39 protein-coding genes and 2 tRNA genes (1 of these 41 cut by a window edge) are annotated in these 41,134 nt (G+C 73.5%); 21 read left to right on the top strand and 20 right to left on the bottom strand.

From position 1 onward, the window contains the following. A protein-coding gene (locus AB0B63_RS08545; protein ID WP_357015889.1) for an Ig-like domain-containing protein crosses the window boundary here: on the top strand, nucleotides 1-939 show its 3' portion. The gene continues 336 nt to the left of window position 1, outside the view; only the last 939 of its 1,275 coding nucleotides appear in the window; the start codon falls outside the window, past its left edge; it ends in the stop codon at nucleotides 937-939. A gap of 172 nt (nucleotides 940-1,111) precedes the next feature. Then, entirely contained in the window at nucleotides 1,112-2,407 is a 1,296-nt protein-coding gene (locus AB0B63_RS08550; protein ID WP_357015892.1) for an Ig-like domain-containing protein, read from the top strand. Between the two features lie 197 nt (nucleotides 2,408-2,604). Here the strand turns inward: AB0B63_RS08550 and AB0B63_RS08555 are convergent. Both AB0B63_RS08555 and orn read right to left on the bottom strand, forming a co-directional pair. Further along, nucleotides 2,605-2,677 (bottom strand) — tRNA-His (locus AB0B63_RS08555). A gap of 99 nt (nucleotides 2,678-2,776) precedes the next feature. Beyond that, nucleotides 2,777-3,367: an oligoribonuclease gene (gene orn, locus AB0B63_RS08560; RefSeq protein ID WP_091251653.1), complete on the bottom strand. Its 591-nt coding sequence runs from the start codon at nucleotides 3,365-3,367 to the stop codon at nucleotides 2,777-2,779. 73 nt (nucleotides 3,368-3,440) lie between these two features. On the opposite strand from orn, the gene AB0B63_RS08565 reads away from it, so the two are divergent. Next, complete coding sequence (locus AB0B63_RS08565; RefSeq protein WP_357015895.1) at nucleotides 3,441-4,700, top strand: glycosyltransferase family 87 protein; 1,260 nt, start codon at nucleotides 3,441-3,443, stop codon at nucleotides 4,698-4,700. Nucleotides 4,701-4,931: 231 nt separating this feature from the next. Here AB0B63_RS08565 and AB0B63_RS08570 read toward each other — a convergent pair whose 3' ends face one another. Beyond that, entirely contained in the window at nucleotides 4,932-5,666 is a 735-nt protein-coding gene (locus AB0B63_RS08570; RefSeq protein WP_208567411.1) for a YcnI family protein, read from the bottom strand. Between the two features lie 17 nt (nucleotides 5,667-5,683). Further along, nucleotides 5,684-7,339 (bottom strand): copper resistance protein CopC, encoded by a 1,656-nt coding sequence (locus AB0B63_RS08575; RefSeq protein WP_357015899.1) that lies wholly within the window; start codon nucleotides 7,337-7,339, stop codon nucleotides 5,684-5,686. 344 nt (nucleotides 7,340-7,683) lie between these two features. Between AB0B63_RS08575 and AB0B63_RS08580 the strand changes: the two genes are divergently transcribed. From AB0B63_RS08580 to AB0B63_RS08590, 3 genes are read left to right on the top strand one after another with little or no spacing between them, the layout of a single operon-like run. Continuing rightward, a complete protein-coding gene (locus AB0B63_RS08580) occupies nucleotides 7,684-8,211 on the top strand; it encodes a MauE/DoxX family redox-associated membrane protein (protein ID WP_357015990.1) in 528 nt (175 codons plus the stop codon). After that, nucleotides 8,204-8,920 (top strand): thioredoxin domain-containing protein, encoded by a 717-nt coding sequence (locus tag AB0B63_RS08585; protein WP_357015902.1) that lies wholly within the window; start codon nucleotides 8,204-8,206, stop codon nucleotides 8,918-8,920. Before AB0B63_RS08580 ends, AB0B63_RS08585 begins: the two co-directional genes overlap by 8 nt. Beyond that, entirely contained in the window at nucleotides 8,917-10,011 is a 1,095-nt protein-coding gene (locus AB0B63_RS08590) for a hypothetical protein (protein ID WP_357015906.1), read from the top strand. Before AB0B63_RS08585 ends, AB0B63_RS08590 begins: the two co-directional genes overlap by 4 nt. A gap of 133 nt (nucleotides 10,012-10,144) precedes the next feature. Here AB0B63_RS08590 and AB0B63_RS08595 read toward each other — a convergent pair whose 3' ends face one another. Genes AB0B63_RS08595 through AB0B63_RS08610 form a run of 4 tightly spaced genes read right to left on the bottom strand, consistent with a single transcriptional unit; the run spans nucleotide 10,145 to nucleotide 12,820 of the window. Then, nucleotides 10,145-10,909: an ABC transporter ATP-binding protein gene (locus tag AB0B63_RS08595; RefSeq protein WP_208567416.1), complete on the bottom strand. Its 765-nt coding sequence runs from the start codon at nucleotides 10,907-10,909 to the stop codon at nucleotides 10,145-10,147. Beyond that, complete coding sequence (cbiQ, locus tag AB0B63_RS08600) at nucleotides 10,906-11,676, bottom strand: cobalt ECF transporter T component CbiQ (RefSeq protein WP_219467737.1); 771 nt, start codon at nucleotides 11,674-11,676, stop codon at nucleotides 10,906-10,908. The genes AB0B63_RS08595 and cbiQ overlap by 4 nt, the downstream gene beginning before the upstream one ends. Nucleotides 11,677-11,690: 14 nt before the next feature. After that, complete coding sequence (locus AB0B63_RS08605) at nucleotides 11,691-12,104, bottom strand: PDGLE domain-containing protein (RefSeq protein WP_208567418.1); 414 nt, start codon at nucleotides 12,102-12,104, stop codon at nucleotides 11,691-11,693. Beyond that, complete coding sequence (locus AB0B63_RS08610) at nucleotides 12,101-12,820, bottom strand: energy-coupling factor ABC transporter permease (protein ID WP_357015911.1); 720 nt, start codon at nucleotides 12,818-12,820, stop codon at nucleotides 12,101-12,103. Before AB0B63_RS08610 ends, AB0B63_RS08605 begins: the two co-directional genes overlap by 4 nt. A gap of 350 nt (nucleotides 12,821-13,170) precedes the next feature. On the opposite strand from AB0B63_RS08610, the gene bcp reads away from it, so the two are divergent. From bcp to AB0B63_RS08630, 4 genes are all read left to right on the top strand, one after another. After that, nucleotides 13,171-13,647, top strand: coding sequence for a thioredoxin-dependent thiol peroxidase (gene bcp / locus AB0B63_RS08615; protein WP_219467731.1), 477 nt, complete (start codon nucleotides 13,171-13,173; stop codon nucleotides 13,645-13,647). A gap of 52 nt (nucleotides 13,648-13,699) precedes the next feature. After that, nucleotides 13,700-14,602, top strand: a complete 903-nt coding sequence (locus tag AB0B63_RS08620; RefSeq protein ID WP_357015915.1) for a hypothetical protein — start codon at nucleotides 13,700-13,702, stop codon at nucleotides 14,600-14,602. A 5-nt stretch (nucleotides 14,603-14,607) separates the two neighbouring features. Beyond that, nucleotides 14,608-14,693: transfer RNA gene (locus AB0B63_RS08625), tRNA-Leu, on the top strand. 65 nt (nucleotides 14,694-14,758) lie between these two features. Further along, complete coding sequence (locus tag AB0B63_RS08630) at nucleotides 14,759-15,286, top strand: GNAT family N-acetyltransferase (RefSeq protein ID WP_357015918.1); 528 nt, start codon at nucleotides 14,759-14,761, stop codon at nucleotides 15,284-15,286. Nucleotides 15,287-15,439: 153 nt separating this feature from the next. On the opposite strand, the gene AB0B63_RS08635 is transcribed toward AB0B63_RS08630, so the two are convergent. The 3 genes from AB0B63_RS08635 to AB0B63_RS08645 form a co-directional block, all read right to left on the bottom strand. Continuing rightward, complete coding sequence (locus AB0B63_RS08635; RefSeq protein WP_357015921.1) at nucleotides 15,440-16,519, bottom strand: expansin EXLX1 family cellulose-binding protein; 1,080 nt, start codon at nucleotides 16,517-16,519, stop codon at nucleotides 15,440-15,442. 63 nt (nucleotides 16,520-16,582) lie between these two features. Continuing rightward, entirely contained in the window at nucleotides 16,583-16,900 is a 318-nt protein-coding gene (locus tag AB0B63_RS08640; RefSeq protein WP_357015924.1) for a hypothetical protein, read from the bottom strand. Between the two features lie 168 nt (nucleotides 16,901-17,068). After that, entirely contained in the window at nucleotides 17,069-17,902 is an 834-nt protein-coding gene (locus AB0B63_RS08645) for a class I SAM-dependent methyltransferase (protein ID WP_208567424.1), read from the bottom strand. A gap of 126 nt (nucleotides 17,903-18,028) precedes the next feature. On the opposite strand from AB0B63_RS08645, the gene AB0B63_RS08650 reads away from it, so the two are divergent. The 7 genes from AB0B63_RS08650 to hutH all read left to right on the top strand — a co-directional run bounded on the left by AB0B63_RS08650 (nucleotide 18,029) and on the right by hutH (nucleotide 27,230). Further along, nucleotides 18,029-19,069 (top strand): LCP family protein, encoded by a 1,041-nt coding sequence (locus AB0B63_RS08650; protein ID WP_357015928.1) that lies wholly within the window; start codon nucleotides 18,029-18,031, stop codon nucleotides 19,067-19,069. 152 nt (nucleotides 19,070-19,221) lie between these two features. Further along, on the top strand, nucleotides 19,222-20,073 hold the full coding sequence (locus tag AB0B63_RS08655) for a MurR/RpiR family transcriptional regulator (protein WP_208567425.1): 852 nt from the start codon (nucleotides 19,222-19,224) through the stop codon (nucleotides 20,071-20,073). A 12-nt stretch (nucleotides 20,074-20,085) separates the two neighbouring features. Next, the gene (gene hutU / locus AB0B63_RS08660) at nucleotides 20,086-21,741 is read left to right on the top strand and encodes a urocanate hydratase (RefSeq protein WP_357015932.1); all 1,656 of its coding nucleotides are present in this window, start codon (nucleotides 20,086-20,088) and stop codon (nucleotides 21,739-21,741) included. Between the two features lie 112 nt (nucleotides 21,742-21,853). Continuing rightward, entirely contained in the window at nucleotides 21,854-23,083 is a 1,230-nt protein-coding gene (locus tag AB0B63_RS08665) for an allantoate amidohydrolase (protein WP_357015935.1), read from the top strand. Then, entirely contained in the window at nucleotides 23,080-24,435 is a 1,356-nt protein-coding gene (locus AB0B63_RS08670; protein ID WP_357015993.1) for a formimidoylglutamate deiminase, read from the top strand. Before AB0B63_RS08665 ends, AB0B63_RS08670 begins: the two co-directional genes overlap by 4 nt. Nucleotides 24,436-24,510: 75 nt before the next feature. Further along, complete coding sequence (gene hutI / locus AB0B63_RS08675; protein ID WP_357015938.1) at nucleotides 24,511-25,704, top strand: imidazolonepropionase; 1,194 nt, start codon at nucleotides 24,511-24,513, stop codon at nucleotides 25,702-25,704. Further along, nucleotides 25,692-27,230 carry a histidine ammonia-lyase gene (hutH, locus tag AB0B63_RS08680; RefSeq protein ID WP_357015941.1) on the top strand — a complete coding sequence of 513 codons (1,539 nt, stop codon included), beginning with the start codon at nucleotides 25,692-25,694 and terminating at the stop codon, nucleotides 27,228-27,230. The genes hutI and hutH overlap by 13 nt, the downstream gene beginning before the upstream one ends. Nucleotides 27,231-28,021: 791 nt before the next feature. Here hutH and rdgB read toward each other — a convergent pair. From rdgB to AB0B63_RS08725, 9 genes are all read right to left on the bottom strand, one after another. Further along, the gene (rdgB, locus tag AB0B63_RS08685) at nucleotides 28,022-28,636 is read right to left on the bottom strand and encodes an RdgB/HAM1 family non-canonical purine NTP pyrophosphatase (protein ID WP_357015944.1); all 615 of its coding nucleotides are present in this window, start codon (nucleotides 28,634-28,636) and stop codon (nucleotides 28,022-28,024) included. Next, a complete protein-coding gene (gene rph, locus AB0B63_RS08690; RefSeq protein ID WP_204927210.1) occupies nucleotides 28,633-29,361 on the bottom strand; it encodes a ribonuclease PH in 729 nt (242 codons plus the stop codon). The genes rdgB and rph overlap by 4 nt, the downstream gene beginning before the upstream one ends. A gap of 53 nt (nucleotides 29,362-29,414) precedes the next feature. Continuing rightward, the gene (locus AB0B63_RS08695) at nucleotides 29,415-30,161 is read right to left on the bottom strand and encodes an MBL fold metallo-hydrolase (RefSeq protein ID WP_208567431.1); all 747 of its coding nucleotides are present in this window, start codon (nucleotides 30,159-30,161) and stop codon (nucleotides 29,415-29,417) included. 194 nt (nucleotides 30,162-30,355) lie between these two features. After that, nucleotides 30,356-31,321 carry a cysteine synthase gene (locus tag AB0B63_RS08700; RefSeq protein WP_208567432.1) on the bottom strand — a complete coding sequence of 322 codons (966 nt, stop codon included), beginning with the start codon at nucleotides 31,319-31,321 and terminating at the stop codon, nucleotides 30,356-30,358. Between the two features lie 11 nt (nucleotides 31,322-31,332). Next, nucleotides 31,333-31,698 (bottom strand): MoaD/ThiS family protein, encoded by a 366-nt coding sequence (locus AB0B63_RS08705; protein ID WP_219467707.1) that lies wholly within the window; start codon nucleotides 31,696-31,698, stop codon nucleotides 31,333-31,335. 61 nt (nucleotides 31,699-31,759) lie between these two features. Beyond that, nucleotides 31,760-32,248: a M67 family metallopeptidase gene (locus AB0B63_RS08710; protein ID WP_067313938.1), complete on the bottom strand. Its 489-nt coding sequence runs from the start codon at nucleotides 32,246-32,248 to the stop codon at nucleotides 31,760-31,762. A gap of 55 nt (nucleotides 32,249-32,303) precedes the next feature. Next, the gene (locus AB0B63_RS08715) at nucleotides 32,304-32,798 is read right to left on the bottom strand and encodes a DUF2017 domain-containing protein (RefSeq protein WP_219470718.1); all 495 of its coding nucleotides are present in this window, start codon (nucleotides 32,796-32,798) and stop codon (nucleotides 32,304-32,306) included. Between the two features lie 121 nt (nucleotides 32,799-32,919). Further along, nucleotides 32,920-33,210: an ATP-dependent Clp protease adapter ClpS gene (gene clpS / locus AB0B63_RS08720; protein ID WP_091251593.1), complete on the bottom strand. Its 291-nt coding sequence runs from the start codon at nucleotides 33,208-33,210 to the stop codon at nucleotides 32,920-32,922. A gap of 133 nt (nucleotides 33,211-33,343) precedes the next feature. Then, nucleotides 33,344-34,885, bottom strand: a complete 1,542-nt coding sequence (locus tag AB0B63_RS08725; protein ID WP_357015952.1) for a hypothetical protein — start codon at nucleotides 34,883-34,885, stop codon at nucleotides 33,344-33,346. A 195-nt stretch (nucleotides 34,886-35,080) separates the two neighbouring features. Here AB0B63_RS08725 and AB0B63_RS08730 point away from each other — a divergent pair, with 195 nt between their 5' ends. The 4 genes from AB0B63_RS08730 to AB0B63_RS08745 all read left to right on the top strand — a co-directional run bounded on the left by AB0B63_RS08730 (nucleotide 35,081) and on the right by AB0B63_RS08745 (nucleotide 41,029). Continuing rightward, nucleotides 35,081-37,759 carry a LuxR C-terminal-related transcriptional regulator gene (locus AB0B63_RS08730; protein WP_357015955.1) on the top strand — a complete coding sequence of 893 codons (2,679 nt, stop codon included), beginning with the start codon at nucleotides 35,081-35,083 and terminating at the stop codon, nucleotides 37,757-37,759. A gap of 16 nt (nucleotides 37,760-37,775) precedes the next feature. Next, the gene (locus tag AB0B63_RS08735) at nucleotides 37,776-39,062 is read left to right on the top strand and encodes a nicotinate phosphoribosyltransferase (RefSeq protein ID WP_208567437.1); all 1,287 of its coding nucleotides are present in this window, start codon (nucleotides 37,776-37,778) and stop codon (nucleotides 39,060-39,062) included. Between the two features lie 67 nt (nucleotides 39,063-39,129). Beyond that, complete coding sequence (locus AB0B63_RS08740; protein WP_208567438.1) at nucleotides 39,130-39,711, top strand: isochorismatase family protein; 582 nt, start codon at nucleotides 39,130-39,132, stop codon at nucleotides 39,709-39,711. A gap of 64 nt (nucleotides 39,712-39,775) precedes the next feature. After that, nucleotides 39,776-41,029 (top strand): MFS transporter, encoded by a 1,254-nt coding sequence (locus AB0B63_RS08745; RefSeq protein WP_357015958.1) that lies wholly within the window; start codon nucleotides 39,776-39,778, stop codon nucleotides 41,027-41,029. Nucleotides 41,030-41,134: the final 105 nt, after the last annotated feature.

Genomic DNA, 41,134 nt, shown 5'->3' on the forward strand with positions numbered 1-41,134 from the left:
GACGGCAGTTCCTGGGTGCCGTCGTCGGCACTGAAGTACGGCACGAAGTACAAGGCCACGGTGATCGGCACCGGTGCCGACGGCCAGCCCCGGCAGGGGGTGAGCACGTTCACCACGATGGCCAAGCCGAGCTCGATGATCGGCTCCGGCCTCTACCTCTTCGACGACCGGACCTACGGCGTGGCCATGCCGGTGGTGGCCGAGTTCAGTCCGGGCATTCCGCAGAAGGACCGGGCAGCCGTCCAGAAGCGGATGTTCGTCAAGACCGATCCGCCGCAGCCGGGTGCCTGGCACTGGGTGTCCAGCGGCACCCAGGCGTACTACCGGGGGCCGGAGTACTGGCAGCCGGGGACGACGCTGAGCGTCCGGATCGCGCTGGCCGGGATTCCGCTGAGCAACGGCCGGTACGGCAACGTGGACCGGTCGGCGACCGCCAAGATCGGGCGGGCCTTCGAGATGAAGGTGGACAACGCCACCAAGCAGATGGAGGTGTTCCAGGGCGGCCAGTTGATCAAGACGTTGCCGGTCAGCCTGGGCAAGAAGAGCACTCCCTCCTCCAGCGGCACCATGGTGGTGATGGAGAAGAAGGAGAAGACCGTCTTCGACACGATGGACGAGCCGGACCCGGCCAACCAGTACCGCACCGAGATCGATTTCGCCCAGCGGCTGACCTGGGGCGGCGAGTACATCCACGCGGCACCGTGGTCCGAGGGGGTGCAGGGTCGGCGCAACGTCTCGCACGGCTGCGTCAACGTGTCGATGGCGATGGGCAAGTGGCTCTTCTCCCAGACGAAGGTGGGCGACCCGATCACGGTCAAGGGCACCCCACGCAAGCTCGAAGCGGGCAACGGGTGGACGGCGTGGAGCCTGACCTGGGCGGAGTTCGTCAAGGGCAGCGCGCTGCCGGTTCCACAGGGCGGCTCGGGTCCGCTGGTCTGACCTCCGCTCCGGGTCGACGCAGGTCGCCGACCCGGAGCGGCACGGGCCGGTGACCCGTCGTCATCGCACCCCGCTCGGCGGCGTGTTTCAGTTCACCCTTCGCAACCGACGGGCGTGCCGCCGCGTCTGTGAGGGACGATGGGACATCGGGGACCACGACTGTGAGGGAATCATGCGAGTTGTCCAGGACCACCTGACCGGGCGTACCGGTCGCCGCCGGGTGCTCGCGGCGGGGGTCCTCGCCGCGGCGCTGGCCCTCACCTCCGCCTGCACCGGCTCGGGCGGCGACAAGCCGTCGAGCTGGCAGGGCGGCGGCGAGGAGGCCGCGCCGAAGGCCAGCGCGACGATCACCGAACCGAAGGCCGACGCCACCGACGTCCCGGCCTCCACCGGCATCGTCTTCACCGCCAAGGATGCCAAGGACACCACCGTCGCGCTCACCGACGCCGCCGGCAAGGCCGTCGAGGGCAAGCTCGCCGCGGACGGCGCGAGCTGGCTCCCCGACGGCACCCTGGAGTACGGGGAGAAGTACACCGCCACGGTGACGGCGACCGGTGAGGACGGCAAGCCGGCGACGGCCACCAGTGCCTTCACGGTGATGGCCAAGCCGGACAAGCAGGTGCGGGTCACCAGCTTCCTCGGTGACAACCAGGTGGTCGGCGTGGCCATGCCGCTGATCGTGAAGTTCGGTCGGGCCGTGCCGGAGGACTACCGCGACGACGTGCAGCGCCGGATGTCGGTCACCAGCACCCCGGCCCAGGAGGGCGTCTGGCACTGGGTCAGCCCCACCGAGGTCCGTTACCGGCCCAAGGAGTTCTGGCAGTCGGGCACCACGGTGTCGTACCAGGTGCGGGCCGGCGGGCTGCCGATGGGCGGCGGCTGGTACGGCCGGTCCGACCTGACGGTGGACGTCAAGGTCGGCCCGTCGGTGGTGATGCAGGTCGACAACAAGACCAAGCGGATGACCGTCACCAAGGACGGCAAGGTCGTCAAGACGATCCCGGTCAGCCTGGGCAAGAAGAGCACCCCGTCGTCCAGCGGGACGATGGTGGTGATCGAGAAGCTCCGCAAGACGGTCTTCGACACGATGGAGGAGCTGGGCCCGGAGGAGGGCTACCGCACCAAGATCGACTATGCCCAGCGGCTCACCTGGGGTGGCGAGTTCATCCACGCCGCCCCCTGGTCGGAGGGTCAGCAGGGCACCACGAACGTGTCGCACGGCTGCGTCAACGTGTCGATGAAGGACGGTGCCTGGCTGTTCGCCAACACCAAGATCGGTGACCCGATCACGGTCAAGGGCACCGAACGCAAGCTCCAGAACGGCAACGGCTGGACCGACTGGAACATGAGCTGGGACCAGTACGTCAAGGGCAGCGCCCTGCCGTACGACCCGGACGCCGGGCAGCCGGACACCGACGCCTCCCCCGACGGGGCCACCGCCACGCCGAGCGCCGAGCCGACGCCCTGACCGACCGCAGCCGGCCAGCCGGGTCCTGACCGACCGGCACGCGCCGATCTTCCACGACCGGCCCCCGTCATCAGGCGGGGGCCGGTCCGCGTGCGGGGTGTACTGCCCGCCGGGCCAGCCCCTGGACGCCTCCTGGAACGACTCAGGCCCCCTCGATTGAGGGGGCCTGAGCTGCGGTGGAGCGGATCCACCAACCGGGTGACTGATGGGAATTGAACCCACGACAACCGGGACCACAACCCGGTGCTCTGCCAACTGAGCTACAGCCACCATGCCGTCCGCGCCGGTTTCCCGGGCGGGTGCGGACTAATAATAGCCACACCCGGGCGGGGGCCGTCCAGCGGGTTCCGCCGGCCGGCCGGCACCGGCCTAGAGCTGTGCCGCGATCGCCTTCGCCGTCTCGACGTCCGGGCCGGGTAGCGGCACGAACAGGGTGCGCCGGTAGTACTCCAACTCCCGGATGCTCTCCTGGATGTCGGCCAGGGCCCGGTGCGCCAGCCCCTTGCGCGGCTGGCCGAAGTACACCCGGGGGTACCAGCGCCGGCACAGTTCCTTGATCGACGACACGTCGATCATGCGGTAGTGCAGGTGGGCGTCGAGCCGGGTCATGTCCCGGGCGATGAAGCCCCGGTCGGTGGCGATCGAGTTGCCGCACAGCGGCGCGGTACGCGGGTCCTTCACGTGGCTGGTGACGTACTCCAGGACCAGGTCCTCAGCCTCGGCGAGGGTGACGGTGGAGCGGCGCACCTCCTCGGTGAGACCCGATTTGGCGTGCATGGTGCGGACGACCTCCGGCATCGCCTCCAGGGCCGCCTCGTCGGCGTGGATGACCACGTCCACACCCTCACCCAGCACGTTGAGGTCGGGGTCGGTGACCAGTGCGGCCACCTCGATCAGCTTGTCGCTACCGAGGTCGAGCCCGGTCATCTCACAGTCGATCCAGACGAGAAGGTCAGCCACCGGGACAGACTACGCGCAGCCCAGGTGCCCGCGCCTCGGCACTGTCGCGGGGTGGGACCGCTAGGGTTTCCCCGTGCCCGCCGAATCCGTCGCTTCCCCCGTCAACGCCCCGGAGGACCAGCGGAGCCGTACGGCCCGCCGGGTCGTCACGGTGGTGGCGTTGGCGGCCGTGCTGCCGGCGCTCTACCTGCCGGGCCTGGTGCACGACTTCTTCGACCTGAAGATCTACATGCGGGCGATGGACTGGTGGGCGTCCGGGCATCCGCTCTACGACTACGTGCAGCCCGACCGGGTGCAGGGTGAGCTGTACTTCACGTACCCGCCGTTCAGTGCCCTGCTGTTGCGGCCGTTCGGGGTGCTGCCGCTGGGCCTGACGATCGTCATCTTCACCGCGCTGACCTGCGTCGCCGTGGTGGTGACCACCCGGTGGCTGGTGCTGCCGGTGATCGAGCGGCACGGTCTGCACCGGACGTTCGCGCTCACCGTGGCGGTGCTGCTGGTCTTCGCGGTGGAGAGCACCCGGGAGACGATCACCTTCGGTCAGATCAACATGCTGCTGGTGGTGCTGATCCTGGCCGACCTGCTCTTCGCCGTACCGCAGGCGCGACGGTGGGCCGGGGTGGGCGTCGGGCTGGCCACGGCGCTCAAGCTCTTTCCGGGCATCTTCATCGTCTACCTGTTGGTGACCCGGCGCTGGCGGGCGGCCGTGGTGGCGAGTGTCACGGCGGCGGCGGCGACGCTGCTGGCCGCCGCGGTGGCCCCCCGCGACTCGTGGCGGTTCTGGACCCATGAGTTGTGGGCCACCGACCGGGTCGGGCGCACCGACTACACCGGCAACCAGTCGCTGTTCGGTCTACTCAGCCGGATCGACGCGCCGCAGGAGCCGAACCGGCTGCTCTGGCTGGTGCTGGTCGTGGCGATCCTCGGGTACGGGCTGTGGCGGGCGGCCCGGGCCGCCGCGGCCGGCGACTGGTTGACCGGGCTCACCCTCACCGGCCTGGTCGGCGGACTGGTCAGCCCGATCACCTGGACCCACCACATCTACTGGTTCATTCCGGCGGTGGTGGTGCTGGTGGACGCCGCGCTCGACGCCGACCGGGAGACCGAGGCGGGGGCGCGACGCCGTCGCCGGCTGCTCACCCTCGCCACCGGCACCGGCCTGGTGATCGTCTACGGGGTGGTCTCGTTCTACGACTGGGGGGTGGCGCCGGCCCGCACGGACACCCCCTGGGAGTTCCTGCTGCGCAACGCGTACGTGCTGCTGGCGCTGCTGCTGCTGGTGCTGCTGCCGGTCCGACGGGAGCGTCGGTCGAGCGGTCGACCGACCCCATAAAGGGACAGATATTCCACTATCCGACTTTTAGCGGTAATCTGGCGTCAGCCAGTCATGGCTCGCAGCGCACCGATCCCCCGGTGAAGACGGCCCTCCGCGTCGGCAGCGCGGAGGGCCGTCACCGTGTCCACGCCCATCCGACGCCACCGCACGACGCGACCGTCCGACGCCACCGCACGACGCGAACGGCCCGCCGGACAGGTCCGACGGGCCGGTGCGCGGTGGAACGGGTCAGGACTTCGGCGTCGGCTCCCGCCGGGTCCGGGCGAAGGCCAACCCGCCGAGGGCCAGCCCACCGAGCCCCGCCAGCAGACCGACGACACCCAGCACGACCGCCGTCGAGCCCGAGTCGTCGTCATCGTCGTCGTCCTTCGCGGCCGGCGTGCCCGCCGCCGCCGGGGCCGCCGAGGGCGACCCGGCCGCCGCGGTCAGGGTCAGCACCGGCGCCGGGTTCTCCGGCTCCTCCGCGCCCGGCGTGGGCTCCTCGATCCAGCGCGACACGTTGCCGTCGGAGTAGGTCTGGAGCGTCTTGAGGACCATCTTGTCCACCTGCGGCAGCGGACCCAACGAGATCGGGAACTCCTGGAACTCGCCAGGCTTGACGCCCCCACCGGCGGCGGCCGTCCAGGTCAGCTTGGACACCGCCTCGGTGAGCTGGCTGCCGTGCACCTCGATCGGCGGGTCCACCTTGCGCTTCTCCACCGCCACCGTCCACCCCGGCACCGGCATCGTGGAGACCGAGCCGACCGGGGCGTTCTCCGGCAGGTTCACCTCGATCTTGACGGTGGAGGCGGTGTCGCTCTCGTTGGGCACCCGGATGGCGAACCGGCCATAGCCGCCCTGGGTCGCCTCCTTCGGGTTGACCGTGACGTGCGCCGCGGCCGGCCCGGTGAAGCCGAGCACCGTGGCGGTGACGGCGGCGAGGGTGAGCGCGGCGGCGGATGCGGAGCGCCGGATACGGATCATCGGGGACGGGCCCTTCCTTACTTGATCGGCACGGTGGCGGTCACCGTGGCCTGGTCGATGTCGGACGTACGGACCGTGAAACGCAGTTGCCACTGGCCCGCCGACGGGAAGCTGAACTCCCCCGTCGCATGGTTGTCGGTGAGCTTGAGCAGCGGAATGTCGATCGGTTCCACCCCGGCCGAGGGCAACGCGGCGGTGGCCTTCCACTCCACCACCGGCTGCGGGCGGTTGTCCGGCGTGTAGGCGTACAGGTGCATCGAGTTGTTGCCCCGCTCGGCCGGGTCCAGCTCCACCTGGAGCGAGAAGAGCGGGCTGGTCAGCGTGGTCGAGTAGTAGCCGGCGTCGGCGCCGGAGCCGCCGTCGACGGCGGTCCGGGCCGGTGGGGTCTGCACCAGGGTCGCCGTGACGCCGAGGATCACCGCGGTGATCGCCAACTCCACCCACACCGCGCGCCGCACCGGCACCGGCCGGGCCGCCGCCGTCCGCCGTCGCACCAACTGTCGGGAGTACGCGGCCACCCCCACCACCAGCGCGAACAGCCCGATCTTGGCGAGCAGCAGCCGGCCGTACGTGGTGCCGGTGAGGGCCGCGACGGTGCCCACCTCGATCAGCCCCTGCACGACGCCGGCCAGCAGCAACGCCGCCACCGCCAACGCCGCCCAGCGGGACCAGATCGGCAGGATCGCCCCCAGCTCCCGCTCGTCGGCCCGGCGCAGCAGGAACCCGGCCAGCATCACCAGCCCGCCCAACCAGACCGCCATGCTGCCCAGGTGCACCGCGTCGACGAGCACCGACACCGCCGGTGCCGGGGAGGCAGCCGGGTGCCCGGCCAACGGCCAGGTGAACAACCCGGCCACCCCCAGCCCGGTCAGGATGATCCCGTCGGTACGCCCCACCGGCCCCCGGGTCAGCGGCCGGAGCAGGAACACCGCCGCCGCCAGCAGGCCCAGCCGGATCAGGTGTGCGGTGCCGTACCCGCTGCCCAGCACCTCGGACAGGCCCTCCCCGGTGACGTCGAACAACCCCCCACCGGCGGTGTACGGCACCTGCATCCACACCTCGGCCACCGTCGCGACGGCCAGCAGCCCCACCCCGGACCAGAGCAGCCGGGCCGGCCCCCGCCGGGACAGCCGCAGCGGCCAGAGCGCGGCCAGCACCAGCGCCGGACCCACCACCAGCAGCAGACCGGCGTACCCCAGGTATTTCGTCACCTTCACGCCGACCCCGACCACCGGGTCGGCCCGGCTGTCCGAGCCGGCGTCGGTCGGCGGCGTCGACGGCGCCCCCACCGAGTAGGTGAACGCACCGGACACCGGGTGGCTGTCGGCGGAGATCACCCGGTAGCTGACCAGGTAGGTGCCCTGCGGCCCGGCCGGGTCCACCCCGATCGTCACCACCGAGCCCTCGAAGCGGGGTTCGCCCCGATCCGCCCGGGAACCGTCCGGGGCGATGACCCGCACCTTGTCGGGCACCTTGCGGACCGACTCGCTGAACGTCAGCACCACCTCCGACGGGGCGCTCGGCACCACCGCCGAGGCCACCGGGCTGCTGCTGGACAACACGGCGTGGGCGCTCGCCGGCCCGGCCGGGGCGAGCAACAGGGCGACGAGGGTGATCAGCAGGCCGGCGGCGGCACCCGCGCGGGCCAACCAGCGACGATCGACGGCGTTCATCCCGCCATGCTCGCTGACCGGAGGCCGATACGCCCACCCGGCCACCCCACGACGGCACGGCGCGTCCACGGCGGCCGGGGCGCCTGCCGTAGGTGGTGGGACGTCATGAACGGGTAGTCGTTCGGCGGTGGGGAAAAGTTCCCGGCGTGAGCGGGACCATTCAAAGGGTCGAAGGACCCTGCCCCTCCCCGCCACGCCGCGTAGCGTGGCTAGTCGTGATCCCCGCCCACCGCGACCCCTCCGCCACCACCGGTGACGGCCCGCTGACCGGCCACCGGCCACCGGCCACCGGCGACCCGGCGACCACCCACCCCGGGGAACCCACCGACCGGGCGGTACGACCAATGGGTGTGACCGCAGCGCGTACCCCCGCCGGCCGTTGGCCCGTCGTCCGGCCCTGGCTCGGCCTCGCCGCCCGGCTCGGCCTCGCCGCCGTCTGGCTGTTCGCCGGTGGGGCCAAGGTCGGTGACCTGGCCGCCTCCGGACGGGCCGTCAACGCGTACCAGGTGATGCCCTACGAGGTGGCGACGGCGATCGGGGCCGCGCTGCCGTTCGTGGAGCTGGCGCTGGGCCTGCTCCTGCTCGCCGGGCTGGCGACCCGGCTGAGCGCCGGGATCTCCGCCGCGCTGCTGGTGGTCTTCATCGCCGGCATCGCCTCGGCCTGGGCGCGCGGCCTGGCCATCGACTGCGGGTGCTTCGGCAGCGGCGGGCAGCTCGCCGCCGGCCAGGCCCCGAGCTACCTCCCGGAGATACTCCGGGACCTGGGATTCCTGGCGCTGGCCGGATTCCTGCTGATCTGGCCCCGTAGCCCGTACTCGGTGGACGGCTGGCTCGCGGGCGACCCACCCGTGGAGGAGGACGACGATGAGTAGTCGCAAGGAACGCAACCAGGCCGCGCGGGTCGTCCGCGAGCAGCTCGCCCGCGAGAAGCGCCGCAAGCGGACCCTCTGGACCTCCGTCGGGGCGGTGGTGGTGCTGGTCATCGCCGGCCTGATCGGGTGGAGCGTCTACTCCAGCCAGAAGTCGGACACCTTCACCGCACCGCCCGGGGCGAACGACGCCGGCACCGGCGTCGTGCTCGGCACCGGGCCCGTCACCATCGACCTCTACGAGGACTACCTCTGCCCGGTCTGCAAGGAGTTCCAGCAGACCAGCGGGGAGACCATCAACCAGTTGGTCTCCTCCGGCAAGGCCAAGGTGGTCTTCCACCCGGTCGCCTACCTCAACCGGTTCTCCACCACCGAATACTCCACCCGCTCCTCGGCCGCGTCCGGCTGCGCCGCCAAGGGCGGCAAGTTCAAGGAGTTCACCGACGCGCTCTTCGCCCAGCAGCCGCCGGAGGGCAGCGCCGGGCTGAGCAACGAGCAGCTGATCGACATCGGCGCGGGCGTCGGGCTGAACAAGGACGACTTCGGTACCTGCGTCAAGGACGGCACGTACACGGCGTGGACCGAACACGTCACCGAAGACGCCAGCAAGGACGGGGTCACCGGCACCCCGACCCTCAAGGTGAACGGCACCGCCGTGTCCGACCGCAGCCCGGCCGGCATCACCGCAGCGGTGGAGGCGGCCGGCAAGTGACCCCGGCACCCCTGCGGCGGGCCGTCCTGCTGCTCGCCGCCGTACTGCTCGGCCTGCTCGGCTGCGCCGCACCGGCGTACGCGCACGGGGCGGACGCCCCCGACGGCACCGACTACCGCACCATGGTGACCGGGATCACCCCGGCCCGGCCGGGGCTGACCGCGCGGGCCGTCGAGGCGGGTGCCCGGCTGGAACTGGTCAACCACTCCGACCGGGACGTCGAGGTGATCGGCTACTCCGGGGAGCCGTACCTGCGGGTCGGGCCGGGCGGGGTGTACGAGAACGTCCGCTCCCCCGCCACGTACCTCAACCGCACCCTGGCCGGGGACACCGCGTTGCCCGCCACCGCCGACCCGGCCGCCGCCCCGCAGTGGCGTCGGATCGGCGACGACAGGCGGGTCCGCTGGCACGATCAGCGGGCCCTGTGGCGGGAGTCCGGGGTGCCCACCCCGGTGGCCGCCGACCCGGGCCGGGAGCACCGGGTCCGGGAGTGGACGGTGCCGTTGCGCGACGGCGACGAACCGGTCGAGCTGCGCGGCACCCTCGACTGGGTGCCGCCGCCGGACCCGTACCCGTGGTGGGTGGCCGCCACCCTCGGCGTCCTGCTGGTCGGCGCGGCGGGGCTGCTGCCGGCCGGCACCGGCGCGGGGACCCGGGCGCTGCGCGGCGTCGGCGCGGTGCTCGCCCTCGGTGGTGCCGCCGCCGTCGCCCTGGTGCTGGGCCGGGAGCTGGACGCCGGGGCGCAGGGCGTCGGCGGGGTGCTGCTCGGGCTGGCCGCCGGGCAACTCTGGCCGCTGCTGACCGGGCTGGGTGCGGTGGCCGCCGGGGGGTGGGCGTTGGCCCGCCGGCCCGCCGCCGACTTCGTGCTCGCGCTGGCCGGGGCGTGCCTGACCCTCGTCGTCGGCGTCGCCAACCTGACCGTGCTGTCCCGCGCCGTCGCCCCCGCGCCCTGGTCCGGCGGCGTCGCGCGGGTGCTGCTGACCGGGGTACTGGTCGCCGGGGTCGGCGCGGTCGCCGCCGGCCTGCTCCGGCTGCACGCCGCCACCCGCGCCGCCGCGCCCCGACCCGCCGCCGACCCGGCCCGGACCTGACCGGCGACCCGGGGTGCCCCGTCGCCGTCCGGCCCGGGACCCGGGCCGCCGCCGGTGGGGCCCCGCCGGCCGGCACCGAACCCGCCCCCACGCAGCGCGGGGTGCGCCCGTGGGAGTCGCCTGTCGGCGGTGGTCAGCCGATCGGTCGGGGGTGGAAGCCGTAGGGCAGTTCCAGGCGGTGGCGGGAGAGCAGCTCCGCGTCGGCGAGCAGGTCGGCGGTGGGGGCGTCGGCGACGATCCGGCCGGCGTCCAGGATGACCGCCCGCTCGCACAGCTCCGCCGCGTAGGGCAGGTCGTGGGTGACCATCAGCAGGGTCACCGGCAGGGCGCGCAGGATCCCGGCCAACTCCCGGCGGGCCGCCGGGTCCAGGTTGGACGACGGCTCGTCGAGGACCAGGATCTCCGGGCGCATCGCCAGCACGGTGGCCACCGCCACCCGGCGACGCTGCCCGAACGACAGGTGGTGCGGGGCCCGGTCCCGGTGCTCGGCCATCCCCACCGCGGTCAGCGCCTCATCCACCCGGGCGGCCAGCTCGGCCCCGCGCAACCCCAGGTTGGCCGGGCCGAACGCCACGTCCTCGGCCACCGTGGGCAGGAAGAGCTGATCGTCCGGGTCCTGGAAGACGATGCCCACCCGGCGACGGATCTCGGCCAGGGTGTCCCGGTCCCGGGACACCGTCAGCCCACCCACGCTCACCACCCCCTCGGTCGGGGTGAGGATGCCGTTGAGGTGCAGCACCAGCGTGGTCTTGCCGGCGCCGTTCGGGCCGAGCAGGGCCACCCGCCCACCGCGCGGCACGGCCAGGTCCACCCCGGCCAGGGCGACGTGACCGTCCGGGTACGCGTACCGGACGCCACGGACGTCGAGGGAGACAGCGGTCTGCACGTACCCGATCATGTCAGGACGACGGCGGTGGCGGCGATCGTCACCGCCACCAGCGGCACGGTGGCCGCCGCCACCCACTGCCCGGCGGTCGCCGCGCCGGACCCCTGCCAGACCGCCGGCATCCGCCCCGTGTAGCCCCGGGAGAGCATCGCCAGGTAGACCCGCTCACCACGTTCGAAGGCCCGCAGGAACAACGCGCCCACCCCGGCGGCGAAGCCGCGCAACTGCCACAGGAAACGCGGGTCGTCGCCCCGGGAGATCCGGGCCACCCGCATCCGGCGGGCCTCACCGACCAGCACATCGAGGTAGCGCAGCATGAACGTGGCGATCTGGGTGATGATCTGCGGGCAGCGCAGCCGGTCCAGGCCGACGATCAGGTCCCGGGTGGTGGTCGTGGCGGCCAGCAGCAGCGACGCGAGCACCCCCAGGGTGCCCTTGGCGACGATGTTCCACGCCCCGTGCAGGCCGTCCACCGACAGGCTCAACCCGACGAACTCGGTGCGCGCGCCCGCACCGAGGAACGGCAGGGCGACCGCGAACAGCACGAACGGCACCTCGATCGTGGCGCGCAGCAGCAGCCAGCGCGGGCCGACCCGGGCCAGTGCGGCGACGACGGCGACCAGCACGGCGTACCCGCCGAAGGCCCAGAACGCCTCGCGTGGGGTGGCCACCACGGCGATGGTGAACAGCACCATCGCGGCGATCTTCACCTCGGGCGCCAGCCGGTGCACCGGGGAGGGGGTGTCCCGGTAGAGCACGTGCGCGTGTCCGGCACCCACGTCGTACCGCCCGGTCAGCCGGCGGTGCCGGCGGGCTGCCGGTCGTCACGCGCGCCGCCGTCGGTGCCGGCCGGCTGACCGTCACCGCCCGCCGGGCGGCGACCACGCAGCAGCCAGAACAGGCCACCACCGACGGCGAAGGTGAGCAGCACCCCGACCACCCCGGACAGGCCCGTGGAGAGGAAGCCGTTGTCCACGCCCCGGATGCCGTAGTCGGCCAGCGGGCTGTCGGCCAGCTCATGGTCCTTCGCCTGCCGGGCCGGGCAGGAACCGCCGGTGATCTCGTCGTCGGCGTTCACCGTGCAGCCCTTGAGCAGCGACGAGTCCAGACCGTCGGGGTGCGACGAGGCGTAGTTGCTGACCACCCCGGCCAACACCAGGGCGACCAGCAGGCCCACCGCCACGAAACCCCAGGAACGCTTCCTCACCGGGCACCTCCGACAGCCGGGACAGGGGCCGGCGCGGTCGCCGGCTTCAGCGCGCGCAACGCGTACACCAGATCGGGTCGGACCTTGGCCACGGTGGCGACCGTGGTCGCGGTGATCAGCCCCTCGCCGATGCCGATCAGCAGGTGGACCCCGGCCATCGTGCCGGCCAGGCCGGTCAGGTTGCCGCCCAGGTCGGTGGTGCCGCCGAGCCAGTACTGCAGGACGAACCCCTGGGAGGCGACGACCACGCTGACCAGCGCCGAGACGAAGGCGGTCACCGCCAGGCCGGTGGGGGTGCGGGGCAGCACCCGCAGCAGGCCGGCGATCAGCAGGTACGCCGCCGCGGTGCCGAGCAGCGCCATGTTGGTGATGTTCAGGCCGAGCATCGCGACGCCGCCGTCGCCGAAGACCAGGGCCTGCACGATCAGCACCACCGACACGCAGAGCGCGCCGACCCACGGGCCGACCAGCAGGGCGGCGAGCGCGCCACCGAGCAGGTGACCGGAGACCCCGGCCGTGAAGATCGGGAAGTTGAGCATCTGCACGGCGAAGATGAACGCGGCGACCAGGCCGGCCATCGGCGCGAGCCGGTCGTCCAGGTCACGCCGGCCGCGCAGCACGCAGAAGGTCAGGGCGGCCAGCGCGACGGCCGCGAAGACGCCCGCGACGGGACCGTTGATGATCCCGTTCGAGATGTGCATCGCCAGGGTTTCCACATGACCTCCAGTCGGCCGGCGTGCCCAGCCTATTTCCCGTTGGCTGTTGTTGCCAAGATGCGGCAACAAGGCACTGCGTTGTTCACCACCGGGCCATCGCCCGGCCGCCCGGGTCCCGCCCACGCGGCCGGAACACCGGGCCATTGCCCGGCCGCCCCGGGTCCCGCCCACCCGGCCGGAACACCGGACCATGCGGGTCGTCCGGAGAACCGGGTTCCGCACGCCCGCCGGGAGCACCGGCCGGCCAGGAGCACCAGCCGGCCCGAACGGCCCGGGGGACCGCCACCACGTCCCGGGCGCCCCGGCGGGGATCAGCCGGCACGTCACCCCCCGACGGTAGGGTCGTCGCCATGACCGCGCCCGACCGGCTCGCCCCCGGCGACCCCGCCCCCGACTTCACCCTCCCCACCGACACCGGGGAGACGCTCGCCCTGGCCGCGCTGCGCGGTCGCCGGGTCATCCTGTACGCCTACCCGGCCGCGATGACCCCCGGCTGCACCAAGCAGGCCTGCGACTTCCGTGACTCGCTCGCCTCGCTCCAGGCCGCCGGTTACGAAGTGGTCGGCATCTCCCCCGACCAGCCCGCCAAGCTGGCGAAGTTCCGCGAGCGCGACGCCATCACCTTTCCGCTGGTCGCCGACGTCGACAAGGCGGTGCTCACCGCGTACGGCGCCTTCGGCGAGAAGCAGTCCTACGGCCGTACGGTGACCGGGGTGATCCGGTCCACCTTCGTCATCGACCCGGACGGAAAGATCGAGCACGCGTTCTACAACGTCAAGGCGACCGGCCACGTCGCCAAGCTGCGCCGCGACCTCGGCCTCGACTGAACGCGTCCAGCCGGCGGCCGATGCTGTCGGACCTCGCCGCTACCGTGCGTGGGTGATCCGATACAGGTATCCACCGGAGGTGCTCGCCCAGGCGGCGGCGGGGTCCCGCAGTGTCGCCGACGTCCTGCGCGTTCTCGGGGTCCGGTTCAGCGGTGGTTCACACGCGCACATCAGTCGCCAGCTCAAACGACTGGGCACCGACACCTCCCACTTCACCCGCCGGCCGGGTGGGGGTGGCAGACCGTCCGGGCGGCGCACCCCGTCGGTCCAGGTTCTGCGTCCACTGCCTCCGGGTTCCCGACGGGTGCCGGGAGCCCGCCTGAAGGCCGCGCTGCGTGACATCGGCGTCCCTGACGGGTGCGAGGGGTGCGGCACCGGCCCGTTCTGGCAGGGTCGTCCGCTGACCCTGCACGTGGACCACCTCAGCGGCGACTTCCTCGACAACCGGCCGCCGAACCTGCGGCTGCTCTGCCCGAACTGCCACAGCCAGACCCCGACCTACGCCGGGCGTCACCGGTCCGGCGTCGGGGCCCGCCCGTCCGGCGCGGTGCCCGGCGTCGCCGTCCCGCCGCCGGCCGCGTCCCGTCCGCCGGCCCCGGCACCTGTCGACGCGGAGCGGGTAGCGGAGGTGATCCGACAGGTCGAGGCGGGTGCCATCGGGCCGAGCGAGGCGGCCCGGCGGATCGGCTGTCACCGCAACCACGTCGCCCGGCTCCGCCGACGGCTCGCCACCACCGGCACCGCCGCCGTCCCGCTCCGACCGCGCAGCGGCTCACCGCACCAGGAAACCGTCCTGCGGTACGCACTGGCCCGTCCCGATCTGGGGCCACGGAAACTCGCCGCGTTCATCCGTGAGGCGACCGGCGACGCCTGCGTCGTCAGTCACGGGACGGTATCGAACATTCTGCGCCGGGCCGGGATCTCCACCGTTTCCGCGCGACGCTCTAAACTCTGACCCGAGCGGGAGTGGCGGAATGGCAGACGCGGTAGGTTTAGGTCCTATTGTCCGAAAGGACGTGGGGGTTCAAGTCCCCCCTCCCGCACCACACGGCCCTGTCGGGAGGGTCACGTTCGCGGGCGCACGACGCGTCGGCGCAGCAGGATCGGCAGGGTGAGCCTGCGTTTCGTCCTCGACCCCGACCTCACCCCCGCACTGCGTGAGCAGATCGTCGACCTCTGGGTCGACGTCACCAACGCCGGCGGCGCGGTCGGCTTCGTCGCCCCGGTCACCACCGCCGACGTACGTCCCCTCGCCGAGTCCACCTTCGCCGCCGTCACCGACGGTCCGGACCGGATACTGGTCGGCTACGAGGCTGACCGACCGGTCGCGGTGCTGTTCCTCGCCGACAACCGGTTCGGCTTGAAGGCGCACTGGGGCATCCTCAAGCGGGTGATGGTGCACCCGGCCACCCAGGGGCGCGGCCACGGGCAGGCCCTGATGCGGGAGGCCGCCCGGCGCGCGCCCGAGCTGGGTTGGCGGGCGCTGCACGTGACGGTGCGCGGCGGGCTGGGACTGGAGAGGTTCTACGACCGGCTCGGTTACCGCGAGGTGGGCCGGCTGCCGGGCGCGCTGCGGGTGGCAGCCGACGACGACCGGGACGAGATCCTCATGTGGCGGGACCTGGACACCCCGGACTGACCGTCCGACGGACCGCGCTCGACCGACACCGGGTCGACCCGGCGGCGTCCGGCCGGCCCCGCTCCCGACGGACGGGCCGCTCCGGCGACCGGGCGACGCGCGGCTGGTCGCGCCGAGCCGAGGCCGGCAGCGGCGGTGGAGGACCGGCGGGAGTCAGCTCCGGGACGTGCAGTCGACCGGCCGGCCCGCGCCCGGCTCCGCCTTCGACGCGGCGAGCGCGGGTGGGTCGCTGACCTCCGGCGCGCTGGGTGAACTGGCGGAGGCGACCGCCGACGGGCTGGCGGTGGCCCGGGTCGGGCTGGCGCTGGGGCTCGGGGAGGACGGCCGGCTGGTCGGGTTCTTCCGCGCGGCGGGGGCGCTGCCGCCGTACATCTTCACGGTGCTGCGCTGGACCCGGCCGGGGGACATGGTGACGCCGCTGGCGGTGACGCGGTGGCCGTACACGTCGGTGACCCGGACGGCGTACGGGCCGGGACCGGCACCCGAGTCGATCTGCCAGTAGTTGTAGTCCTGCCGGGCGGCGGCACGCCAGGCACCGGAGCCCTGGCGTACCTCGACGGCGCGCAGCGGGTTGCCGTGCTCGGCGACCAGCACCGCGAACCAGTACTGCGACGCGCCCTCCTTGATCCGGAAGGTGAGCGGGCCGGACAGTGGCGGGTCGACGGCCGCGCGGTAACTGACGTTGACGATGCCCTGCACCGGGTCGGCGATCCGGGCGAACGCCTCGCGGGAGAGGTCGACGTGCCCGGGGGCGCACTCCGGGCACTGGTCCATGATCAGGACCCGGACGGTGCCCCGGGGGCCGGTGACGTCGAGGTACCCGCCGCAGGCCGCGCCGGCGCTGTACTCGGTGGGGCCGAGGGCCACGTACATCCGGTCGGCCGGGGCGGACGGGTAGGAGCAGTTCCCACCGGCCCCCTTCGAGTCGTAGAAGGTGGCTTTCCCCTTGTGGACCGTACTCCCGGTGGGTGGGGCCGCCAGTGCCAGCCGCCCGGCGGCCACCGGCCCGGCACCGGCCAGCCCGACCGGCGGGGCGGCGCAGGCGGGGGCGGCACCGGAGCGCAGCGCGAGGCTCAGCCCGAGCACGGTGGCGAGCGCGGCGACGCCACCGGCGGCCAGCCAGCGGCGACGTCCGCCACTCCGGGCGCGGCGACGCCCCGGCCCGGAACGCGCGGCGGGGGTGCGACCGCCCGGCCCGGGGTCGGGTTGCTGGGACACGCTGCCATCGGTCACGCCGACCGATGCTGCCGCAGTCGACGACCCGGGGACAAGCGGGCTAAGCGAAAGCTAAGCCGGTCAGCCGATCCGGTTGCGGTGGAGGCTCGACGCGATCACGGTGAGCGACCGTAGCGGTTCGGCGGTCTCCGGCCGGGTACGCAGCAGGTCCTCCAGGCGGACCCGCCAGCGGCCGGCTTCGACGGCGGCGGCCTCGGGCGTGGTCCGGGCCCATGGCAGCAGCCGCCGCCGGGTGTCCTGGAGGGAGCCGGCGTGGTCGGGGCCGAGCAGTTCACCGAGTTCGGCGCGCAGCCAGTCGAAGAGTTCGTCGTCGGGGACGCTCGCGACGATCAGGCGGGCCATGTCCCAGGCCACGCGGGGGTGGTGGAGAACCTGCATGCCGACTCCTCCGTCGATGGTGACGATTCGGCAATCATCGATCCGGCACCGTGCCGGGGGCAACACCCGGCCGGCGGAGTACGACTCGGCCGTCCGGCACCGGTCGGGCACGGCGGCCCGCCCCACCCGGGTCCACGGCGGTCGCCCCGGCTGCGCGGGGCGGGCCGCTCACCAGGCGACACCGATGCCGTCGCCGGGGTACCAGTGGTCGAGCGGGGTCTCGCGGTAGGCGAGGAACCGGCGGCCGGTGCGTTCGGCGTGTTCGGCGAGCACCCCGGTGGTGGTGACGTTGTCGGTGAGCAGGATCGCGCCGGGGGCCAGCTTCGGCTCGACGGCGTCGAACTCGCGGCGTTCGTGGTCGTGGCTGTGGTCGCTGTCGTGCAGGAACAGGTCGACCGGCCGCTCCAGGGCGGCGATCGCGGTGACCGAGTCGCCGACCACCAGGTCGATCACGTCGGCCCAGGGCGCGCTGCGGGCCAGGTAGCCGGCCTCCGGGTTGACGTCCAGCGAGGTGAGCCGGCCGGGGTGCCCCTCGGCGGCGTTGCGCAGCAGGGCGGCGGCGAGGACGCAGCTACCCAACCCCTTGTCGGTGCCGGTCTCGACGACGTGGGTGGGCCGGGTGGCCCGGACGATCGCGTACCAGCCGACCCGGCGCGCGTAGCGGACCCGCCGGTCGGCCAGGCCGCGCCGGGCGGACCGGGCGGTGGCCTGTTCGATGTGCCGGCGCAGCGCCGCGTCGCCGGTGATCTCGGCGAGATGGCCCCGGACCCGGGCCACCGGGACGTCGCAGACCACGCTGACGAACCAGGTCAGGTGCTCCCGGCTGAGCCGGGTCAGTTCGTAGGTGTAGTTGTGGTGCTCCCGGGAGGTGGCCAGCCAGCGGGCCGAGGTGCGCAGCACCTTCGCGTCGTACCTGGCGACCCGGGCGAGCCGCCCGGGGAAGGCGGCCACCGGTGCCAGCGGGGTGCGGGCGATGGCCCGGCGCAGTCTCGTCGCATCCACGGCGCGGTTTCTATCAGCCGCAGGTGACGGGCGGCTGAACGTCCAGCGTACGGCGGCTCTTCGGGCCTCGGTCCGTCGGGCGAACGCGGGCTGCCGTACTGGGTGACGACTCAGTAGCATGCGGCCGTGCCAGCAAGTGAGAACGCTTCGGAACCCGCTCCGACCCGGTCAGACGACGCCCCGGGGTCGCCGCCGAAGCGTCGACGGGGCTGGCGGATCGCACTGATCGTGCTGCTGGCCCTGGCCCTGCTGGGGGCGGGTGGCGTCGGCGCGGGCGCACTCTATCTGCGCTCGGTCGACAAGGACGTCGAGCGGGTGGACGCCTTCACCGGGGTGCCGACGCAGGACCGACCGCCGGTGGTGGCCCGGGACGCCATGAACATCATGATCCTGGGCAGCGACTCCCGGGACCCGGAACGGACCGAGGGGTCCCGCACCGACACGATCATCCTGGCCCACCTGCCGAAGGACCGGAAGAGCGCCCAACTCGTCTCGATCCCCCGGGACACCTGGGTCCGCGTACCCCGGTCGGCGGACGGCCGGCACGGCGGCCGGACCGCGAAGATCAACGCGGCGTACGCCTGGGGTGGGATTCCGCTGATGGTGCAGACCGTCGAGGAGTTCACCCGGGTGCACGTCGACCACGTGGCGGTGGTCGACTTCGCCGGCTTCCAGGAGATCATCGACGCGCTGGGCGGGGTGGACATCACCGTCGACCACCGGTTCACCTCGATCCATCCGCCGCTGCGCACCTTCCCCGCCGGCCGGCAGACGATGGACGGGGCGACGGCGTTGGACTACTCCCGGCAGCGCAAGCAGTTCCCGGACGGCGACTTCGCCCGGATCCGGCACCAGCAGCAGGTGATCCGGGCGATCCTCGACAAGGCGGCCACCGGCGGCATCCTGACCAGTCCGGGGAAGCTCAACGACTTCGTCCGGGCCGCCTCGTCGTCGGTCTCCGTCGACCGGGAGATGTCGCTGCTGGACCTGGCGACCGAGCTGCGCGGCCTGCGCGGCGGCAACCTCACCTTCGTCACCAGCCCGTCGCGGGGCACCGGCCGGGTGGGCACCGAGAGCGTGGTCTTCGCCGACGAGCAGAAGTCCGAGGCGTTCTACGACGCGGTCCGCCGGGACGCCACCGCCGAGATCGTCCGCGCCGCCCGCTGAGGCGGACGGCGACCACCGGCCCCGACGGCAGGCACCCGCAGCCCGGCGACCCGGCGGCCCGGCGGCCCGGACGACGATCGCCTGTCCGGGTGGCGTCGGGCGGGAGGCGGGCGGTGGTTGCTCCTGAAATATTTCATGCATAGAGTCGCGGCATGAATGACGGAGCCGTCGCCGCGCCGCCGGACCGGCTGCTCGACCTGTTCCACGGGGTCCGGCTCACCCCCACCCAACGGCGCATCGCGCACTGCCTCGTGCAGCACGCCGCCACCGTGGCCTACCTGTCGGCGGCCGAGGTGGCGGAGCTTGCCGGGGTCAGCCAGCCGTCGGTGACCCGGTTCGCCGTGGCGCTCGGCCACGACGGCTACCCGGCGCTGCGCCGCCGGCTGCGCGAGCTGACCGCCGCCGGCCCCGACGGTCGCCCCGACGACGGCAACGAACTGCAACTCGCGGTACGCGCCGAGATGGCCAACCTGGACCGGCTGGCCGGTGAGCTGGCCGACCGGGACAGGATCGCCACCGCCGGTCGGCTGCTCGCGGCGAGCCGCCCACTGCCGGTGCTCGGCCTGCGGGCCGCCGCGCCGCTGGCCGCCTACTTCGCGTACTTCGCCGCCAAGGTGCTGCCCGACGTCCGGGTCCTCGACGACGGTGGCAGCCTGCTCACCGACCGGCTCGAACAGGCCGCCTCGGCCGGGGCTGACGCGCTGCTCGCCTTCGTGCTGCCCCGCTACCCCCGGGAGACCCTCGACGCGCTGCGCGCCGCCCGCGACGCCGGCCTCACCGTCGTCGCGATCACCGACTCCCCGGTCAGCCCCGCCACCGAGTACGCCGAGCTGGTGCTCCCCGCCGCCGTCGGCACCGACCTCGTCTTCGACCTGCACACCGCCCCGATGACCCTGGCCATGGTGGTGCTCCAGGCGATCTGTGACGCCGCCCCGATCCAGACCCAGCGCCGCCTGGAGGCGTTCGAGTCGTCCGCCGCCCGTCGTCAGTTGTTCCTCGGCTGAGAGGAGTACGCCATGCACCAGCCCGTCCGTGCCGCCCGTGGCACCACCCGTACCGCGCAGGGGTGGCCGCAGGAGGCCGCCCTGCGGATGCTGATGAACAACCTCGACCCGGAGGTGGCCGAACGCCCCGACGACCTGGTGGTCTACGGCGGCACCGGGAAGGCGGCCCGGGACTGGCCGTCGTACCACGCGCTGGTGCGCACCCTCACCGGGCTGCGCGACGACGAGACGATGCTGGTGCAGTCGGGCCGCCCGGTCGGGGTCATGCGCACCCACGAGTGGGCCCCCCGGGTGCTGCTGGCCAACTCCAACCTGGTCGGCGACTGGGCCACCTGGCCCGAGTTCCGCCGGCTGGAATCCCTCGGCCTGACCATGTACGGGCAGATGACCGCCGGCTCGTGGATCTACATCGGCACCCAGGGCATCCTCCAGGGCACCTACGAGACGTTCGCCGCCGTCGCCGCGAAGTGCTTCGGCGGCAGCCTCGCCGGGACGCTGACCCTCACCGCCGGCTGCGGCGGGATGGGCGGGGCGCAACCCCTCGCGGTCACCATGAACGACGGCGTCTGCCTGATCGTGGACGTCGACCGCACCCGGCTCGACCGGCGGGTGCACGACCGCTACCTCGACGAGGTCGCCGACTCGCTCGACGACGCCGTCGCCCGGGTGCTGGCCGCGAAGCGGGACCGGCGGGCGCTCAGCGTCGGTGTGGTCGGCAACGCCGCCACCGTCTTCCCCGAGTTGCTGCGCCGGGGCGTGGCCGTCGACGTGGTCACCGACCAGACCAGCGCGCACGACCCGCTGTCGTACCTGCCGGAGGGGGTGGAGTTGGCCGACGCGCGGGACTACGCGGCGGCGAAGCCGGCCGAGTTCACCGACCGGGCGCGGGCGTCGATGGCGAAGCACGTCGAGGCGATGGTCGGCTTCCTCGACGCGGGCGCGGAGGTCTTCGACTACGGCAACTCGATCCGGGGCGAGGCACAGGCGGGCGGCTACGCGCGGGCGTTCGACTTCCCCGGTTTCGTGCCGGCGTACATCAGGCCGCTGTTCTGCGAGGGCAAAGGGCCGTTCCGCTGGGCGGCGCTGTCCGGCGACCCGGCCGACATCGCCGCCACCGACCGGGCCATCCTCGACCTGTTCCCCGAGAACGAGTCGCTGGCCCGGTGGATGCGGCTGGCCGGGGAACGGGTCGCCTTCCAGGGGCTGCCGGCCCGGATCTGCTGGCTGGGCTACGGCGAGCGGGACGTCGCCGGGGTGCGGTTCAACGACATGGTCGCCGCCGGGGAGCTGTCCGCGCCGGTGGTGATCGGCCGGGACCACCTGGACTGCGGCAGCGTCGCCAGCCCGTACCGGGAGACCGAGGCGATGGCCGACGGGTCCGATGCGATCGCCGACTGGCCGCTGCTCAACGCGCTGGTCAACACCGCCAGCGGCGCGTCCTGGGTGTCGATCCACCACGGCGGCGGGGTGGGCATCGGCCGTTCCATCCACGCCGGTCAGGTCTGCGTCGCCGACGGCACCGCGCTGGCCGGGCAGAAGATCGAACGGGTGCTCACCAACGATCCGGCGATGGGCGTCATCCGGCACGTCGACGCCGGCTACGACACCGCCCGCGACGTCGCCGAGCGCGACAACGTCCGCATCCCCATGGCGGAGGGGACCGCGTGAGTGCGAGGAGCGCAGCGCAGCGGAGCACCGCAGTCACGAACGACCGGAACACCGTGAGTGCGAGCAGCGCAGCGCAGCGGAGCACCGCAGTCACGAACAATGGAGAAACCGCGTGAGTGGCCTTGCCGGGCGGTTCCGGGAGTTGTGGGACGAGATCGCGCCGGTCGGCCGGGACGCCGGCAGCGGCGGCTATCTGCGGTACGCGCTGACCCCGCCGGAGCTGCGGCTGCGGGAGTGGTTCCGGGAGCAGGCCGACCTGCGGGGCATGCCGGTCGGCGGGGACGGCAACGGCAACCTGTTCGCCTGGTGGGGCGACCCGCCCACCGACGGGCCGAACACCGACGGGCCGGCCGGCACCGGGGCGGTGCTGACCGGCAGCCACTTCGACTCGGTGCCGCACGGCGGGGCGTACGACGGGCCGCTCGGCATCGTCAGCGCGTTCCTCGCCGTGGACGAGCTGCGGGCCGCAGGCGTCACCCCGGTCCGGCCGGTGGTGGTGGCCGCGTTCGTCGAGGAGGAGGGGGCCCGGTTCGGCGTACCGTGCCTGGGGTCGCGGCTGCTCACCGGCGAGATCGACGCCGACCGCGCGGCCGGGCTGCGCGACGCGGCCGGGGTGAGCTTCGCCGAGGCGCTGGGCCACCGGCCGGCGGGGGCCGACCCGGCGCTGCTCGGCCGGTTCGCCGCCTTCGTGGAACTGCACGTCGAGCAGGGGCGGGCACTGGTCGACGCCGACGCGCCGGTCGCGGTGGCGAGCGCCATCTGGCCGCACGGCCGGTGGCGCTTCGAGCTGCGCGGCGAGGGCAACCACGCCGGTACGACCCGGATGGCCGACCGCCGCGACCCGATGCTCACCTTCGCGTTCACCGTGCTCGCGGCGAACAAGGAGGCCCGGCTGCGCGGCGCGCACGCCACCGTCGGGCGGGTGGCGGTGGAACCCAACGCCACCAACGCGATCCCGTCGACGGTGACCGGCTGGCTGGACGCGCGCGCGGCCGAACCGGACACCCTGCACGACCTGGTCGAAGCGGTGCAGGCCAAGGCCGCCGAACGGGCCCGCCGCGACGGCACCGAGCTGACCGTGACCCGGGAGTCGGCCACCCCGCTGGTCACCTTCGACGGCGGGCTGGCCGACCGGCTGGCGGGGCTGCTGGCCGCGCCGTTGCTACCCACCGGGGCCGGCCACGACGCCGGGGTGCTCGCCGCGCACCTGCCCACCGCGATGCTGTTCGTACGCAACCCGACCGGGGTGTCGCACTCCCCCGCCGAGGCGGCCACCGACGACGACTGTGCGGCCGGGGTGGTCGCGCTGGCCCGGGTGCTGGAGGAGCTGGCATGCCACTGACCCGTTGGCTGGCCGAGCAGGCGTGGCTGCCCGATCATGCCGCGCCGACCCCGGACGTGCTGATCGAGGCCGAGGACGGCCGGTTCACCGCCGTCACCCCGCTCGCCCGGGGCGCGTCGCCGCAGACCGGGGTCGAGGTGCTCGCCGAGGCGGTACGGCTGCCCGGGCTCACCCTGCCCGGCCTGGCGAACGCCCACTCGCACGCCTTCCACCGGGCGTTGCGCGGGCGTACCCACGGCGGTCGGGGGGACTTCTGGAGTTGGCGGGAGGAGATGTACGCCGTCGCCGGCCGGCTCGATCCCGACTCCTACCTGGCCCTGGCCCGGGCCGCGTACGCGGAGATGGCGCTGGCCGGGGTCACCTGCGTGGGCGAGTTCCACTACCTGCACCACGGCCCCGACGGCCGGCCGTACGACGACCCGAACGCGATGGGCGCGGCGCTTGTCGAGGCGGCGGCGCAGGCCGGCATCCGGATCACCCTGCTGGACGCCTGTTACCTGACCGCCTCGGTGGCCGGTGAGCCGTTGGCCGGGGTGCAGCGGCGCTTCGGCGACGGGGACGCGCTGCGCTGGGCGGCACGGGTCGACGGGTTCCGGCCGGCCGGGGCGCACGTGCTGCGCGGGGCGGCGATCCACTCGGTACGCGCGGTGCCGGCGGACCAGCTCGCCACCGTCGCCGGGTGGGCGTACCGGCAGGGCGCCCCGCTGCACGTGCACCTGTCGGAGCAGCCCGCCGAGAACGACGCCTGCCGGACGGTGCACGGGCGTACCCCGACCGGGCTGCTCGCCGACCGTGGGGTGCTCGGCCCCGACGTCACCGCCGTGCACGCCACCCACCCGACCAGCGCCGACCTGGCCCTGCTGGCCGAGCACCGGACCGGGGTGTGTCTGTGCCCCACCACGGAGCGGGACCTGGCCGACGGGATCGGGCCGGCCCGGCTGATGGCCGACGCCGGCATCCCGCTGAGCCTGGGCAGCGACAGTCACGCCGTGGTCGACCTGTTCGAGGAGGCCCGCGCGGTGGAGTTGGACGAGCGGCTGCGTACCCGGCGACGCGGGCACTTCACCGCCGCCGCGCTGCGCGACGCGGCCACCGTCACCGGCCACGCCGCGCTGGGCTGGGCCGACGCCGGCCGGATCGCCGTCGGGGAACGCGCCGACCTGGTGACCGTACGGCTGGACAGCCCGCGTACCGCCGGGGTGCCGCCGGTGGGGGTGTTCTTCGCGGCCACCGCCGCCGACGTCGACCAGGTGGTGGTGGACGGGCGGCAGGTGGTGCGCGACGGCCGGCACCTGACCGTGGACGTGCCGGCTGAGCTGCGCGCGACGATCGCGGCGGTGACCGGTGACTAGCCGGGTCCCGGCCGGGTCCGGGCAGCGGCCGGCGACGCACGGCGGGGGCGGCCGGTCCGGGACGGGAGGGGCGGCGTGAGCAGCCTGCTGGTCGACAACATCGGCGAGTTGGTCACCAACGTGCCGGCGGCTGGCGGGGACGGGCCGTTGGGTCTGCGGCGGGGGGTCGCCCTGCTGGTGGAGGCGGGTCGGGTCGTCTGGATCGGCCCGGCCCGCTATGCGCCGGCCGCCGACCGGCGGATCGACGCCGAGGGGGGCGCGGTGCTGCCCGGGTTCGTGGACAGCCACGCGCACCTGGTGTTCGCCGGGGACCGGGCGGCGGAGTTCGCGGCCCGGATGGCCGGTGAGCCGTACACCGGAGGGGGCATCCGGACCACGGTCGGTGCGACCCGGGCGGCCTCCGACGACGACCTGCGGGACACCGTGCACCGGCTGCGCGACGAGGCGATGCGGCAGGGCACCACTACCATGGAGATCAAGAGTGGGTACGGCCTGACCGTCGCCGACGAGGCCCGCTCGCTGCGGATCGCCGCCGAGGTGACCGCCGAGACCACCTTCCTCGGCGCGCACGTCGTCCCCGCCGAGTACGCGGGCCGCCCCGACGACTACGTGGGGCTGGTCTGCGGGCCGATGCTCACCGCCGCCGCGCCGTACGCCCGCTGGGTGGACGTGTTCTGTGAGCGGGGCGCCTTCGACGCCGACCACACCCGGGCGATCCTCACCGTCGGGCAGGCCGCCGGGCTGGGCCTGCGGTTGCACGCCAACCAGCTCGGCCCGGGGCCGGGTGTGCGGCTGGGGGTGGAGCTGGGCGCGGCCAGCGTCGACCACTGCACCCACCTGTCCGACGCCGACGTCGACGCGCTGGCCGGCTCGGCCACCACCACCGATCCGACCGTGGCGACCCTGCTGCCGGGGGCCGAGTTCTCCACCAGGTCGCCGTACCCGGACGCCCGGCGGCTGCTCGACGCGGGGGTGACCGTGGCGCTGGCCACGGACTGCAATCCCGGGTCGTCGTACACCTCGTCGATGCCGTTCTGTGTCGCGCTGGCCGTCCGCGAGATGCGGATGACCCCGGCGGAGGCGGTCTGGGCCGCGACGGCGGGCGGCGCGCGGGCGTTGCGCCGCACCGACGTCGGGGCGCTGCGCCCCGGCGTACGGGCCGACCTGATGATCCTCGACGCCCCGTCCCACCTGCACCTGGCCTACCGGCCGGGTGTCCCACTGGTCCGCCAGGTCCTGCACAACGGAGTACCGCAATGTCGACTGTGACCGTCCAGCCCACCGGGATCACCCCCACCGACGTGCTCGCCGTGGCACGCGGCGACGCCCGGGTCGTCCTCGCTCCGGCCGCCGTCGAGGCGATGGTCGACAGTCGGTCCATCGTGGACGGCATCGAGGCCGCCGGCCGCCCGGTGTACGGCGTCTCCACCGGTTTCGGGGCGTTGGCCAACACGTTCGTCGCCCCGCAGCGCCGGGCCGAGTTGCAGCACGCGCTGATCCGTTCGCATGCGGCCGGGGTGGGTGCGCCGATGCCCCGCGAGGTGGTCCGGGCGATGATGCTGCTGCGGGTCCGCTCGTTGGCACTGGGCCGCTCCGGGGTCCGTCCGCTGCTCGCGCAGGGGCTGATCGACCTGCTCAACGCCGACGTCACCCCGTGGGTGCCGGAGCACGGTTCGCTTGGTGCCTCCGGTGACCTGGCGCCGCTGGCGCACTGCGCGCTGGTGCTGCTCGGCGAGGGGTGGGTGCTGGGACCGGCCGGCGAACGGGTCGACGCCGCCGACGCGCTGCGCGCCGCCGGGCTGAGCCCGGTCGCGTTGGCCGCCAAGGAGGGGCTGGCGCTGATCAACGGCACCGACGGGATGCTCGGGATGCTGCTGCTGGCCGTCGCGGACGCCCGGCACCTGTTCGCCATGGCCGACGTGACCGCCGCGCTGGCCATCGAGGCGATGCTCGGCTCGGAGCGACCCTTCCTGCCCGAGCTGCACGCCATCCGGCCGCACCCGGGGCAGGCCGCCTCGGCGGCGAACATTCACCGGCTGCTCCAGGATTCCCGGGTGATGGACTCGCACCGTGACGACCTGGCGCACGCCGTGCAGGACGCGTACTCGATGCGGTGTGCTCCGCAGGTGGCCGGGGCGGCCCGGGACACCCTCGACTTTGTCGGGACGGTGGCCGGCCGGGAGCTGGTCTCGGTGGTGGACAACCCGGTGGTGTTGCCGGACGGTCGGGTCGAGTCGACAGGCAACTTCCACGGCGCTCCGCTCGGTTTCGCCGCCGACTACCTGGCCATCGCCGCCGCCGAGGTGGGGGCGATCGCGGAACGCCGGGTGGACCGGCTGCTCGACGTGACCCGCAACCGGGACCTGCCGGCGTTCCTGTCCCCCGACGCGGGGGTGAACTCCGGGCTGATGATCGCCCAGTACACGGCCGCCGGGATCGTCGCGGAGAACCGCCGGCTGGCCGCGCCCGCTTCGGTCGACTCGCTGCCCACCAGTGGCATGCAGGAGGACCACGTCTCGATGGGCTGGGCGGCGACCAAGAAGCTGCGCACCGTGCTGGACAACCTGACCAGCCTGCTCGCCGTGGAGCTGCTGGCGGCGGTGCGGGGCCTGCAACTGCGCGCACCGCTGGAGCCGTCACCGGCCGGCCGGGCCGCCGTGGCCGCGCTCGGGGGTGCGGCCGGCGAACCCGGTCCCGATGTCTTCCTCGCCCCGGTGATGGAAGCGGCCCGCGCCGTGCTCGCCGGCCCCGACCTGCGTAGCGCCATCGAGCGGGAGATCGGCCCCCTGGGCTGACCGCCCGCCGCCCCGGCCTTCCCGGCCCTCCCCACCCCCACTCCGTCCTGGCAGGACCCGCTGCCCCCGGTGGAGCCGGTCGCCCCCGGTGGAGTCCCGGTCGCCCCCGATGGAGTCGGTCGCCCTCGGCGGAGTCGGTCGGGACCTGGGCACTCACCCCGGCAGGTTCACCGCCGTCGTGGGCCGGCCACTGCCATCACACTCCACCGCGCCCCTCAGCTGGACCACACTCGCCGCAACCCCGGAAACCGTCCCATCTGCCACCACAATCCGTGATATTTCTTCCTGCCCACCACCGTCACCGAGAGTGGCGAAGCTCGTCACCCTCACCCATCCCCACTCGCATCCTTTGCTCTGCTGCCATAGACGCGACACCGCTCTCACCAGCAGAAACCGGAACCCGGTCGGAAAAGCCTCCGATCGAGGCAGTGACTCTCGGTATGCGTCGCTTCAAGGGCAGCAGAGCAAAGGATGCGGATGCCATTGGGTCTCGCCGGCCGGGCGGTCACTCTTGGTGAACAGGAGGGCTTGGCGTATGGGGCGGGACGGGACGAAGAGGAGCGTGTTTCGTTGGCCGGGCCCCGCAGCGCAGGGGCGACGGGCATGCGGCACCGCAGACGGAAGAGCGCCACGGAACCGCGCCGGCCACTCCCCGGGCAGTGGCGACGCCTGGATGCCTACGGGATGCCGAGCCCGTCACGAGCCGGGCAGCGGAATGAGCCACCCCCGCCCGGAGAGGACCACCCGCGGAGCGGGGACAGGGGCGGGGGCGGGACGAGATGTGCGGGGGGTCAGGTGGCGGGCAGCACCTTGGCGGCCAGCTTCGCCAACTCGCGCAACGCCTTGCCCCGGTGGCTGATCGCGTCCTTCTCCTGCGGGGTCAGCTCCGCGTTGGTGCGGTCCTGGCCGTCACCGAGGAAGATCGGGTCGTACCCGAAACCGCCGTCGCCGCGCGGGGCGCGCAACAGCCGGCCGGACTGGCGGCCGTCGACCAGGTGTTCCTTGCCGCCCGGCAGCACCAGCGCCACGGTGCACACGAAGGCCGCCCCCCGGTGCTCGTCAGGCAGGTCGGCGATCTGGTCCAGCACCAGTTGCAGGTTGGCCCGGTCGTCGCCGTGCCGCCCCGCCCAGCGGGCGCTGAAGACCCCCGGCATGCCGTTGAGCGCGTCCACCGCGATGCCGGAGTCGTCGGCGATGGTGGGCAGACCCGTACGCCGGCAGCCCTCCCGAGCCTTGATCAGGGCGTTCTCACCAAAGGTGAGGCCGGTCTCCGGCAGCTCGGGATACTCCTCGACGTCGTCGAGGCCGAGCAGGGCGATCCGGCGCGCGCCGAGCGCGCCGTCGAGGATGCGCTGCAACTCCACCAGCTTTTTGCGGTTCCGGGTGGCGAGCAGGACCTTGTTCATGATGCGAGCGCCTTCCGCTGGGCCTCGGCCAGTTCCAGACAACCCAACGATGCGACGTCCAACAACGCGTCGAGCTGCGCCCGGGAGAAGACACCGTCCTCGCCCGTGCCCTGCACCTCGACGAAGTCCCCCTCGCCGGTGCAGACGACGTTCATGTCCACCTCGGCGGCCACGTCCTCGACATAGCAGAGGTCGAGCAGCGGCTCGCCCGCGACGATCCCGACGCTGACCGCGGCCACCGAGCGGTGCATCACCTTCTCCGGCTTGCCGGCCAACGACTTACGGCCGGCAAGCCAGCTCACCGCGTCATAGAGGGCCACGTACGCGCCGGTGATCGAGGCGGTACGGGTGCCGCCGTCGGCCTGGAGCACGTCGCAGTCGAGCACGATCGAGTTCTCGCCGAGCGCCTTGAGGTCGACGCAGGCGCGCAGGCTGCGGCCGATCAGCCGGGAGATCTCGTGGGTCCGCCCACCGATCTTGCCGCGGACGCTCTCCCGGTCCGAGCGGGTGTTGGTGGCCCGGGGCAGCATCGCGTACTCGGCGGTGACCCAGCCGAGCCCGGAGCCCTTGCGCCAGCGGGGCACGCCCTCGGTGACGCTTGCGGTGCAGAGCACCCGGGTGCCGCCGAACTCGACGAGCACCGAGCCCTCCGGGTGGGTGCTCCAGCCCCGGGTCAACGTCACCGGTCGGAGTTGGTCGGGTCGCCGCCCGTCAGGTCGTGCCATCCCTGCACCCTATGCGGTCGCATGATCGGCGCATGCCCGGGTGCCCGGTGCGCTCAGATGTCGTAGGTGGCGCCGGCCCGGACCACTTCCATCGGCCCCGTGAAGGCACCGGCGGCCGAGGCGATGGTGTGCGACTCGCTGCCCCAGGCCACCACCAGATGGGTCAGCAGCAGTCGGCCCACCCCGGCCTTGGTAGCCGTTTCGCCGGCCTCCCGGCCCGTGAGGTGCAGGTCCGGTGGATTGTCCACCCCGTCGAGGTAACTGGCTTCGCAGAGGAAGACGTCGGCGTCCTGGGCGAGCCGCAGCAGCGCGTCGCAGGGGGCGGTGTCCGACGAGTAGCAGAGCACCCGGCCCTCGTGCTCCAACCGCACCCCGTAGGTCTCGACGGGATGGTTCACCCGGTCGACGGTGACGGTGAACGGGCCGATCGGGAAGGTGCCCGGCTGGAGCCCGTAGAACTGGTAGACGTCCTCGACGCCACTGTCGTCCTGGCCGTAGGCGGTGGCGAGCCGGTCCGGGGCCCCCGGCGGCGCGTAGACCGGCAGCGGCGGGTACGGCCCGTCCGGGGCGTACCGCCGGACCACCACGTATGACGCGGCGTCGAGAATGTGGTCGCAGTGCAGGTGGGTCAGGAGAATGGCGTCCGGGGCGTGCAGCCCGGCGTACCGCTGGAGGGTGGACAGCGAGCCCGGCCCGAAGTCGACCAGCAGGCGGAAACCCTGCGCCTCGACGAGGTAGGCGGAGCAGGGGGACTCAGGGCCGGGGAAACTCCCCGCGCAGCCCAGAACGGTCAGCCGCATCGGGTGGCCCCACGATTACTAGGAGTAGTCGACACGCCGGGGTCAACACCGCTGATGATCTCAACCGACGCGTACGCCACGCTGGGCAGCCTACGCGCAGCGACGGCAGGGCAAGAATCATCTACTGCAAGTTGTCACCAACGTGACACCCACAGGGCCGGCCGACGGTCCCGTCGACCGGCCCACCCGGTGGGTCAGGCCCAGAGCTGCCCCTCCAGGGCGCCCTCGGCGTCGGCGAGCGTGCCGCCGTACGCCCCGGTGGAGAGGTACTTCCAGCCACCGTCGCAGACCACGAAGGCGACGTCGGCCCGTCGGCCGTCCCGCGCCGCCTCGTGCGCCACGGCCAGGGCGGCGTGCAGGATCGCCCCGGTGGAGAAGCCGGCGAAGATCCCCTCCACCTCCACCAACTGCCGGGTGCGTAGCACCGCGTCCCGGGTGCCGACCGAGAAGCGGCGGTTGAGCACCGTCGCGTCGTACAACTCGGGGACGTAGCCCTCGTCGATGTTGCGCAGGCCGTAGACCAGCTCGCCGTAGCGCGGCTCGGCCGCCACCACCTGGATGCCCTCGACCTTTTCCCGCAGGAACCGCCCGGTGCCCATCAGGGTGCCGGTGGTGCCCAGGCCCGCCACGAAGTGCGTGATGGTGGGCAGGTCGTGCAGCAGCTCGGGCCCGGTGGTCTCGTAGTGCGCCCGGGCGTTGGCCTCGTTGCCGTACTGGTAGAGCATGACCCAGTCCGGATGGTCGGCCGAGATCTGCTTCGCGGTGGCGACGGCCTGGTTGGAACCACCCGCCGCCGGCGAAAAGATGATCTCCGCGCCGTACATCCGGAGCAGCTGGACCCGCTCGGTGGAGACGTTCTCCGGCATCACGCAGACCAACCGGTAGCCGCGCAGCTTGGCCACCATGGCCAACGCGATACCGGTATTACCGCTGGTCGGCTCAAGGATGGTGTCCCCCGGGCGGAGCCGGCCGGCCTGCTCTGCCGCGCGGACCATGAACAGGGCCGCCCGGTCCTTGATGCTGCCGGTGGGGTTCCGGTCCTCCAGCTTGGCCCAGAGCCGCACCGGCGGCGCCCCGTCGGGCACCGTCGGCGAGAGCCGGGGCAACCCCACCAGGGGGGTGCCGCCGCAGGCGTCGAGCAGGCTGTCGTACCGCGCCATGACGCCCGCCCTCAGCGGGGGGCGACGGCCGCGCGCCGTGCCGCCACCGCCGCGGTGGCCGCACGGTGCTGGCTGATCGCCGCCGCAGCGGCGAAGCCGAACGCCCCACCGGCCACGGCCGGCAGCACGGTCACGCTGTCGCCGTCGTTGAGCTTGGCGTCCAGCGCGCCCAGGAACCGGACGTCCTCGTCGTTGACGTAGACGTTGACGAAACGGTGCAGCACGCCCGCGTCGGTGACCAGCCGGGCCTTCAGGCCGGCGTGCCGGGTGTCCAGGTCGGTGAGCAGGTCGCCCAGGGTGTCCCCGGCGCCCTCGACGACCTTCGCGCCGCCGGTGTAGCTGCGCAGGATGGTGGGGATGCGAACCTCGATGGCCATGACGTACTCCTTGGTCGGGTGTGCCTCGGTGCCGGACGGAAAGGGTGTGCGGAGCTGAAGGTCAGCTGCCGGAACACTCGTAGTCGACCGTCGCCGGGCTCTGCCCGAACATGTAGGACTGGACCGCGTGCGGGTCCACCCCGGCGTCCACGATCCGCACCGGCTCCTCGGTCACCACGCCGTCGACGATCCGGAAGGACCGGATCTCCTCGGTGTCCGGCTCGCGGGTGGAGACCAGCAGGTAGTGCGCGCCCGGCTCACCGGCGAAGGCGACGTCCGTCCGGGACGGGTACGCCTCGGTCGCGGTGTGCGAGTGGTAGATGACGACCGGTTCCTCGTCGCGGTCGTCCATCTCCCGCCACACCCGCAGGTGCTCCATCGAGTCGAACTCGTAGAACGTCATCGAGCGGGCCGCGTTGTCCATCGGAATGTGCCGGGTAGGGGTGTCGCCGCCGACGGGTCCGGCGACGACCCCACACGCCTCGTCCGGGTGGTCCCGGCGCGCGTGGGCGACGATCGCCTCGACGATCGATCGGTCGATGCTCAGCACGACGACCAGCCTAGCGCCCGTCCGGCGGACCCGGCGAGGCGGTGACCGTCACAGTTCAGTCGATCAAGGCGTTGAGCAGGGATTCCTGGAGATAACCCAGATAGGCGTAGACCGACAGTTGGAACACCCGGGAGGAGGTCGGGTCCTCGGCGACCGCGTCGTCGAGCTCCTCGCCCAGGTCCGTGCCGTCCTTGATCTCCAACCGGACACCCATCGCGAGCCGGGCGTCGTTGAGCGCCCGTAACCACGCCTCGGCCGCCTCCGCGTCCAGCCGCACCTCGCCGCCGGCGGAGTCGGGCAGCGCGGCCAGCACCGCGCCCGCCTGGTCGATCTTGGCGGTCTTCAGGTCGCCCTCGGTGTACCGGCGGAACTCCGCCGCCCCGGCCGGATCGTCCGGGTAGGCGTCGGGAAAGAGCCGGCCCACGACCGGGTCGGCCGGGTCGAAGCCGTCGGTGAGCAGCCCGACCACCTCACTGGCGACCTTGCGCAGCACCCGGGCCTCGTCCACCGCGAAGGTCGCCACGTAACGGTCGCCCTGGCGACGGAACATGCTCACCGGATCATCTCCGTTCGCGACTGCGGGGCTCGCAACACCGGCTCACTCCTCGCGCTCACCCGACCGCCATCCGTTCGCGACTGCGGGGCTCGCAAACCCGGCTCACTCCTCGCGCTCACGAGCGGTCCACCGTCGCCCAGAGGCCGTACGCGTGCAGCTGCGACGCGTCGTGCTCCATCCGCTCCCGGGCGCCGCTGGACACCACGGCACGGCCCTTGTGGTGCACGTCCAGCATCAACTTCTCGGCCTTCTCCCGGCTGTAACCGAACAGCTTCTGGAAGACCCAGGTCACGTACGTCATGAGGTTGACCGGGTCGTCCCAGACGATCGTCACCCACTGCCGGTCCGCGACCGGCACCTCGTCGGTGTCCGGCGTCTCGACCGGTGCAACCTGTGGAGCCGCCATGCCCCCCATCGTGCCACCGGAAGTGGCGATCCGATGAACCGGAACGCCGGGGCAGCCTGGATCACCCTCCCGAGCTGCGGAAACCCGGCAAGGTACGGACACGGCGGGGATGCGCACGAAAACCCTCGGTGGCTCAGGCGAGCAGGATGCCGTGGTCGAGGGCGTCGGAGAGGACCCCGTCGAGCGAGAGCCGCAACGCCTCGAACCGCCGCGACACCTCGCGGGACAGGTCCAACTCGACCTCGCGCAGCGCCCGTTGCACCCAGGCGCGGGCCGCGTTCGGCTCGTCGTTGCCGGGGCTGCGCCAGTGTTGCCAGCACCCGCCGGAGAGGGCGACCCCGATCGGCGGCAGCACCTCGGTCCGCGGTGCGCAGGGATGACCGGCCAACGCGTCCAGCGCGCCGGCCCCGGACACCACCGCCACCCCTGCGGTGCTGGTGACCAGGAGCACCCGGTCCAGATCCTGGCCGGACGGGTGGTCGGCCAGCCCCCACCCGACGGCGGCGTCGATCCGCTGCCGCGCCCCCTCGGGCAGCGATGCGCCGAAGACCCGGGCGGCAGCCTCGTCGACGATCTCCCGGGCGGCCCGGTCCTGCTGGCGGGTGGCGAGCAGGGAGAGGGCCTCCAGTTCCCGGTCGAGCAGTGTGGGCAGACCCGCGCAGCCCGCCCCGAAAACGATCTCCTGGACGGCACGCAGGTGGACGGCGGCCAGTTCGAGGGCGAGGTGCTGACGGATGGCACGGGCGCAGGACCGGCTCTGCCGCTGCAACCGGTCGCCCCAGTCGTCACCGGGCGGGTCGGCGGCCACCGGCACCCGCCCGTGGCTGCCGGGCGGCAGCGGTGAACGCGAACTCGCCCGCCGCAGCCCTTCGACGGCCGACCAGCCGACCAGCGCCCGCCGCAGCCCCGGGTGCTCGGCCCGGTGCACGGGGAACCAGTCGGCCCCGGCCAGGTCCGGCACCGTGGCCAGCAGCGTGGCCCGGTGCGCCGCGACCGGATCGACCGCAGGGCCGGCCGGGGGCGGCGGGACGGACACCCCCGTGTCGTCGGTCGCCGCCGCCTCCGGTGGCACCCAGCCGCCCGCCCCTGGGGTGACCACGAAGAAGACCCGTGCCGAGGTACGGGCAACCTCGGCGAGCAGGTGCAGCTCGGCGGCGGTGAGGGTCTGGTCGGCGCCGATCACGAAGAGCAGCGCGCCGGAGCGGGTCACCGCGTCCAGCAGGACCCGCCCACCGGCCACGCCCAGGGTGTCGGTGTCCGGTGTGTCGAGCACGGCGAAGTGCCGCAGCAGCGGCTCCGGCAGGCTCAACTCGACCCGACGCGGCGCCCGGGCCAGCGCCGGGCCGGCCGCCGCCTGGTCGGCCCCGTAGAAGTGCGGCTGACGGTAGCCGGGCACGTAGGCCGCCCGGGTGGCGACCCGGGCGTGCCGGACCAGCAGGCTGCTGCCCGCCGGCACGGCGAGCATCCCGGAGGGGATCCCGAGCAGCGCGGCGAGCACCTCGCGGCGGGCCGCCCCGGCGGGGCCGGCGGCGACCACGGCGAGGGGTTCGTCGGGGTGGACCTCGTCGATCCGCAGGTGGCCCGGGAACGGGCCCGGGGCCCGCAGCCCGCCGGCACCGGGCTCGTCGGACGGGTCGTCGGTCAGGTCGACCCCGGGGGGTGGTCCGGGCTTCATGCGGCCTCCGCTTGACACGGGCTACGGTCTGCACCCGTGCAGGACGTCCGGTGGGTGACTTTTGGCTGCCGGAAGGTTACGGGGCGCACCCGACGTCACCGAAACATCCGAATACTCAGCGGTAACTGTGGCGTTACTCAACTTCACAGCGTCACCAGGCACCTCCGGACCGATTTACATCGATATGCTGCTCAGATGAGTCGGTGGAGTTTCGTCGGCCGAACGGATGAACTCAGCCGTCTGTTGGCAGCGGTGCACGACGAGCAGGGACACGGCCTCTTCTTCAGCGGCAGCGCGGGCGTCGGCAAGAGCCGGTTGCTGCGCGAGGGGGTGGCCGCGCTGCCCACCGACCGCTACGCCCTGTCGTTCGTCGCGGCCAGCACGGCCACCGCGGCGCTGCCCTTCGGCGGGCTCGCCCCGGTGCTGCCGGCCGAGCAACCGCCGGGCCTGTCCCCCGCCGGGGTGCTGCGCTGGGGAGTCGAGGTGCTCCAGGAGCAGGCTGCCGGGCGGCGCATCGTGCTCGCCATCGACGACGCGCACCTGCTCGACCCGCCCTCGGCGGCGCTGGTCCACCTGCTCGCCCGCGCCGAGAACACCACCGTGCTGGGCACCCTGCGCAGCGGCGAGCAGATCCCGCTGCCCATCCGGGCACTGTGGACCGACGATCTCGTCACGCACGCCGAGCTGGCCCCCCTCGGCCCCGGCGAGACCGCCGGTCTGCTCGCCGCCCTGCTGGCCGGGCCGGTCGACTCCGGTTCCGCCGAGCGGTTGTTCCGGCTCTGCGCCGGCAACCCGCTGCTGCTGCGGGAGCTCGTGTTGGCCGCCACCACCGGGGGTGAGATGGTCCGCACCTACGGGTTGTGGCGGTGGACCGGGCGGTTGGAGCTGGCCCCCAGCCTCACCGATCTCATCGACACCCGGATCGGTCGACTGGCACCCGGGGTCCGGGCGGTGGTGGAGCTGGTCGCCTTCGGTGAACCGCTCGGCCTGCGGCTGCTCGACCGGGCCGCCGACCCGGCCGACGTCGAGGTCGCCGAGGAACGCGGCCTGATCACCGTCGTGCCGGACGACCGCCGGGTCGACGTCCGGCTCGCCCATCCGCTCTACGGCGAGGTGATCCGTCGGCGCTGCCCGGTCAGCCGGACCCGCCGCCTGCAGGCCCAGCTCGCCGAACGGGTGGAGCTGGCCGGCGCCCGCCGCCGGGGCGACCTGCTGCGGGTGGCGGTGTGGCGGCTGGACTCCGGCACCGCGCAGGACCCCGGTCTGCTGCTCCAGGCGGCCGTCCAGGCGTTCACCCGCTACGACGTGCCGCTGGCCACCCGGTTGGCCCGCGCGGCGCTCGACGCCGACGGCGGCTACGACGCCGCCGAACTCCTCGCCACCATCCTGATGTTCGGCGACCGGCCGACGGAGGCGATCGGGGTGCTCGACGCGGTGGCCGGTGACATCGCCTGTGAGCACCGCCGCAGCCGGTGGCTGACCGTACGCGGGATGGTCAGCTACTGGGGGCTCAGCGAGCAGTCCACGGTGGACACGATCGCGGTGGCCGGGCACGCCCTCACCGATCCCGGGCACCAGGCCCGGGTCCGCGCCTTCGAGGCGATCATGCGGCTGCACGGCCTGGACGTCGACACCGCGCTGCGACTCGGCCGGTCGGTGCTGGACCGCCCGGCGGCCAGTGTCGCGGCCCGGGAACTGGCCCGGTGCACGATCGCCCACGTCGACGCCGTACAGGGCCGGTTCCGGGCCAGCGCCACGGCGATCGACCGGGTGCAGGCGGAGGCGGCGAACTGGCGGGCCGACATGCCGTACCTGCAACTGGCCATGGAGTTGGCCCGGGGCACCCGGTTGGCGCTCTGCGGGGACCTCGCCGGCATCGACGCCATCGTGGCCGACGAGTTCGCCGACCAGGCCGGCGCCGGGGACTTCCGGCTCGGCACCGGCTACCTGTCCATCCTCCAGGCGTACGCGGCGCGGCTGCGGGGTCGCGGCGACGACGCGCTCAAGGCCAGCCTCGGTGCCTGCGCGGTGCTCGCCACCAGCCGGGTCTTCGCCGGCCTGGCCCACGCCGAGCGGGCCCAGGCCGCGCTGCTGCGCGGCGACGTGGCGACCGCGGTCACGGCGATGGCCGAGGCCGACCGCACCCAGGCCCCCGGCATGGCGGTGCTCCGACCATGGCTGGAGCAGGCCCGGGGCGCGGTGCTGGCGGCCGGGGGCGACCTGACCGGGGCCACCAGGCAGCTGTGCGAGCTGGCCGACCGGTTGCGCGCCGACGGCTTCGCCGGTCACGAGGCGCTGGTCCTGCACGACCTGGTCCGCCTCGGCCAGGCCACCGCTGAGGTCGGGCCGACCTGCACCGACGGCAACCGGCGTACGGTCGCGCAGCGGTTGGCCGAACTCTGCGAGACCGTCGACGGGGTGCTGGCTCCGCTGCTCGCCCGGCACGCCCGGGCCGCCGCCGAGCGGGACGGGGCGGCCCTGCTGGAGGTGGCCGACGGATTCGCGAAGCTGGACCTGACGGTCTGGGCGGTCGACGCCACGGCGACGGCCCTGCACGGGGGGCGGCGCAACCGGTCGGCGTCGGCCGCCGCCGCGCACGAACGGCTCGCCGCCCTGCTCACCCGCTGTGACGAGATCCGTACCCCGGCGTTGGACGCGCTGCGCCCGACGCTGAGCGACCGGGAGCTGGAGATCGCCGGTTTCGCCGCCGCCGGGGTGACCAGCCGGGCGATCGCGAGCCGGTTGTTCCTGTCGCACCGGACGGTGGAGAACCACCTCCAGCGGGTCTACAGCAAACTCGGCATCACCAGTCGCGCCGAGCTGGGCGCGGCGTTGCGGGCGATCCCGGGCCACGGCGGCGGCCCGGCCGGGTGAACTCTAGGCTGGGCCGGTGAGCCACCTTCGCCCCGCCCTGCTGACCGACCACTACGAGCTGACCATGGTCAGTGCCGCCCTGCGCGACGGCACCGCCGACCGCCGCTGCACCTTCGAGGTGTTCAGCCGGCGGTTGCCCACCGGACGCCGGTACGGGGTGGTCGCGGGGACCGGCCGGCTGATCGACATGATCAGGGACTTCCGGTTCACCGCGGAGGAGGTCGAGTTCCTGCTCCGGACCGGGGTGGTGGACGAGCCCGCCGCCCGGTGGTTGGCCGACTACCGCTTCACCGGTGACATCGACGGGTACGCCGAGGGTGAGCTGTTCTTTCCCGGCTCGCCGATCCTCACCGTCTCCGGGGGGTTCGCCGAGTGCGTGGTGCTGGAGACGCTGGTGCTGTCGGTGCTCAACCACGACTGCGCGGTGGCCGCGGCGGCCGCCCGGATGGTCACCGCGGCCCGGGGCCGGGCGCTGATCGAGATGGGTTCCCGGCGGGCCCACGAGGAGGCGGCGGTGGCTGCCGCGCGGGCGGCGTACCTGGCCGGGTTCCGGTTCACCTCCAACCTGGCGGCCGGTCAGCGCTACGGCATCCCCACCGCCGGGACCGCCGCGCACGCGTTCACCCTGCTGCACGACGACGAGCGGACGGCGTTCGCCTCGCAGGTCGCCACGTTGGGCCGGGACACCACGCTGCTGGTCGACACGTACGACATCAGCCAGGGCATCCGGACCGCCATCGAGGTGGCCGGGCCGCAGCTGCGGGCGGTCCGGATCGACTCCGGCGACCTCGCGGTGATCGCCCAGCAGTCCCGGGAGCTGCTCGACTCGCTCGGCGCCACCGAGACGAAGATCATCGTGTCGGGGGATCTCGACGAGTACGCCATCGCCGCGCTCGCCGCCGAACCGGTCGACATGTACGGCGCGGGCACCGCCGTGGTCACCGGCTCCGGCGCACCCACCGCCAGCCTGGTCTACAAGTTGGTCGAGGTGGACGGCCGGCCGGTGGTCAAGCGTTCCGAGAACAAGGGCACCATCGGGGGCCGGAAGGTCGCGGTACGCCGGCACAAGCCCACCGGCACCGCCACCGAGGAGGTCGTCGTCTCGCAGGGCGTGCCGGACCGGCAGGCCAACGACCGGTCGCTCCAGCACTCGTTCGTGGTCGACGGCGAACCGGTCGAGCTGCCCACCATCGCCGAGTCCCGGGAGCACCTGCGGCAGTGCCTGATCTCCATCCCGTGGGAGGGGTTGAAGCTCTCCGCGGGTGATCCGGCGATCCCGGTCACGGTCGTGCCGGCTGGTTGAGCCGCCGGGGCAGACTGGGTCGTGCCGCAGGTGGATCACCGGCGGCGAGCGGAGAGGAAGGGCACCGATGGCCAACGCGCTGATCATCGTGGACGTGCAGAACGACTTCTGTGAGGGCGGTTCCCTGGCCGTCGCCGGGGGCGCGGGCGTCGCCGCCGGCATCTCGGGCCTGCTGGCCGGTGAACCGCAGCGGTGGGACCACGTGGTCGCCACCAAGGACTACCACGTCGACCCGGGGGCGCACTTCGGCGACCCGCCGGACTACGTCGAGTCGTGGCCCCGGCACTGCGTGGTCGGCACCCAGGGCAGCGAGTTCCACCCCGACCTGGTGACCGACCGGGTCGAGGCGGTCTTCCACAAGGGCGAGCACGCCGCCGCGTACTCCGGGTTCGAGGGGCACGCCGACGACGGTGAGACCCTGGCCGACTGGCTGCGCCGACGCGACGTCGACCGGGTCGACGTGGTCGGCATCGCCACCGACCACTGCGTGCGGGCCACCGCCCTGGACGCCGCCCGGGAGGGCTTCGCCACCACCGTGCTGCTCGACCTGACGGCGGCGGTCGCGCCGGCGACGCTGGACGTGGCGCTGCGGGCGATGGACGGTGCCGGGGTCACCCTGCACGGCGAGCCGGTGATCAGCGCCGCATGAGCCGGTAATCGCTTGCCGATGTCGTACCCCCGGTCGAGGATGACCGCCGGAGGTACGGAGCATCATGACGTTGACGCCTTACCGGCTGGCCCTGGCCCAGCCCGGTCTGCGGGCCCTGCTGCTGGTGGCGGTGCTGGCCCGCATCCCGCTCACCGCGACCGGGGTGACGCTCACCTTCTACGTGGTGTTGGAGCTGGGCCGGGGCTACGGTGCCGCCGGCCTGGTCGGCGCCGCGTCGGTCGCCGGCGCGGCCATCGGTTCGCCCCTGCTCGGCCGGCTGGTCGACCGGCGTGGCCTGCGTCCGGTGGTCGCGGTGACCACCGTCGTCGAGGCGGCCTTCTGGGCGGGCGCCCCGACGTTGAGTCTGCCGCTGCTGCTGCCCGCCGCGTTCGTGGCCGGGCTGTTCGCGCTGCCGGTCTTCTCGGTGGTCCGGCAGTCGATCGCCGCGCTGGTGCCGGCGGAGCGCCGCCGCCCCGCGTACGCGCTGGACTCGATGTCGATGGAGCTGTCCTTCATGATCGGGCCGGCGCTGGCCGTGGCCCTGGCCACCGCCGTCTCCCCCCGGGTCACGCTCTGGGCGGTCGGCACCGGCATCGTCGGCGCCGGCATCGCCCTGTGGTTGCTCGACCCGCCGACCCGCGGTGCCGAGGAGCCGGTCGGCCCGCAGCCCCGGGTGCCGCGGCGGCAGTGGTTGACCACCCGCCTGCTCGCCGTGTTCGCGGTGAGCGCCGCCGCGACCCTGGTGCTCGGCGGCACCGACGTGGCGGTGGTGGCCGTGCTGCGGGCCGGTGGCGAGGTCGGTTGGACGGGCGCGGTGCTCGCCGCCTGGGCGGTAGCCTCGCTGGCCGGCGGCTTCGCCTACGGTGCGGTCCGCCGTTCCTTCTCCCCGCTGGCGCTGGCCGCCCTGCTCAGCCTCTGCACCATTCCGGTCGGGTTGGGCGGCGACCACTGGTGGCTGCTCTGTCTGGCGCTGCTCCCGGCCGGCGCGCTCTGCGCCCCCACCATCGCCGCCACCGCCGACGCGGTCAGCCGACTCGCCCCCGCCGGGGTACGCGGGGAGGCGATGGGCCTGCACGGCTCCGCCACCACGGTCGGCATCGCGCTCGGCGCTCCGCTGGCCGGCGCGGTCATCGACGCCTCGGTGCCGCTCTGGGGCTTCGCGGTCACCGGGGCGGTGGGGTTGCTGGTGACCCTGGCGGTCCTGCCCGTGGAGCTGCGCCACCGCCGCTCGCCCGGCACCGGAGCCGCCGCCGTCGAGCCTGCGGTCGCCCCCGCCACCGACGAACCCGCCGTCGAACTGACACCCGCCACTCCCTGACCCGGCCCAGCGGCCCAGCGGCCCAGCGGCCCAGCGGCCCAGCGGCCCAGCGGCCCAGCGGCCCAGCGGCCCAGCGGCCCAGCGGCCCAGCGGCCCAGCGGCCCA

Source organism: Micromonospora sp. NPDC049081, from assembly GCF_040648835.1.
Lineage (GTDB): Bacteria > Actinomycetota > Actinomycetes > Mycobacteriales > Micromonosporaceae > Micromonospora > Micromonospora antibiotica.

What these genes read in the sequence shown, in the direction of transcription:
- AB0B63_RS08700 (WP_208567432.1), bottom strand. Translation starts at nt 31,321, where the DNA reads ATGGCGCGGTACGACAGCCTGCTCGACGCCTGCGGCGGCACCCCCCTG.
- AB0B63_RS08745 (WP_357015958.1), top strand. Translation starts at nt 39,776, where the DNA reads ATGACGTTGACGCCTTACCGGCTGGCCCTGGCCCAGCCCGGTCTGCGG.
- AB0B63_RS08640 (WP_357015924.1), bottom strand. Translation starts at nt 16,900, where the DNA reads ATGCAGGTTCTCCACCACCCCCGCGTGGCCTGGGACATGGCCCGCCTG.
- AB0B63_RS08725 (WP_357015952.1), bottom strand. Translation starts at nt 34,885, where the DNA reads ATGAAGCCCGGACCACCCCCCGGGGTCGACCTGACCGACGACCCGTCC.
- AB0B63_RS08655 (WP_208567425.1), top strand. Translation starts at nt 19,222, where the DNA reads ATGAATGACGGAGCCGTCGCCGCGCCGCCGGACCGGCTGCTCGACCTG.
- hutU (WP_357015932.1), top strand. Translation starts at nt 20,086, where the DNA reads ATGCACCAGCCCGTCCGTGCCGCCCGTGGCACCACCCGTACCGCGCAG.
- hutH (WP_357015941.1), top strand. Translation starts at nt 25,692, where the DNA reads ATGTCGACTGTGACCGTCCAGCCCACCGGGATCACCCCCACCGACGTG.
- AB0B63_RS08715 (WP_219470718.1), bottom strand. Translation starts at nt 32,798, where the DNA reads ATGTTCCGTCGCCAGGGCGACCGTTACGTGGCGACCTTCGCGGTGGAC.
- AB0B63_RS08580 (WP_357015990.1), top strand. Translation starts at nt 7,684, where the DNA reads ATGGGTGTGACCGCAGCGCGTACCCCCGCCGGCCGTTGGCCCGTCGTC.
- AB0B63_RS08740 (WP_208567438.1), top strand. Translation starts at nt 39,130, where the DNA reads ATGGCCAACGCGCTGATCATCGTGGACGTGCAGAACGACTTCTGTGAG.
- rdgB (WP_357015944.1), bottom strand. Translation starts at nt 28,636, where the DNA reads ATGAACAAGGTCCTGCTCGCCACCCGGAACCGCAAAAAGCTGGTGGAG.
- AB0B63_RS08550 (WP_357015892.1), top strand. Translation starts at nt 1,112, where the DNA reads ATGCGAGTTGTCCAGGACCACCTGACCGGGCGTACCGGTCGCCGCCGG.
- AB0B63_RS08585 (WP_357015902.1), top strand. Translation starts at nt 8,204, where the DNA reads ATGAGTAGTCGCAAGGAACGCAACCAGGCCGCGCGGGTCGTCCGCGAG.
- AB0B63_RS08595 (WP_208567416.1), bottom strand. Translation starts at nt 10,909, where the DNA reads ATGATCGGGTACGTGCAGACCGCTGTCTCCCTCGACGTCCGTGGCGTC.
- AB0B63_RS08570 (WP_208567411.1), bottom strand. Translation starts at nt 5,666, where the DNA reads ATGATCCGTATCCGGCGCTCCGCATCCGCCGCCGCGCTCACCCTCGCC.
- AB0B63_RS08575 (WP_357015899.1), bottom strand. Translation starts at nt 7,339, where the DNA reads ATGAACGCCGTCGATCGTCGCTGGTTGGCCCGCGCGGGTGCCGCCGCC.
- bcp (WP_219467731.1), top strand. Translation starts at nt 13,171, where the DNA reads ATGACCGCGCCCGACCGGCTCGCCCCCGGCGACCCCGCCCCCGACTTC.
- clpS (WP_091251593.1), bottom strand. Translation starts at nt 33,210, where the DNA reads ATGGCGGCTCCACAGGTTGCACCGGTCGAGACGCCGGACACCGACGAG.
- rph (WP_204927210.1), bottom strand. Translation starts at nt 29,361, where the DNA reads ATGGCACGACCTGACGGGCGGCGACCCGACCAACTCCGACCGGTGACG.
- AB0B63_RS08730 (WP_357015955.1), top strand. Translation starts at nt 35,081, where the DNA reads ATGAGTCGGTGGAGTTTCGTCGGCCGAACGGATGAACTCAGCCGTCTG.
- AB0B63_RS08695 (WP_208567431.1), bottom strand. Translation starts at nt 30,161, where the DNA reads ATGCGGCTGACCGTTCTGGGCTGCGCGGGGAGTTTCCCCGGCCCTGAG.
- AB0B63_RS08705 (WP_219467707.1), bottom strand. Translation starts at nt 31,698, where the DNA reads ATGGCCATCGAGGTTCGCATCCCCACCATCCTGCGCAGCTACACCGGC.